Annotated in this window: 49 protein-coding genes and 2 pseudogenes (1 of these 51 running past the window's edge); 26 read left to right on the top strand and 25 right to left on the bottom strand. The window is 63.6% G+C overall.

What is annotated here, in order from left to right:
• Nucleotides 1-2590, bottom strand: the 5' portion of a protein-coding gene (locus ACFSQT_RS36385) for a hypothetical protein (protein ID WP_379026852.1). It extends 7646 nt beyond the left edge of the window; 2590 of the gene's 10236 nt are visible here — the first part of the coding sequence; it begins with the start codon at nucleotides 2588-2590; its stop codon lies beyond the left edge, outside the window.
• 666 nt (nucleotides 2591-3256) lie between these two features.
• Here ACFSQT_RS36385 and ACFSQT_RS36380 point away from each other — a divergent pair.
• Nucleotides 3257-4519: a DUF763 domain-containing protein gene (locus ACFSQT_RS36380; RefSeq protein WP_379026851.1), complete on the top strand. Its 1263-nt coding sequence runs from the start codon at nucleotides 3257-3259 to the stop codon at nucleotides 4517-4519.
• 653 nt (nucleotides 4520-5172) lie between these two features.
• Here the strand turns inward: ACFSQT_RS36380 and ACFSQT_RS36375 are convergent.
• Nucleotides 5173-5958 carry an SDR family NAD(P)-dependent oxidoreductase gene (locus ACFSQT_RS36375; RefSeq protein WP_379026850.1) on the bottom strand — a complete coding sequence of 262 codons (786 nt, stop codon included), beginning with the start codon at nucleotides 5956-5958 and terminating at the stop codon, nucleotides 5173-5175.
• 314 nt (nucleotides 5959-6272) lie between these two features.
• Between ACFSQT_RS36375 and uxuA the strand changes: the two genes are divergently transcribed.
• The 4 genes from uxuA to ACFSQT_RS36355 all read left to right on the top strand — a co-directional run bounded on the left by uxuA (nucleotide 6273) and on the right by ACFSQT_RS36355 (nucleotide 11466).
• A complete protein-coding gene (gene uxuA / locus ACFSQT_RS36370) occupies nucleotides 6273-7457 on the top strand; it encodes a mannonate dehydratase (protein ID WP_379026849.1) in 1185 nt (394 codons plus the stop codon).
• A gap of 266 nt (nucleotides 7458-7723) precedes the next feature.
• Complete coding sequence (locus ACFSQT_RS36365; RefSeq protein ID WP_379026848.1) at nucleotides 7724-8743, top strand: isopenicillin N synthase family dioxygenase; 1020 nt, start codon at nucleotides 7724-7726, stop codon at nucleotides 8741-8743.
• Between the two features lie 346 nt (nucleotides 8744-9089).
• Nucleotides 9090-10412, top strand: a complete 1323-nt coding sequence (locus ACFSQT_RS36360) for an LLM class flavin-dependent oxidoreductase (protein ID WP_379026847.1) — start codon at nucleotides 9090-9092, stop codon at nucleotides 10410-10412.
• Nucleotides 10413-10440: 28 nt separating this feature from the next.
• Nucleotides 10441-11466, top strand: a complete 1026-nt coding sequence (locus tag ACFSQT_RS36355; RefSeq protein ID WP_379026846.1) for an NADP-dependent oxidoreductase — start codon at nucleotides 10441-10443, stop codon at nucleotides 11464-11466.
• 126 nt (nucleotides 11467-11592) lie between these two features.
• Here the strand turns inward: ACFSQT_RS36355 and ACFSQT_RS36350 are convergent, their stop codons facing one another.
• Nucleotides 11593-12282 (bottom strand): YjbE family putative metal transport protein, encoded by a 690-nt coding sequence (locus ACFSQT_RS36350; RefSeq protein WP_379026920.1) that lies wholly within the window; start codon nucleotides 12280-12282, stop codon nucleotides 11593-11595.
• Between the two features lie 555 nt (nucleotides 12283-12837).
• Between ACFSQT_RS36350 and ACFSQT_RS36345 the strand changes: the two genes are divergently transcribed.
• Nucleotides 12838-13095, top strand: a complete 258-nt coding sequence (locus tag ACFSQT_RS36345) for a hypothetical protein (protein ID WP_379026845.1) — start codon at nucleotides 12838-12840, stop codon at nucleotides 13093-13095.
• Between the two features lie 73 nt (nucleotides 13096-13168).
• Here the strand turns inward: ACFSQT_RS36345 and ACFSQT_RS36340 are convergent, their stop codons facing one another.
• From ACFSQT_RS36340 to ACFSQT_RS36330, 3 genes are all read right to left on the bottom strand, one after another.
• Nucleotides 13169-14287, bottom strand: coding sequence for a DmpA family aminopeptidase (locus ACFSQT_RS36340; RefSeq protein WP_379026844.1), 1119 nt, complete (start codon nucleotides 14285-14287; stop codon nucleotides 13169-13171).
• 4 nt (nucleotides 14288-14291) lie between these two features.
• On the bottom strand, nucleotides 14292-15857 hold the full coding sequence (gene xseA, locus ACFSQT_RS36335) for an exodeoxyribonuclease VII large subunit (RefSeq protein ID WP_379026843.1): 1566 nt from the start codon (nucleotides 15855-15857) through the stop codon (nucleotides 14292-14294).
• 80 nt (nucleotides 15858-15937) lie between these two features.
• Nucleotides 15938-16894: a LysR substrate-binding domain-containing protein gene (locus ACFSQT_RS36330; protein ID WP_379026842.1), complete on the bottom strand. Its 957-nt coding sequence runs from the start codon at nucleotides 16892-16894 to the stop codon at nucleotides 15938-15940.
• A gap of 232 nt (nucleotides 16895-17126) precedes the next feature.
• On the opposite strand from ACFSQT_RS36330, the gene ACFSQT_RS36325 reads away from it, so the two are divergent.
• Entirely contained in the window at nucleotides 17127-17417 is a 291-nt protein-coding gene (locus ACFSQT_RS36325) for a DUF1127 domain-containing protein (protein WP_379026841.1), read from the top strand.
• Nucleotides 17418-17588: 171 nt separating this feature from the next.
• On the opposite strand, the gene ACFSQT_RS36320 is transcribed toward ACFSQT_RS36325, so the two are convergent.
• From ACFSQT_RS36320 to ACFSQT_RS36305, 4 genes are all read right to left on the bottom strand, one after another.
• A complete protein-coding gene (locus ACFSQT_RS36320) occupies nucleotides 17589-18596 on the bottom strand; it encodes a DUF937 domain-containing protein (protein ID WP_379026840.1) in 1008 nt (335 codons plus the stop codon).
• Nucleotides 18597-18696: 100 nt separating this feature from the next.
• Nucleotides 18697-20070 (bottom strand): glutamate--cysteine ligase, encoded by a 1374-nt coding sequence (locus tag ACFSQT_RS36315; RefSeq protein ID WP_379026839.1) that lies wholly within the window; start codon nucleotides 20068-20070, stop codon nucleotides 18697-18699.
• Between the two features lie 267 nt (nucleotides 20071-20337).
• On the bottom strand, nucleotides 20338-21072 hold the full coding sequence (locus tag ACFSQT_RS36310; RefSeq protein ID WP_379026919.1) for a 16S rRNA (uracil(1498)-N(3))-methyltransferase: 735 nt from the start codon (nucleotides 21070-21072) through the stop codon (nucleotides 20338-20340).
• A 31-nt stretch (nucleotides 21073-21103) separates the two neighbouring features.
• Nucleotides 21104-21748 carry a hypothetical protein gene (locus ACFSQT_RS36305; protein ID WP_379026838.1) on the bottom strand — a complete coding sequence of 215 codons (645 nt, stop codon included), beginning with the start codon at nucleotides 21746-21748 and terminating at the stop codon, nucleotides 21104-21106.
• 88 nt (nucleotides 21749-21836) lie between these two features.
• Between ACFSQT_RS36305 and ACFSQT_RS36300 the strand changes: the two genes are divergently transcribed.
• Nucleotides 21837-22535 carry a type 1 glutamine amidotransferase gene (locus tag ACFSQT_RS36300; RefSeq protein ID WP_379026837.1) on the top strand — a complete coding sequence of 233 codons (699 nt, stop codon included), beginning with the start codon at nucleotides 21837-21839 and terminating at the stop codon, nucleotides 22533-22535.
• A 303-nt stretch (nucleotides 22536-22838) separates the two neighbouring features.
• Nucleotides 22839-22970, top strand: a complete 132-nt coding sequence (locus ACFSQT_RS36295; protein ID WP_257784452.1) for a hypothetical protein — start codon at nucleotides 22839-22841, stop codon at nucleotides 22968-22970.
• A gap of 37 nt (nucleotides 22971-23007) precedes the next feature.
• Here the strand turns inward: ACFSQT_RS36295 and ACFSQT_RS36290 are convergent, their stop codons facing one another.
• From ACFSQT_RS36290 to ACFSQT_RS36280, 3 genes are read right to left on the bottom strand one after another with little or no spacing between them, the layout of a single operon-like run.
• Nucleotides 23008-23799 (bottom strand): metallophosphoesterase, encoded by a 792-nt coding sequence (locus tag ACFSQT_RS36290; RefSeq protein WP_379026836.1) that lies wholly within the window; start codon nucleotides 23797-23799, stop codon nucleotides 23008-23010.
• 36 nt (nucleotides 23800-23835) lie between these two features.
• A complete protein-coding gene (locus ACFSQT_RS36285; RefSeq protein ID WP_379026835.1) occupies nucleotides 23836-24972 on the bottom strand; it encodes an alpha-hydroxy acid oxidase in 1137 nt (378 codons plus the stop codon).
• 15 nt (nucleotides 24973-24987) lie between these two features.
• Nucleotides 24988-25791 carry an FCD domain-containing protein gene (locus ACFSQT_RS36280; protein ID WP_379026834.1) on the bottom strand — a complete coding sequence of 268 codons (804 nt, stop codon included), beginning with the start codon at nucleotides 25789-25791 and terminating at the stop codon, nucleotides 24988-24990.
• A gap of 207 nt (nucleotides 25792-25998) precedes the next feature.
• Here ACFSQT_RS36280 and ACFSQT_RS36275 point away from each other — a divergent pair, with 207 nt between their 5' ends.
• The 4 genes from ACFSQT_RS36275 to glcF all read left to right on the top strand — a co-directional run bounded on the left by ACFSQT_RS36275 (nucleotide 25999) and on the right by glcF (nucleotide 31555).
• Entirely contained in the window at nucleotides 25999-27321 is a 1323-nt protein-coding gene (locus ACFSQT_RS36275; RefSeq protein ID WP_379026833.1) for a DUF3422 family protein, read from the top strand.
• Between the two features lie 125 nt (nucleotides 27322-27446).
• A complete protein-coding gene (locus tag ACFSQT_RS36270) occupies nucleotides 27447-28943 on the top strand; it encodes an FAD-linked oxidase C-terminal domain-containing protein (protein WP_379026832.1) in 1497 nt (498 codons plus the stop codon).
• 68 nt (nucleotides 28944-29011) lie between these two features.
• Entirely contained in the window at nucleotides 29012-30217 is a 1206-nt protein-coding gene (locus ACFSQT_RS36265; protein ID WP_379026831.1) for an FAD-binding protein, read from the top strand.
• 12 nt (nucleotides 30218-30229) lie between these two features.
• Nucleotides 30230-31555, top strand: coding sequence for a glycolate oxidase subunit GlcF (glcF, locus tag ACFSQT_RS36260; protein ID WP_379026830.1), 1326 nt, complete (start codon nucleotides 30230-30232; stop codon nucleotides 31553-31555).
• 16 nt (nucleotides 31556-31571) lie between these two features.
• Here glcF and ACFSQT_RS36255 read toward each other — a convergent pair whose 3' ends face one another.
• Together ACFSQT_RS36255 and ACFSQT_RS36250 are read right to left on the bottom strand one after the other, a co-directional pair.
• Nucleotides 31572-32492 carry a bifunctional 5,10-methylenetetrahydrofolate dehydrogenase/5,10-methenyltetrahydrofolate cyclohydrolase gene (locus ACFSQT_RS36255; RefSeq protein ID WP_379026829.1) on the bottom strand — a complete coding sequence of 307 codons (921 nt, stop codon included), beginning with the start codon at nucleotides 32490-32492 and terminating at the stop codon, nucleotides 31572-31574.
• Nucleotides 32493-32763: 271 nt separating this feature from the next.
• On the bottom strand, nucleotides 32764-33507 hold the full coding sequence (locus ACFSQT_RS36250) for a L,D-transpeptidase (protein WP_379026828.1): 744 nt from the start codon (nucleotides 33505-33507) through the stop codon (nucleotides 32764-32766).
• Nucleotides 33508-33719: 212 nt separating this feature from the next.
• Between ACFSQT_RS36250 and ACFSQT_RS36245 the strand changes: the two genes are divergently transcribed.
• Entirely contained in the window at nucleotides 33720-34358 is a 639-nt protein-coding gene (locus ACFSQT_RS36245) for a DNA-3-methyladenine glycosylase I (RefSeq protein ID WP_379026827.1), read from the top strand.
• Between the two features lie 351 nt (nucleotides 34359-34709).
• Here the strand turns inward: ACFSQT_RS36245 and ACFSQT_RS36240 are convergent, their stop codons facing one another.
• On the bottom strand, nucleotides 34710-34955 hold the full coding sequence (locus ACFSQT_RS36240) for a hypothetical protein (RefSeq protein WP_379026826.1): 246 nt from the start codon (nucleotides 34953-34955) through the stop codon (nucleotides 34710-34712).
• 249 nt (nucleotides 34956-35204) lie between these two features.
• Between ACFSQT_RS36240 and hisS the strand changes: the two genes are divergently transcribed.
• The 4 genes from hisS (at nucleotide 35205) to ACFSQT_RS36220 (ending at nucleotide 40874) form a co-directional block, all read left to right on the top strand.
• Nucleotides 35205-36707 carry a histidine--tRNA ligase gene (gene hisS / locus ACFSQT_RS36235; protein ID WP_379026825.1) on the top strand — a complete coding sequence of 501 codons (1503 nt, stop codon included), beginning with the start codon at nucleotides 35205-35207 and terminating at the stop codon, nucleotides 36705-36707.
• A 244-nt stretch (nucleotides 36708-36951) separates the two neighbouring features.
• On the top strand, nucleotides 36952-38073 hold the full coding sequence (locus tag ACFSQT_RS36230) for an ATP phosphoribosyltransferase regulatory subunit (RefSeq protein ID WP_379026824.1): 1122 nt from the start codon (nucleotides 36952-36954) through the stop codon (nucleotides 38071-38073).
• Nucleotides 38070-38768 carry an ATP phosphoribosyltransferase gene (gene hisG, locus ACFSQT_RS36225; protein WP_379026823.1) on the top strand — a complete coding sequence of 233 codons (699 nt, stop codon included), beginning with the start codon at nucleotides 38070-38072 and terminating at the stop codon, nucleotides 38766-38768. The genes ACFSQT_RS36230 and hisG overlap by 4 nt, the downstream gene beginning before the upstream one ends.
• Before the next feature lie 333 nt (nucleotides 38769-39101).
• Nucleotides 39102-40874, top strand: a complete 1773-nt coding sequence (locus tag ACFSQT_RS36220) for an AMP-binding protein (RefSeq protein ID WP_379026822.1) — start codon at nucleotides 39102-39104, stop codon at nucleotides 40872-40874.
• A gap of 143 nt (nucleotides 40875-41017) precedes the next feature.
• On the opposite strand, the gene ACFSQT_RS36215 is transcribed toward ACFSQT_RS36220, so the two are convergent.
• The 3 genes from ACFSQT_RS36215 to ACFSQT_RS36205 all read right to left on the bottom strand — a co-directional run bounded on the left by ACFSQT_RS36215 (nucleotide 41018) and on the right by ACFSQT_RS36205 (nucleotide 44860).
• Entirely contained in the window at nucleotides 41018-42790 is a 1773-nt protein-coding gene (locus ACFSQT_RS36215; protein WP_379026821.1) for an adenylate/guanylate cyclase domain-containing protein, read from the bottom strand.
• Between the two features lie 390 nt (nucleotides 42791-43180).
• Nucleotides 43181-43561, bottom strand: a complete 381-nt coding sequence (locus ACFSQT_RS36210; RefSeq protein ID WP_379026820.1) for an MIP/aquaporin family protein — start codon at nucleotides 43559-43561, stop codon at nucleotides 43181-43183.
• A gap of 93 nt (nucleotides 43562-43654) precedes the next feature.
• Complete coding sequence (locus tag ACFSQT_RS36205) at nucleotides 43655-44860, bottom strand: M14 family metallopeptidase (RefSeq protein WP_379026819.1); 1206 nt, start codon at nucleotides 44858-44860, stop codon at nucleotides 43655-43657.
• Between the two features lie 293 nt (nucleotides 44861-45153).
• Here ACFSQT_RS36205 and ACFSQT_RS36200 point away from each other — a divergent pair, with 293 nt between their 5' ends.
• Nucleotides 45154-45459, top strand: coding sequence for a hypothetical protein (locus ACFSQT_RS36200; RefSeq protein WP_379026818.1), 306 nt, complete (start codon nucleotides 45154-45156; stop codon nucleotides 45457-45459).
• Between the two features lie 338 nt (nucleotides 45460-45797).
• Here ACFSQT_RS36200 and ACFSQT_RS36195 read toward each other — a convergent pair whose 3' ends face one another.
• The 4 genes and pseudogenes from ACFSQT_RS36195 to ACFSQT_RS36180 form a co-directional block, all read right to left on the bottom strand.
• The gene (locus tag ACFSQT_RS36195; protein ID WP_379026817.1) at nucleotides 45798-46865 is read right to left on the bottom strand and encodes a cyclic nucleotide-gated potassium channel; all 1068 of its coding nucleotides are present in this window, start codon (nucleotides 46863-46865) and stop codon (nucleotides 45798-45800) included.
• 257 nt (nucleotides 46866-47122) lie between these two features.
• Nucleotides 47123-48208, bottom strand: coding sequence for an adenylate/guanylate cyclase domain-containing protein (locus ACFSQT_RS36190; RefSeq protein ID WP_379026918.1), 1086 nt, complete (start codon nucleotides 48206-48208; stop codon nucleotides 47123-47125).
• A gap of 57 nt (nucleotides 48209-48265) precedes the next feature.
• Nucleotides 48266-48505 (bottom strand): annotated as a pseudogene (locus ACFSQT_RS36185) (2Fe-2S iron-sulfur cluster-binding protein); the annotation flags it as partial.
• A gap of 277 nt (nucleotides 48506-48782) precedes the next feature.
• Nucleotides 48783-49460 (bottom strand): MIP family channel protein, encoded by a 678-nt coding sequence (locus ACFSQT_RS36180; RefSeq protein WP_379026816.1) that lies wholly within the window; start codon nucleotides 49458-49460, stop codon nucleotides 48783-48785.
• A 321-nt stretch (nucleotides 49461-49781) separates the two neighbouring features.
• On the opposite strand from ACFSQT_RS36180, the gene ACFSQT_RS36175 reads away from it, so the two are divergent.
• From ACFSQT_RS36175 to ACFSQT_RS36165, 3 genes are all read left to right on the top strand, one after another.
• A complete protein-coding gene (locus tag ACFSQT_RS36175) occupies nucleotides 49782-51071 on the top strand; it encodes an RsmB/NOP family class I SAM-dependent RNA methyltransferase (RefSeq protein ID WP_379026815.1) in 1290 nt (429 codons plus the stop codon).
• 139 nt (nucleotides 51072-51210) lie between these two features.
• Nucleotides 51211-51669, top strand: a complete 459-nt coding sequence (locus ACFSQT_RS36170) for a PaaI family thioesterase (RefSeq protein ID WP_013530371.1) — start codon at nucleotides 51211-51213, stop codon at nucleotides 51667-51669.
• A 4-nt stretch (nucleotides 51670-51673) separates the two neighbouring features.
• Nucleotides 51674-52321, top strand: a complete 648-nt coding sequence (locus tag ACFSQT_RS36165; protein WP_379026814.1) for a 5'-methylthioadenosine/S-adenosylhomocysteine nucleosidase — start codon at nucleotides 51674-51676, stop codon at nucleotides 52319-52321.
• A 2-nt stretch (nucleotides 52322-52323) separates the two neighbouring features.
• Here ACFSQT_RS36165 and ACFSQT_RS36160 read toward each other — a convergent pair whose 3' ends face one another.
• Nucleotides 52324-52641, bottom strand: coding sequence for a hypothetical protein (locus ACFSQT_RS36160; protein WP_379026813.1), 318 nt, complete (start codon nucleotides 52639-52641; stop codon nucleotides 52324-52326).
• 78 nt (nucleotides 52642-52719) lie between these two features.
• Here ACFSQT_RS36160 and ACFSQT_RS36155 point away from each other — a divergent pair, with 78 nt between their 5' ends.
• The 4 genes and pseudogenes from ACFSQT_RS36155 (at nucleotide 52720) to ACFSQT_RS36140 (ending at nucleotide 55636) form a co-directional block, all read left to right on the top strand.
• Nucleotides 52720-53235 carry a MarR family winged helix-turn-helix transcriptional regulator gene (locus ACFSQT_RS36155; protein WP_379026812.1) on the top strand — a complete coding sequence of 172 codons (516 nt, stop codon included), beginning with the start codon at nucleotides 52720-52722 and terminating at the stop codon, nucleotides 53233-53235.
• Between the two features lie 42 nt (nucleotides 53236-53277).
• Nucleotides 53278-54840 (top strand): glutamine-hydrolyzing GMP synthase, encoded by a 1563-nt coding sequence (gene guaA, locus ACFSQT_RS36150; RefSeq protein ID WP_379026811.1) that lies wholly within the window; start codon nucleotides 53278-53280, stop codon nucleotides 54838-54840.
• Between the two features lie 292 nt (nucleotides 54841-55132).
• Nucleotides 55133-55249: pseudogene (locus ACFSQT_RS36145) on the top strand (Arm DNA-binding domain-containing protein); the annotation flags it as partial.
• 204 nt (nucleotides 55250-55453) lie between these two features.
• A complete protein-coding gene (locus tag ACFSQT_RS36140; protein WP_379025484.1) occupies nucleotides 55454-55636 on the top strand; it encodes a hypothetical protein in 183 nt (60 codons plus the stop codon).
• 255 nt (nucleotides 55637-55891) lie between these two features.
• Here the strand turns inward: ACFSQT_RS36140 and ACFSQT_RS36135 are convergent, their stop codons facing one another.
• Complete coding sequence (locus ACFSQT_RS36135) at nucleotides 55892-56257, bottom strand: hypothetical protein (RefSeq protein WP_379025482.1); 366 nt, start codon at nucleotides 56255-56257, stop codon at nucleotides 55892-55894.
• Nucleotides 56258-56489 lie beyond the last annotated feature (232 nt).

Below are 56489 nucleotides of genomic sequence, written 5' to 3'. Positions count from 1 at the left end.
TGTCGTCGGTGAAGTTGAAGACGAAATCGCCCTGGGCGACGAAGGAATAGACGCCCTGTCCGGAACTCTTGTCGTCGCCGCTGGTGCCGTGCGCCTGGTAGGACCCCATGATGGCGATGACATTGGCGCCGTCGCCGGCATTGGCGGACGGGCTCTGGCCGGCATCGAGATTGACGCCGGTCTTGAACAGATCGTTGATGGTGAGATTGATCTCGCAAGCGAAGCTGCGCAGCTCGGAATTGGTGAACAAGGCGCGCAGATATTCGACCTCGAAGCCATAGTCGATGTCGATCTCAATATTGCTGTCGGGGGCCGTTGCCGACTTGCTCGCCGCCTTTTCATAGTCGACCAGCGCGAAGGTCGCGCTCTGCGCCAGCGTCGGCACGGCCTGCGACGGATCGGTGTTGTTGATCGCGATGCCGACATGGTGGACGCGAAAGCCGGCTATGCCCGGATCCTTCATGCCGCCGAGAACGGCGCGCACCGCCGTCGGCAATTCGTCGAGCTGCATGTTGCAGTTGACGGCGAGGATGCCGTTGAATGTCGGATCGGTGACGGTCTGGTAGAAATTCCAGTATAGCGAGGTGGTGTCGGGCTGCGTTCCGCCATTGTGGAACACCGCGGCCTTGGCCTCGGAGATCAGCGTCTCGAGATAGCTCTTGGTGGCGGCGGCGGTGAATGTCTTGTTGAAGGTGTCTGGCTGCGACCAGAGCCTGGTGTCGGCGACCAGCTGCTCGATCGTCTCGCCGGGATAGAATTTCATCATGAAGATCGGCGGCGTGCCGTCGGGCGCAGCGAGCCCGCCCGGCGACAGGTCGAACGTCCAGTCGCCGATCTCGAGTTTATCGCCTGAAAAGTCGAACAGCGACTGACCGGAACCGAGCGGGTCGGCGCTGGCAGGGTTTTCGCTGACCACGGTGAAGATCTGGTTCTGCTGCACGGCCTTGCAGATCGACGGACCCATGGCCTCGAATTCGAGCGTGCCGGCCGCACTCGTCGCCATCTGCAGCCCGGTCCAGGCCAATGGCGTGCCGGCAAGTTCGGCCAGCATGCCTTGCGGCGTCATCGCCAACTGCGTGGGTCCGGCCGGGGCGGCGTTTGCCGCGATGCGCTGGTTGGGCGCCGGAATGAAGCCGGCGGCGCGCCTCGGATTGAGCGCCCGCGATTCCATGTCGAGATAGTCGGCGGCCTTGAGGTTCGGATCGGTCGAGAAATCGAGACCCGCATAAGGCACGAGCGGTATGGCTGGCGTGCTTGCGCCTTTCGCGCTCCATGAGGGAACTTTGAGATAGTCGAGGACATAGACGGTGAGGCCGGAGGCGGGTGCCGCGCCGGCCAGCAGTGTGGCTGTGTTGGTGCGCTGATTGTAGAGCGGAGCGCGCTCGGGCTGCGAGATATAGCTGCCGTCCTGGACGATGAGCTGTGCCCACGAAGTCGTCGCGGTGCTGTCGAGAAAAGCCGGGCTGGTCGGCGAATCCTGCGCCGGCGCAATGCGATAGGCCGGCTGCGCCGGCACGAATTCGAGCTTGTCCGGCGTCGAGCCGACCGTGACGGTGACGAACTCGGTGCCGGTGACGCCGCACAGCATCTGCACCGTTTCGGATGTCGTGGCAGCGGCCTGGTTGGCGCCGCTATCGAGTGCCAGGCCGAACTGGCCCGCCGGCGTCAGATAGTAATAGCGCTGTTCGCTCGGCGATTGTTGCGGGCGGCCGGCGAAGACGAGGCGGCTCGCCGTGCCGATATCGCCGGTGTTGACGGTGCTGAGGGCGAAGGGCTTGCCGTTGGAGGTGACGAAAGTCGAGCCGAGCAGCGCGTCGGTGAACTGGAAGAAGCTGCGCGTCGCGTCGAGCGGGCCAAGCACGTCCAGCGTGACGTTGAAGCCGAACGGCGTGGCCGAGCCACCGACGCCGCGGAAAACCGGATAGCTCAAGGCACCGACCAGCCCGCCGCCGGTTGGCGGGTTGAAATACATCATGCCGGCTTCGAACTGGACGAGGTCGGCCGCCGCCAGCTCAAACGCGGCGCTTGCCGTGCCAGCGAGCGGTCCGCTGAGCGCCAGGCTCGCGAACGGCGCGGCCGACTGGAATGTCACCGTGGCGCCGGCCGGCGGTGTCGCCGTCAAAAGCAGCGTGGCCGGTGGCTGGCTGTTGGCGATCTGCAGGCTGTTGGAGGCGTCGTCGAACAGCACCGTCGTCGACAGCCCGAACAGGTCGGGCTGAACCTGGAACGTCACGCTCTGCCGGAAGGCAAGCGAGAAGGAGTCCCCCACCGTCGGCGACGGGGTGCCTTGCCCGGTAACCGAGACCAGGATCGGCGCGATGCTGAGCGGCTCGGGAAACCAGCCGATCTGGGTTCCGGCATTGTCGGCGAAGGCTTTGCGGATGCCTATCTCGAAAGCGTTCCAGTCGCGTGTCGCCGAAGGGACGAAGAAGGCGATGTAACCAAGCTGGCCGGGATCGATCCAGCTCTGGGCGGTCAGATCGAATGTCGGGTCGATGCGTGACTCGTCCTGGAACAGAAACGCGACACGTGCGCCGGCTAATGGGTCAGCAAGATACAGGCCGCTCGCGTCGCGTTTGAAAGCGATCATCCCCACCCTCCCATGCGCCCTACGGTGCTTTCGGCCGTGTCCTGTCGCCTTTATTAGTTAAGGCTAAAGGACTTGGCGCGACGCGCGTTTTACCGGAGCAGAAAGAACAACTGTAGAGCGAAGAAAAAGGTTTGTAAAAGACTATATTTGGGTGGATTTCAAAATGAAATAAATTTTACCGAAATTGTGACTTGGCTAACTGATGGGTTCGCCGGGAGTCTGTTTTAGCGTCAATGGTCGAAGTAATATGCGCGCCAACAGAATCAACGTCTTAGGATAAGCTGTAAAATCGTCTCATACCGATAGCGATCGCGGGTGCGTAGCCGCCCATAGCTAAGCCGGCGTCGGCTCTGGGCGATGGCGAGGGTGGCGGGACTGCCCGTCGTTGGATCGGGACTGCGTTGGATGACGGCTTCCTCGGTCAGCATGTGTGGCGAGTTTGGAAATCGAGGCCATCAATGCTCTCGGCCTGGTGCTCCTCACCGTGCCACGAATGATACTTTCTGGACGTCGGAAGGCGGCGCGAAGAGCGTTATGCTGCCTGCGATTGCGGCCAGACGTCGCGCACTGCTGCTTGACGTTCGCCAGGCCCAAGGGTGACAGCACGCTTCCCTGACAGGTCCGCAACGCCTATCTCTACGCAACGAGCAACGCGGACGGCACAATTTGGCGCAACGATCGGGAAGTGCTGATCTCCCACTGCATGGCGGTCGAGTGCCCAAATGGCTCGGCGACCGCATGACCCGCCTTGGCGCGGTGATGTGCGAGGCGATCATCCACCACTATGGTCGGACCGAATTGCTGCGCCGCCTGGCACACCCGTTCTGGTTCCAGTCTTTCGGCGCGGTCATGGGCATGGACTGGCATTCCTCCGGCATCACGACAAGCGTTGTAGGCGCCCTGAAACGGGGCCTGTCGCCACTGTCCGGCGAACTCGGTGTTCATGTGTGCGGCGGGCGTGGCACGCATTCGCGCAAGACCCCGCACGAACTGGCATTGATCGGCGAGCGCGTCGGCTTCGACGGAACGAACCTGGCCAACACCAGTCGGCTGGTCGCCAAGGTCGACAGTGCCGCCGTCCAGGACGGCTTCGATCTCTACCTGCATGGCTTCATCGTCACCGACGATGGCGACTGGGTCGTGGTGCAACAAGGCATGAACGGCGACAGCAAGGTGGCGCGTCGCTATCACTGGCTGTCCGAGGGACTGACGAGCTTTGTCGACCAGCCGCATGCCGCGATCGAAGGCGCCAATCAGGGCGAGATCGTCAACCTGACCGACCGGCGCGCCGATGCTTCGCGCCACGGCCAGCTGGACCTGCTGCGGGATCTGGGACCCGATCGCATCGTGAAAGAGTTTGCCCTGCTTGAGCACGGCCCTCCACCTGCCCCCGCGCAGCCCCTGCTGCCGCATCTGGTCATGCCGGCCCATCATGACGTCCGCGAAAGCGACGTCGTCATGCGCCGCCTGCACGGCAATATCGCTGCCGCCGTCGAACGCGGGCCCGCCGATTTCTCGGAGCTGCTCATGGTGCCCGGCGTCGGTGCCCGCACCGTGCGTGCGCTGGCTATGGTGGCCGAGGTCGTGCATGGAGCGCCGTGCCGGTTCTCGGACCCCGGCCGGTTCTCGCTGGCGCATGGCGGCAAGGACAGACACCCGTTCCCGGTGCCGCTGAAAGTCTATGACGAGACAATCGGCGTGTTGAAATCGGCCATTCACAAGGCCAGGCTCGGCCGCACCGAGGAGATCGATGCATTGAGGCGGTTGGACGACCAGTCACGCCAGGTCGAGCGCTATGTCACCGGTCCCAGCCTGACGGAAATCGTGGCAGGGGAGTTCGACCAGTCGCACAGGCTGGGCGGCCGCAGCGTTTTCGGGTGGGAACCCCCGCCGCAAGCGCAGCCGGTTCGAGCCGGCAACAAGGAATGAACTCAGCCGAAGGCCTCTATCCCCGGCTTTGAAATTCTTTGCGAAGGCTCCAACAAGATGCCAGAGCCTTCGCGGTTTACGGGATTTCAATAGAAGCGGATCCAGTAGGATCGGCGGAAACATCTCCGGCGCCAGCGGCCTCGACGCCAATAGCGACGGCAAACCACTCGCCATCCACGCCGCCGCCTCCATCCACGCCGCCGCCTCCATCGATAGTACTGCACGGGTTCGACGTCATTCTGGCTATCAGGACCCGGCTCCACAAGGTCGTCTACCGGCTTGTCCAGCTCATCGAGAATGCCGTTCCCAGTGCTCGGGATGCCGGCCACCGCCCTCACGGGGCGAGCTACGGTGACCACGGCCGCAGCGCCCGCCAATCCCAGCATTCCGGTCAGAAATAATCGCCGATCCATGCCAACCTCCATCGTTGATCAATGCGACAATGGAGGAAATAGAGCAGTTGGTTGAGGCGCCTAGATGCCGAGCTAAATCTGTTTAAAAACCCAAAATCGGTGTTGGTCGAGATTCACGGTGGCAAGAACTTGCAAGCTGGGTGATGAAGATTTCAACGCCGCGCCCGCCAAAAGCAGTCGCGCCGGAGGTCGTCAGATGTCGGCGACTCCCGGTAAAGGCCATGACCGATCTACATGGCTCTATTTCACGCCGATGCCGGCAGTCAGGCCGCCATCGATTTTATAGTCCGCGCCGGTGCAGAATCCGGCTTTGGCCGAACAGAGAAAAGCGATGAGTTCCGCCACCTCCTCCGGCTCGCCGATGCGCCCGATAGGGTGCGCCTCGCCGAAGCGTTTGTAGGCGACCTCGACATCGGCATCGGTGCCGTTCTCGCCGCGTGCCGCCTTCTCCAGGATCGGGGTGCGGATCGAACCCGGGCTGACCGAATTGACGCGGATGCCGGATCGCGCATAGTCAAGCGCCAGCGAGCGGGTCAGCGTATGGATCGCCCCCTTTGTCGTCGCGTAGGCGGCGACATTCTGCTGGCAAGCGTGACCCTGTACCGAAGCCACGTTGACGATGGCGCCGCCGCCCCGGCGGATCATTTCCGGAATGCCGAAATGCGCGGTCAGGTAGATCGAGCCGACATTGACCGACATCGCCTTGTTCCAGGTCTCGAAATCGGTGCTGACAGCGGTTCCGTATGGATGGACCGCCGCGGAATTGACGATGATATCGAGACCGCCGAACCGCTCGACACCGGCCGCGACCGCGTCGCGAACCTGGTCGGGCACGGAGACGTCGGCGCCGATGACCAGCACGCCTGCTCCAGAGCTTTCCAGGTCCGCTTGCATCGCCGCGTTGGCCGCGCGGTCGATGCCGCAGGCGATGATGGCAGCACCACCGGCCGCAAGGCGTCTGGCGGTTGCGAGGCCAATCCCGGTCGTGCCGGTCACCAGGGCGACCTTGCCTTCGAAATCCTCCATTGCGGAAACTCCATTATTTGCTGTCGAAGGTGGCTCTTAATGCATGTCGCCCAAAAGTGGCCCCGGTTTTGGGGGCAACGACATGCATAGACAAGGTGCATGTCGCCCAAAAGTGGCCCCGGTTTTGGGGGCAACGACATGCATAGACAAGGTGCATGTCGCCCAAAAGTGGCCCCGGTTTTTGGGGGCAACGACATGCATGAAAACATGGACCTAAAGCGCGTCGCCTGAATCCGCTCAAACGCGACGCGCTTTAGTTTGACACTCAATGCGGTCCAACAATAGGTTGCCGTCCTCGCGGAAGGAAAGCGGTAATGGAACAATGCTGGCGCTGGTATGGACCGGACGACCCGGTGACGCTCGATCATGTGAAACAGGCGGGCGCAACGGGCATCGTATCGGCCCTGCACGATATCTATGACGGCCGCGCCTGGCCGCTCGAGAGCATTCTGGAGCGCAAGCGGATCATCGAGGCGGCAGGGCTGACCTGGTCGGTCGTCGAGAGCATTCCCGTCCACAACTCGATCAAGATCGGCTCCGCGGAAAGGCTCCGCTACGTCGGCTGGTACAAGGACACGATCCGCGCGCTTGCCAAGGCCGGCATCGCCACGGTCTGCTACAATTTCATGCCCGTGGTCGACTGGACCCGCACGGATCTGGCCTATCGGCTGCCGACGACGGGCTATGCCTTGCGTTTCGATGCGATCGATTTCGCCGCCTACGACCTGTTCGTGCTGAAGCGCAGGAATGCCGAGGCCAACTACAGCGCCGCGCGCATCGCCGAGGCGGAAACAAGACTGAAGGAATTGAGCGACGAAAAGATCGACCGGATCGAGCGCAATCTGATCGCCGGCCTGCCGGCGACCGAGCGCAGCTACGACCGCGACAGTTTTCGCGAGGCCCTGGCGGACTACGAAGCGATCGGGCCGAAGGAATTGCGCGACAACCTTGCCTGGTTCCTGCGCGAGATCATTCCGGTGGCCGAGCAGGAAGGGGTGCGCATGTGCATCCATCCCGACGATCCGCCCTTCTCGCTCTATGGCCTGCCACGCATCGTTTCGACCGCCGAGGACGCGCGTTTCATCCTCAACGCCGTCGACAGTCCGGCCAATGGCCTGACCTTCTGCACCGGCTCCTATGGGACGCGCGCCGACAACGACATCGTCGCCATGGTCAAGGAATTCGCCGACCGCATCCACTTCGCCCATTTGCGCAACATCACCATCGAGGAGGACGGCTCGTTCTATGAAGCCGAGCATCTCGAGGGCGGCACCGACATGGCGCATGTCATCCTCGCCCTGATGCAGGAAGAGGCGCGCCGCGGCAGGGAAGGCCGCGCCGACTGGCGCATTCCGATGCGCCCCGATCACGGCCATCTGCTCGCCGACGATATCGGCAAGACCAGGATCAATCCCGGCTACTCGCTGATCGGCCGGCTGAAGGGCCTCGCCGAGCTGCGCGGCATCATGCGCGCCGTGGAGACGTTCGGGCTGGCTTGACGCCATCGGGCAGACGGTGTCGCGTGGCAATGCGCGCCGAGATCAAGGCGCTGCATCGGCGCCTGCGCACCACCACCCGTCTTGGGATATTATTTGTCCCCGGCCATACTATGCAGCGCTGGCTTTCTTCCATTCGGCGCGGAATGGAGTGTCCGTTGCTTTGATCGGCAGGCCTTGCGTGGCACCTTTGATCCACAATCCGGTCCCAGAGTGCTTGCCGATGGTCGTTTCTCTCGGCAAGGGCGAGGAAAAGAAGGAACCTGACCATGCCCAGAATTGTGCCGGTACTCGATCTGAGCCGTCTCGAACAAGGGGCGTCCGAGCATCGCACCTTTCTCCTGGACCTGCGCACGGCGGCACGCGACGTCGGCTTCTTCTATCTCAGCGGCCACGGCATTTCGGCCTCCGAGATCGATGAAGTGCTCGATGCCTCGCGCCGGTTCTTCGCCTTGCCGGAGGCCGACAAACTGGCGATCGAAATGGTCAAGTCCTCGCAGTTTCGCGGCTACACACGCGCCGGTGGCGAGCTGACCAAGGGTGCTGCCGACTGGCGCGAGCAACTCGACATCGGCGTCGAACGCCTGCCCATCCCGCAAGGGCCGGGAATTGCGCCTTGGACACGGCTGCAAGGGCCGAACCAATGGCCCTCGGCACTGCCGGACCTCAAGCCGGCGCTGCTGGCCTGGCAGGCCAGGGCGACGGCGGTGGCGATCCGGCTATTGAAAGCCTTCGCGCTGTCGCTCGACCAGCCCGAGCACGCCTTCGACGCGATCTACAGGGACTCGCCCAACCATCGCATGAAGATCGTGCGCTATCCCGGCCGTGACGCGAGGGAGGGCGACCAGGGTGTCGGTGCACACAAGGATGGCGGCTTCCTGACGCTGCTGCTGCAGGACGACAACAAGGGACTGCAGGTCGAATATGACGACAGTTGGGTGAATGTGGACCCGATCCCCGGAACGCTGGTCGTCAACATCGGCGAACTGCTCGAACTGGCGTCGAATGGCTATCTGCGTGCGACCGTGCATCGTGTGGTGACGCCGCCTGCCGGCGTCGAGCGTATTTCCGTTCCCTTCTTCTTCAGCGCGCGGCTGGATGCGACCATACCGCTTTTGAATTTGCCCGACGAACTGGCGGCCGAGGCACGCGGACCGGCAAGCGATCCGGACAACCCGTTGTTCCGCGATGTCGGCACCAATGTCCTGAAAAGTCGTCTGCGTTCGCATCCCGACGTGGCGCGCCGCCACTACGCCGATCTTCTTGAACCCGGAGCGGTCCGCCCGTGAGGCTTATGGGAGGTGTTGAACATAATTTTTGCCGTTTGGAGCATTCTTTGGAATGCTATTCGTCGCCAAAACCCTGAAATAGGCTCAAACAGGCAAAATCGTTCGGCGGTCTCCTCCCATTCCGCTGGACGGTGTTCCCCTCTGAAGGTTTGAACCTTCTTTTGGCCGGGCCCCATTCGAGCCCGGCCATTTTTCATCCTGCGGTCTGGATGGCGCAAAACGGATATGCTGCAAAAGCCCGATGCGGAGGAACAGGATATCTTTCCGAGCTGCGCGGACCGTCCGATCTTTCAATCGGGATTCGAGCGATAGTGCTCGATCGTATTGATCGGTCGGAACGAGGTTCATGACACAGAAACAATTGCGGCTTGGCGCCTTCATGCGTCCCGTCAGCCTGCACACCGGCGCCTGGCGCTATCCGGGCGCCTATGCCGACGCGAATTTCAATTTCGCGCATCTGAAGCGCTTCGCCCAGACCCTGGAGGCGGCGAAGTTCGACGCCTTCTTCATGGCCGACCATCTGGCCGTTCTCAACATGCCGATCGAGGCGCTGCGGCGCAGCCACACGGTCACGTCGTTCGAGCCGTTCACGCTGCTGTCGGCGCTGGCCGCCGTCACCGATCATATCGGGCTGGTCGCCACCGCATCGACGACGTTCGACGCGCCCTATCACATCGCGCGCCGCTTCGCTTCGCTGGACCATATCAGCGGCGGGCGCGCCGGCTGGAACATCGTCACCACATCCAACCCCGATGCGGCGCTGAATTTCGGCCTCGACGAGCATGTCGAGCATGACGAGCGCTACCGGCGGGCGCGGGAATTCTACGACGTCGTCACCGGACTGTGGGACAGCTTCGCCGACGACGCCTTCATCCGCGACGCCGAAAGCGGGCTCTATTTCGACCCGGCCCGGCTGCGTGTGCTCGATCACAAGGGGGAGCATCTCTCGGTGCTCGGTCCGCTCAACATCGCCCGGCCAATCCAGGGCTGGCCGGTCATCGTCCAGGCCGGCGCGTCGGAGGCGGGGCGGCAATTGGCGGCGGAAACGGCGGAAGTCATTTTCGCCGCGCATGCCGATCTCGCGGCGGGGCAGCGTTTCTTTGCCGACGTCAAGGGCCGCGCGCAAAAGCTCGGCCGCTCGCGTGACGACATCAAGATACTGCCCGGCGCCTTTGTCGTCGTCGGCGACAGTGTCGAGGACGCCCAGTCCAGGCGAGGGAAGCTCGACAGCCTCGTCTATTACGAGAGCGGCATTGCCTCGCTGTCGATCGCGATCGGGCATGACGCATCCGGTTTCGACCCGGACGCGCCCTTGCCGGAAATCCCCGAGACCAACGCCTCGAAGAGCGGCCGCGAGCGTGCTATCGAACTGGCGCGCAAGGAGAACCTGACTGTCAGGCAGCTCGCAGAGAGGCTGGGCGGCTATTCCGGCCTTGCTTTCGTCGGCACGCCTCAAACAATCGCCGACGAAATGGAGGAATGGCTGGTCACCGAAGGGTCCGACGGGTTCAACATCATGTTTCCCTATTTGCCTGCCGGGCTCGACGACTTTGTCGAGAAGGTCGTGCCCGAGCTGCAGCGGCGAGGGATATTCAGGCGGCAGTACGAGGGGACGACATTGCGCGAGAATCTCGGCCTGAAGCGGCCGCCCAACCGGTTTTTCGAATAGAACGTTCTTCGCAGAGAGGCCGTCCCCAATGTCAGCCCAGACAAACACCCGCATCGTGCTTGCCGCGCGACCGCAAGGCCGGCCGAAGCCAGGCGATTTTCGGATAGAGACAGTGGACCTCGTCCAGCCGGCGGAGGGCGAACTGCTGCTGCAGATCCTCTATCTGTCGCTTGATCCCTATATGCGCGGACGCATGAACGCGGCCAAATCCTATGCCAAGCCGGTCGAGATCGACGCTGTGATGGAAGGCGGCACCGTTGCGCGCGTCGTCAAATCCCGTCACCCGGAGTTTGCGGAAGGGGATATCGTGCTGTCCCACTCGGGATGGCAGAGTTTTGCACTGTCCGACGGCGTCGGGCTACGCAAGCTCGATCCCGCGGCGGCGCCGGTGACGACGGCCCTCGGCGTGCTCGGCATGCCGGGTTTCACCGCCTATGCCGGCCTGCTCACGATCGGACAGCCAAAGCCTGGCGAGACGGTCGTCGTGGCGGCGGCCAGCGGCGCGGTCGGGTCGGCCGTTGGCCAGATCGCGCGCATCAAGGGCGCGCGTGCCGTTGGCATCGCCGGTGGTGCCGATAAATGCGCTTTCGTGTGGCAGGAGCTCGGCTTCGATGCGGTCGTCGATCACCGTGCCGATGATTTTGCCGCGCAGTTGAAGGCAGCCTGCCCGGATGGCATCGACATCTATTTCGAGAATGTCGGCGGTCCTGTGTGGGATGCGGTATTTCCGTTGTTGAACGAATTTGCGCGTGTGCCGGTCTGCGGGCTGATCGCGCAGTACAATGTCGTTGCCGATTCCGGCAGCGACAGGCTGCCAACGCTGATGCAGCAGGTGCTCCGCCGCAGCCTGACGATCAGGGGGTTCATCCAGCGCGAATTCGCCGACCAGCGCCCGGCATTCCACCGCGACATGGCCGACTGGATAGCGTCCGGGCAGGTCCGATACCGGGAGGATATCGTCGATGGCATAGGAAATGCGCCGCAGGCCTTCCTTGGCCTTCTCGAGGGCAAGAATTTCGGCAAGCTCATCGTGCGCGTCGCAGGCATTCCGTGACGGCTTCGCCTAGAACATGATGCCGAAAAGTGCGAAGCGGTTTTCGAACGACATCATGCTCTATCTCTCAGATTTCAGGTCGATTCGACCTGAAATCATCCGGCTCTAAGAGGATGGCACTGTTCCTTAGCCGGCAACGATATTCTGGTTTGAGGCCCTTGAAAAAGGCGCCCCGTAGTCGAGCGCTTTCAACTGCTCGACGCCATCCAGCACCATGCTGCCTGCGACATAGACGATGACCGCAAGGCCGAGCCAGCCGATCCAGCGATGCCTGGCCAGCAGCGCCGCCACAAGCGTCGAGGCGACCGCCATCAGGATTACCGACAGGATGAGGCCGAAGACCAGCGCATCCATGTCGTCGCTGGCGGCACCCGCCACGGCGAGCACGTTGTCCAGCGACATCGAAACGTCGGCAACGACGATCTGCAGGATCGCCGTGCGCAGCGCCTTGGCCGGTCGTGTCGCCGCAAGCAGGGCCACGTTTGGATCGGCGTCTGCGCCGTCCCAGTCCTCGTCACCGGCGTCGCCGGCGGATCGCAATTCCCCGAACATGTTCCAGCAGACCCAGAACAGCAGCAGGCCGCCGGCCAGCATGATACCCGGGATCGCCAGCAACTGCACGGCAACCACGGCAAAGACGATGCGGATGACTGCCGCTGCGGCGATGCCGGCGATGATCGCCTTCTGGCGCAGCGCCTTAGCCAGGCCGGCGGCCGCCATGCCGATCACCACGACATTGTCGCCTGACAGAACGAGATTGATGGTGATGACTTCCAGATAGGCCGTGATCGTCGCCTGGTCGATCCCAAAAGGCATCCGGTAGCTTCCCTTGCGCGTGTCCTTGCCCTGACGGCGCTCGGCAAGACGGCTGAACCGTAGCATGGATATGGGGACGTTGCGTCCGAGAAGAAGATAGGGGTAGGCCGTGGCCACCAAAGTGAAATCTTGCCGCTTTCCGTCTCGCCGAGCCCTTCCGCGCGGCGGAAAGAAGCAGCATTGCGCGCAGAGTCGACATTGCATGAGGATGTCACTATATACCGGCGGCTTCGACCCGCGCGCCTGAGGGCAGCGCCGCCGAAGCGACTGTGAATGTGTTACGGATTGCGCCATCTATTGTGACGAAAATCGGCTCGGAAACCGGAAAAAAGCAAATAGAAGCAGTGGCGCAAAGCTGGGTGTGATCCCAGCCAACGGTACCGACCCTCAGAAACAGAAGATGCTCTTGAACCCTCGATTTCCTTTGGCTCTGTGGACCCTGGACAAGATCGGCTTGCCGGCCGGTGACGACTCGGCTCGAATGGGGACATGCATCCTTCGCGGGGTGTCGACGTTTATGATTACCAACCGGCTTTGCCGCCAGGGAACAGCAGTATGAGTGAACACGCGATCGAGTTCTTGCGGGGATGGATCGGCGAAAAGGTCCACTGCCAGTCATCGCACGAGGCCAGAATCGACAAGCAGGCCGAGACACTGGCCAAGGAATGCGCTGCCAAAGCGGCAGAGGTCGGCATCCCGCTGGAGGATATCCAGGAAGAAGTCGGCGATATCAAGGAATTGATCGCCTCCAGGCTCGAGGAAGCGGCCGAGGCCGACGAGCACCAGCAGGCCTCCAGCAAAGCCGCGGAATAGCCGCATAGGGCAATGCTGTCTGAAATAGCTGTCTGAAACGCGGGCTACTCGGCCCGCGTCTTCGTATCAGCCCTCAGCCAAATTTTTCTTTCAGCCACGTCTTCGGCAGTGCCGGCACGAAATTACCGTCTCGGCCAGTCATGTCGTTGTTGGCGACCAGGGCGTTGAGGATCGATTCCTCCACCGCCTGGACCACCGCATCGAAAAACGGATCGATGTCGGTGTCCGGAACAAAATCGGCACTGGCGATGCGGCCGGATGGTGCCAGCGCCGCGCTCGCATTGGCGGTGGAGAAGGCGATAAAAATGTCGCCTGAACTGTGATAGCCGAAGCCGCCGGTCATGGCGACGCCGAGCGGCACCCGGCGGGCCAGCCGTTTCATCTGGTGCGGCAGGAACGGTGCGTCGGTGGCGATGATGGCAATGATCGAGCCCTTTTCAGCGCGCGGCGTGCCCTGCCGGATCGCCGGCTCGACAAGTTCCGGCCCGGCGCGCTGGCCGCGAACCGTAAAATTGTGCCGCTTGCCGAAATTCGACTGCACGAAGGCGCCGACCGTGTAGTTGTGGCCTTGCCATTCGACGACGCGCGACGCGGTCCCGGATCCTGCCTTGAAGCCGAAAGTGATCATGCCGGTGCCGCCGCCGACGCTGCCTTCCTCGATCGGTCCGCTGGCAGCAGCATCGAGTGCCTGGGCAACATGCTCTGATGTCAAATGGTGGCCATTGATGTCGTTGAGGAAGCCATCATAGGTCTCCGCCGCCACCGGCAGCCCCCAGCCGCTGTCGAGTGCCGCCGGCAGCACGCGCTGCATCCAGCGCAGCGTGCCGTCGCGTGAAACACCGCAGGAATGCGTGTTGGTGATGGTGATCGGGAAGTTGAACGCGCCGGTTTCCTCGACGATGTGCGAACCTGTCAGCTCGCCATTGCCGTTCTGGCTGAAGATGCCGGCGAAGACCGGCGTGGCAAGGTCAGCACGCGGCCTGGGCAGGATCGCGGTCACGCCGGTGCGCACCGGTCCCTTGCCGACGACGAGCGCGCCATCGCCGGAAATCAGCGTCGCATAACCGACCGCGACCCCCGGCACATCGGTGATCGCGTTGAAAGGCCCGGGCGCTCCGTCGAAGCCGATGCCGAAACTTCGCGCGCGCGGCTTGCCGGAAGGCGTTGCCAGATGGTTCGGATTGCCGGTCATGATCTCAAAACAGCGATCCCTGATTGCCGGGCTCTTTGGCCTTGGCCGCCGGCTTGGCCACGGCTTTCGGTTTGGCCATGCCGCTGGTGGCAATCGCATCGGCGGTGCCGTCGGCGAACTCCAGCGATAGCGCCATTCCCGACGCCACCTCGGCCGCATGTTTGATCACCGCCCCGTCGGCGTCCTTCACCAGGGCGAAGCCGCGCGCCAGGACGGCCTTGTGCGAAAGCGTGGTCAGCAGGCGCTCGGCCTGGCCCAGTTGCCCGCGCAGGCGCTCGAGCCGCACGGTGATCACCCGATCCTGCCGGCGCGCGAGCGCCGCCAGCGTGTCCCCTTGCAGTTTCTGGCGCCGCGCGATCGGTGCCGGCGAAAGACGCGTCGCGGTGCGCGAAAATTGCGCGCGACGTTCGCGCACGATGGCAAAAAAAGCTGCCTGCGCGCGGGCGAGGTCGCGCCCGGTCAGCGTACGGGCCTCGTTCATGCGCCGCGACAGCGTGGCCGGCGTCAGTCGCTGGCCTTGGAGCCGTGCCCGTTTGCGATCGACGCTGACAGACAGGGCCCGGCCGAGCCGGCTCGTCGCTTCGTCGAGGCGTCGGCGCGGCAGCGCCAGCAATTGGTCGGGCGAGGGGAGCGCGCGGGCCGCCGCACGGGCTGCCTGCCGCTTGCGCTCGAAATTGCGCAAGACCGCCGCCTTGAGCCGCGCGCCGAGGCTGGCAAGCGTCGCTTCGAGGTCGGCCTTCACCGGCACGGCTATTTCGGCGGCACCCGTAGGCGTCGGCGCCCGGCGATCCGCGACCAGGTCGATCAGCGTCCAGTCGGTCTCATGGCCGACAGCCGAGATCACCGGAATGGCGGAGGCGGCAACGGCGCGCGCCAGCGCCTCGTCGTTGAAGCCCCAGAGGTCTTCGAGGCTGCCGCCGCCGCGCGCCACGATCAGCAGATCGGGGCGCTGGATGGCGCCATCCCAGGCCAGCGCGTTGAAGCCGTTGACCGCGGCGGTTACTTCCGCACCCGCCGTCTCGCCCTGCACGCGCACCGGCCAGACGAGTATGTGCAGTGGAAAGCGGTCCTTGATGCGATGGATGATGTCGCGGATGACGGCGCCCGTCGGCGAGGTGACGACGCCGATGACGCGCGGCATGAACGGCAGCAACCGCTTGCGGCCGGTGTCGAACAGGCCCTCCGCCTGCAGCCGGCGCTTGCGTTCTTCCAGCAGCGCCATCAAGGCTCCGGCGCCGGCGGGCTCCAGATTGTCGATGACGATCTGGTAGTTGGACTTGCCGGGATAGGTGGTGAGCTTGCCGGTGGCGATCACCTCCATCCCCTCTTCGGGGCGGAATTTCAGCCGGCTCATCGTGCCCTTCCACACCACGGCGTCGAGCCGGGCGCGATCGTCCTTCAGCGCGAAATAGGCATGACCGGACGAATGCGGCCCGCGATAGCCGGAGATTTCGCCGCGCACCCGCACATTGCCGAAGACGTCCTCGACCGTGCGCTTCAGCGCGCCGGAAATCTCGCTCACCGTGTATTCGGTGGCGTTGGTGCGTGATTCGGATGCTGCCTCGCTCATCGGCCGATTGGGGAACGGTTAGCGCTCCACGTCAAGGCGCCGCCTCAGCCCAGACACGCATAACCTTGTGCGTGACCCGCCTACCAGCCCGGCAGGATCTGGTTCGGCTTCGTCCGCTTCATCTTGGCAAAGGCGAGGGCGGCGAAGTCGAATGTCCCGGTCTCTTCGCTGAGCGGCACGGAAATATTGTCCAGGCTTTCCGAAATATGGCGGGCAAGCGCGTCGACGATCTCCGGTCGCGACGTCTGGCCGCGCATGATGCCGATGCGGCAATCGGGCAGGGCGCCGAAGCCGTCGGCTTCGCCCAGCACCCGCATGCCGGGCCTGAGCGCGCATTCCGGCAGCACCGAGATCGCCAGGCCCGAAAGCACCGCGGCGGTGATGACGGTGGCCGAGAAGCTGGTGAACAGGATGCGATAGTCGCGGCTCTGCTGGTCGAGCACTTCGACGGCGGCGCGCCGCCAGATGCAGTTCGGCCGGCCAAACGCCATCGGCAACGTTTCCTGTTCATGCGTCGCATGGTTGGCCGAGGTGACCCACAACAGCGGCTCGCGCCGCACCACCTCCGACTGGCCACGCACATCGTTGTGCGTCACCAGCGCCAGATCGAGATTGCCGCGCTTGATATGCTCGACCAGCCCCGGCGTCGGTTCGCAGATGACGGTCAGTTCGACACGTGGATTGGAGCGCGTGAAGCGCGCCATGATCTCGGGCAGGAAACGGTCGGCATAGTCGTCGGGCGTGCCGATGCGGATCGTGCCTTCGAGCCGCCGGTCGTCGAAGGCGGCCAGTGTTTCGCGGTTGAGATAGAGCAGCCGCCGCGCGTAGGAGAGCAGCTTGTCGCCCTCCTCGGTCAGCCTGTTGGTGCGCCCGTCCTTCTCGAACAGCGGTTTGCCGATCCGCTCCTCCAGCCGGCGCATCTGCATCGACACCGCCGACTGCGTCCGGTGCACCTCTTCGGCTGCCCGCGTAAAGCTGCCGGTGTCGGCAATCGAGATGAAGGTCTGCAACTGATCGAGATCGAGTGGCGCTTTCATCGGTCCAATCCATCATTGATGTTGATGCTAAAGATTAGAAACATTCGTTGGATTAATCAATCGGTCGATGGCAAATTGGCATTGTCCACATGAAGCCAATGCATGTCGCCCAAAGGTGGACACCGGTTTTGGGACAACGACAGGCATCACCGAAGTGAATCGAAGCCGGAACGGCCGCTGTCGCCAGCGCCGAGGGCAAGGCTTTGTCCGTTCGAGTCTGAAGGAGACTGACATGACCACGTTTGATTTCGCCACCGAGACCTCGCGCATCACCTCGCGTCCGGCCGTTGCGACGCGCGTGGCAAACACTGTCTCCAATGTTTACCGCGCCTGGAAAAATCGCCGCGCCTTCTACCGCCTTGGCGAGATGTCGGATGCCGAACTCGCCGACATCGGCCTGACGCGCGCCGACCTGCATGTCGCCATCGACGTGCCATTCGGCCGCGACCCAACGGCGATGTTGCGCGCAATCGCCAGCGATCGCGTCGAAACGATCGAGGATCTCGCCCGCAAGGTGGCCTGATTGCTTCAGTTTCGGTCCGTTGAACCTTTTTGAGGTTCAGCGCGACCAAGGATTATGCAGGCTCCCCACTCCCTGCCGGTTCCCCGCCGGCCTGCCTGCACGTTGCCCGGTCCTCCCAGGACCGGGCTTTTCTTTTTCTGCTTGGCCGAAGTTTCGCCGCCAGCTCGCCAGCTACCGCCGGTCCATGTCCCGCTTGAACTGGTCGAAGATGTTTTCCACGCCCTTTTGGTACTCGTCGCGCTGCTGGGCGCCGGTCTCGAACATCTTGCCGAACAGATCGTCGAAGGGGTTCCTCGGCCGGCCGCTCGGATTTGTCTGCGGCTGCGGCGCCTGACGCGGCGAGGCCGCCTGTGGCTGTTGCGGCTCCGGCTGTCCGCCCCCGCCGAAACCGCCACCGCCGCCACGCATCATCTCTTCGAATATTTTCCCCAGCGGATTGTCGCCATAGGGGCTCTGGGTCTGCTGCGATTGCTGCGGCTGCGGTGCCCCACCGCCGAACATGTCCTGCAGCACCTTCCCCAACGGATTGTCGCCATAGGGATTGGGTGCCGGCTGCGGCTGGCTTTGCGGCTGCGGCGTCCCGCCGCCGAACATGTCCTGCAAAACCTTGCCGAGCGGGTTGTCCATCGGGTTCTGGGGCTGCGGCGCCTGGCGCGTTTGCGGGGCCTGCATGCCGCTCTGCCGCATCATCTGCTCGATGATCTCGCCGAGCGGATTGCTGCCGCCACCGCCAAAGCCGCCGGCGGCCGCCTGCATCTGTCCTGTCGTCTGCTTGAACAGCCCGCCCATGACCATGGAGGCTATCGCCGGCAGCATCTGCTGCAGGATCTGCTGGCTGACGCCGCTCGCTTGCGCCGCCTGGCTGGCCACGGCGCGCGACAGCTCCTTCGAGCCGAACAGATGGCCCAGAATGCCGTTGCCCTCATCGACGCCTTGCGGCGAGAAGGCTCGCGTCGCGTCCTCGAAATATTTGGCGTGCTGGCCGCTCGCCATCGCCGTCATGAAGGCGCCGAGCCCATAGGGGTCGGCGGTGTTGCGCTGCAGCCCTTGCGAAAAGGCCGGCAGCAGTGCGGCAACGGCCGCCTGCGTCTGCTGCATCGAAAGCCCGTATTGCTGGGCAAGCGCCTGCATGCCGTTGCCGTTCTGAGCCTGCGCCAGCATATCGAACAAGGTAGGCATCGGCTTCTCCTCCGGAAATCCTAGGTGGAGAGCCTAGTTCGTTTCGATGGCCGATTGAAGCGGCTTTTGCCAATCAATCGGCCGCGCCCACTTCGCGGGATTAGTAGGCGTATTCCATGAACACCGGCTCGATAGAGCCGCCCCAGCGCGTGTGATAGGCGGAGAGCATCTCCTCGGCGCTGGTGGTGCCGCGCGCGACGACTTCGTCCAAAGTGTTGAGGAACGAGGTTTCGTCATAACCATCGCGGTTTTTGCGGCCCCGGTTCTTCAGCCCCATGCGCGAGATGACCATCACGTCGCGGGCGATCTCGCGCAGCGTGGTGTTGCGGAAGGGCGCGGAAATGCCTTGTTCCGGCACCGCGTTGCGCATCGCCAGCACTTCCTTGTAGCTCCAGCTGGAGGTCAACGCCTCCGCCGCGTCGAGCGCGGCCTCGTCATAGAGCAGCCCGACCCAGAAGGCCGGCAGCGCGCAGATGCGCCGCCATGGCCCGCCATCGGCGCCACGCATTTCCAGGAAACGCTTCAGCCGCACGTCCGGAAACAGCGTCGACAAATGGTTCGCCCAGTCGCCCATTGTCGGCAGCCCGTCTGGCACTTCGTTGCGCGCGACCCCGGCCATGAACTGGCGGAAGGTGATGTGTGTCATGTCGTGATAGTGGCCGTCGCGGATGACGAAATACATCGGCACGTCGAGCGCCCATTCGACATAGTCGGCGAACCCGAAATCGGGCGAGAAGCAGAATTCGAGCAGGCCCGAGCGCTGGTTGTCGGTGTCGCGCCAGATGTCGCCGCGCCAGCTCTGCAATCCGTTTGGCCGGCTCTCGGTGAACGGCGAATTGGCGAACAATGCCGTCGACAGCGGCTGCAGCTTCAGCGACACCTGCATCTTGCGGCGCATGTCGGCCTCGCTCTCGAAGTCGAGGTTCACCTGGATCGTACAGGTGCGGTACATCATGTCGAGACCCTTGGTGCCGACCTTGGGCATGTAGCGCGTCATGATCTCGTAGCGCGACTTCGGCATTTTCGGCGTCTCGGCCAGCGACCATTTCGGACTGCCGCCAAGGCCGAGAAAACGGATGCCCATCGGCTCGGCGATCTCCCGCACTTGCGCCAGATGCGCGTTGCCCTCGCGGCAGGTTTGGTGGATCGTCTCCAGCGGCGCGCCGGACAGCTCGAACTGGCCGCCGGGTTCCAGCGAAATCGCACCCTGGCCGGTCGGCTCGACCAGGCCGATGATGCGGCCGTCGTCGATGATCGGATCCCAGCCGAGTTTCTGCTGCATGCCTTCGAGGATGGCGCGGATGCCGCGCTCGCCGCCATAGGGCACAGGCGCGTTGCCGTCGACATAGAATGGGAATTTCTCGTGCTCGGTGCCGATGCGCCACTTGTCGCGCGGCTTGTTGCCTTCGGCCAGATGCTCGACGAGTTCATCGACGCCTTCGATCGGGCGGAAATCGGTTGTATCGCGCGCCATTTGCAAGCCCTCCGCACATGATCCCGAAAATCGGCTTTCGATTTTCGGAAAGGATCATCTGCCCCTTCAAATCAAAGTGCTACAGCCTCCTTTGCGCGTTTCGAAAGGACGCGCGGCGCCGTAGGACGATCGGACGACCGCCGGCGCTAAATGGACGAAATGTCAGCAGACGATCAAGCGAAAAATCCTGAGCCACAGGTCAACAGGAATTGAACGCTGGCGAGGGTTTTTTCCTTCTCCCGCAGGGGCAGAAGGGAAGGGCGCTGCTCACCAGTCTCCGACGGTTGCCTGGATCACCGCAAGGGCGGCCACCGCCGCCGTGTCGGCGCGCAGGATGCGCGGGCCAAGCGGGATGGCGGTCACGAAGGGCAGGGCGCGCAGCGTCCTGCGCTCGTCGTCGGAAAAGCCGCCCTCCGGCCCGACCAGCAGCCCAAGCTTCTTTTCCTTGACCGCCTGCAACGCCGGCAGCGGATTGTTGGTCGAGGCGTCCTCGTCGCAGAAGATCAGCCGCCGCTCTCTGTCCCAGCCGGTCAGCAGGCGGTCGAACTTTTCCGCTTCGCGCACCTCCGGCACCGCCAGGATGCCGCATTGTTCGGCGGCTTCGACGACATTGGCGCGCAGGCGATCGATCGAAGGCTTCGCCACTTGCGTGTGCTGGGTGATGACCGGCTGCAGGATGCCTGCGCCCATCTCGACCGCCTTTTGCACGAGATAGTCGAGCCGGCCCTGCTTCAGCGGGGCGAAGCAGTAGATGAGATCGGGCAATGGCGGCTGCGGCCGTTGCGGCGCCAGCACTTTCAGCCGCGCCGCCCTTTTTGTTTTCGCGGCGATTGCCGCCGACCACTCGCCGTCGCGGCCATTGAACACCAGGATTTCGGCGCCTTCACCGAGCCGCAGCACATGCACGAGATAGTGGCTCTGCTGCTGGCCGGCATCGAATTCGATGTCTGGCCCGAGATCGTCGGGCACGAACAGACGTTGCATCTTGTAATTGGCGCGCATCGCCGAGGAATGAGCGAGCCCGCCGCCGGCGTCAAGTCTCGGCGGACGGATGCCACACCGGTCGAAAGCCATGCCGCAGGACGGCGAGCGTGGTGGCCGGGGTCAGCAGCGCAAGCGGCCTGCCGAGCAGGCCGACATCGGCGAGAGGACCATATCCGGCAAAGGACCAGCGCAGTGCCTTGCCGGCGCGCAAGGCATAGGCGATACCGCCATCCGCTACCATCGCACCGTCCGGCAGGCCGGCGAGCTCTTCGAGAGCCACCATCGGTGGCTTGCCGCCCGACGCCAGCCGCTCCTGGTGCAACCGCCTGTCGACCTGCGGCGCGCGCGGTTCGGCAATGCCGAAGGCCTCGCCGAAGCGGCCGACGAAGTCCTTGGCCCGCTCGCGCTGGCAAAAGAAGCAGGGGCGATGCCCGGCCGCCAGTGCCGTCACCTCGTCGAGGAAGAACAGCTCCGTCCAGCCCGCTTTGCCACCGGGCCGGTTGCGCCCCATCGGTTCGCGCCGGACATTGCGGAATTGGCAGACGCAGATGATCCAGGCCGGAAGCGCCCAGCGCTTTTTCAGCAATGTCTTTGTCTCGGGATCGTGGATGATGCCGCGATTGCCGGTGAACAGACCGCGCTCGGGCACGGCGTGGATGGCGCCGAACGGATCGACCCGGTTCTGCAGTGGCATAGCTTTCTCCCGCAACACGCATCTTGGCTGCAATGCAGGCGGCATGATATCGCTCGTCGCATCATTTTCATGTCAGCAGGGTTTTGCGATGCGGGTGCTGGTGGTCCAGAACTACGACAATACCGGCCTTGGCCAGGTCGGCGCCGCGCTTGCCGAAGCGGGCGCCGATCTCGATCTGCGCTTGCCCTACAAGGGCGATCCCCTGCCGAACGACGCGGCTGGCCATGACGCCATGGTGGTGCTCGGTGGCGGCCAGAATGCGCTGGCGGACGACGACTACCCCTATTTTCCGGCACTGCTCGAACTGACCCGCGATTTCGCCGACAAGGATCGTGCCGTGCTCGGCATCTGCCTCGGCAGCCAGCTCGTTGCCCGCGCCTTCGGTGGCGAGAACCGCATCGGTGGCGCCAACGAGTTCGGCTGGCATGGCGTGTCGCTGACGCCGGACGCCAAGGCCGATCCGGTGCTGGGCGCGCTGCCGCAGAAATTCCCGATCTTCCAGTGGCACGACGACACGTTCGTGCTGCCTGAAAATGCCGTGCGGCTCGCCGGCAACGATGTCGCCGAGAACCAGGCGTTTCGCGTCGGCCGTGCGGTCTACGGCTTCCAGTTCCATTTCGAGGCCGACCGCCCGATGGTGAAGGACTGGAGCACGTCCTTTGCCCCGATCATCGCCGCGCGCCATCCCGACTGGGCTGGCAAGCTTGATGGCGAAATGGCCCGCAACGGGCCTGACGCCGATGCTGCCGGTCTCGCCATCGCCCGCGCCTGGGTGGCGACGATCTAGGGTGTGTTGAGCCTCGTCCGCCAGTGCCCTGCCGCGTGACATAATTGGCACGCGGCGGTGAAACCGCCTGGGGAAAACCCCTTTCATCCTTGGCTTGTGTCCGCCCGCCATCCTAGAAGGCGCGCGCTCTGCATCGGCTGTGCAACCGCGATGAACCTTTTGTGTGACCCGTGCGACACACCGTCGATACAGAACGCGCCTAGAAGCGCGAAATCGTCGAAACTTTGAAGCGAATTCTCCGTTTCAACGCATTGGTAACCGCCCGGTGCACAGATGCACAAAGCTCAACAAGAGATGACCTCCGTGAAAGCAGCGCTTCTGTCCTTTGCCATGTTGTCCGCCATCGTGCTGTGCGGTCTCGGCATCTATTCCGCCGACGCAGCCAACAATCACAACGCCGTCGACGGTTACGGCGTCACCGCCTCGTTGCGCTAAGCGGGAAGCGTTTTTCGCGTCCTCGGACGCGCAAAGCTCAAGCTTCCCTTATCGTCCCAGGCTCCTTGATCGTGATCGTCAGGATGCGTTTGTCCGGGCCGTCGACGACGAGCGCGGTCAGCATCCCTGATTGCCAGGCAAGCGTGTCGACATTGACGCGGTTGACCATCACCTCCGCCTCCGGCACCGGCGTGTGCCCGTGCACGACGATCTTCGGGAACAGGCCCGGATAGTTGAGGAAGACGTCGCGGATCCAGATCAGATCCTGCGGGTTTTGCCTTGCCAGCGCGATGCCTGGCCTGATGCCGGCATGGCAGAAGAAGAAATCCCCCAGCGTCAGCGAAAGCCGCAGCGATCGCAATAAATCGATGTGGGTTTGCGGCACCGCCTCGACCAGGGCCTGATGCCCTTTGCGCACGGCGGACTCGGCTTTGCCCAACCACATGCTGGTGCCGTCGCTGATTGCCACGCCGTAGGACAGCGCCGTCTGGATGCCGCCGAAACGGATGAAAAGCCCTTCCGGGTCGGGCTTCTTGAGAAAGTCGAGAAAGCCGACGTCGTGGTTGCCGGCCAGCATCAAATGGCGCGGGTCGCGCTCTCGCGCTTTGATCAAGAAGTCGATGACACCCCGTGAGTCCGGTCCGCGGTCGACATAGTCGCCAAGATGGATGACACGCCAGTCGGCAGGCGCCTCCTGCTCGATCTCGGCCTCGATGCGCTGATGCATTGCGGCCAGCAGGTCGAGCCGGCCATGCACGTCGCCGATTGCGTAAAGACGCACACCTTCCGGCCCATGCGCGTCGAGAAAATGGATGCCGGGTTCTGCCAATGTCCCATTGTCTCCGTGGTCAGGCTGTCACGGGACTTAGCGTCGGAGCTGGTCCTTGCCCATGTCGGTGACCAGACGCTTTCCGCACAGTGCCAGCGTGATGTCCATCTCCTTGCGGATGATTTCCAACGCCTTGGTAACCCCTTCCTTGCCAAGCGCACCCAGGCCGTAAAGAAATGGCCGGCCGATATAGGTGCCCTTGGCGCCGAGGCAGAGCGCCTTCAGCACATCCTGGCCGGAGCGGATGCCGCCATCCATGTGCACTTCGATCGTGTCGCCGACCGCGTCGGCAATCTCTTCCAGCACCATGATCGATGACGACGCGCCGTCGAGCTGCCGCCCGCCATGGTTGGAAACCACGATCGCGTCGGCGCCGGTCTTGGCCGCCATCAGCGCGTCTTCCTTGTCGAGAATGCCTTTCAGGATCAGCTTGCCGCCCCAGCGCTCCTTGATCCAGGCGACATCCTTCCATGACAGATGCGGATCGAATTGCTCGGTCGTCCAGGAGGACAGCGAGGCGATGTCACCGACGCCCTTGGCATGGCCGACAATGTTGCGGAAGGTGCGGCGCTTCGTGCCGGCCATGCCCATCCACCAGCGCGGGCGAATGGCGATGTCGGCGATGTTGGCCAGTGTCATCCGGGGCGGCGCCGAAAGTCCGTTGCGGACATCCTTGTGGCGCTGTCCGAGGACCTGCAGGTCGAGCGTCAGCACCAGCGCCGAGCACTTCGCCGCCTTCGCCCGGTCGATCAGGTCGAGCACGAAATCCTTGTCGCGCAGCACATAGAGCTGGAACCAGAACGGCTTCTTCGTCACCGAGGCGACATCCTCGATCGAGCAGATGCTCATCGTCGACAGGGTGAACGGCACGCCGAATTCCTCGGCAGCTTGCGCCGCCAGCATCTCGCCATCGGCATGCTGCATGCCGGTCAGGCCGGTCGGCGCCAGCGCCACCGGCATCGCCACCTTTTCGCCGATCATGGTCGATTCCAGCGACCGGTTGCTCATGTCGACCAGCACGCGCTGGCGGAACTTGATCTTGGCGAAATCCTCCTCGTTGGCCCGGTAGGTGCTCTCGGTCCAGGCGCCGGAATCGGCATAATCGAAGAACATTTTTGGCACGCGCCGGCGCGCCAGATCCTTGAGGTCGGCGATGGTGAGGATTTGGCTCATGAAGGTCCCCGCTTACTAGGAGCGTCTGCGTGCCGATTCGAGCTCGCCCGCTTCAGAGCGCTGCCTGAGCCTTAGCCGCGAGACGCGTTGCCAGTCGCCGCTGCGCTCGGCCTCGGCCATCGACCGCTCGACATAGATCATGTGGTCCATCGCCGCTTGCCGGGCGGCGGCCGGGTCGCCAGCCTTGACCGCTGTGTGGATCGCCCGGTGCTGGGCAAGCAGGGCGTCGCGCGCGCCGGGCACGGTGAACACCAGCAGCCGGTTCTGGAACACGCCTTCCGACAGCAGCCGGTAGCAGGAGCGCAGCGTGTGCAAGAGCAGGATGTTGTGCGCGCATTCGCAGATCGCGTGGTGGAATTCGACATCGATCTCGGCTTCATCGTCGAAATCACCGGTCCGATGCGCCTCATCCATGCGCGCCATGATGCGGTCGAGCAGCGCCAGATCCTCCGGGGTGGCACGCCGGGCCGCATATTCGGCCGCCACGCCTTCGATCTCGCGCCGGTATTCCAGATAGTCGGCCACCGCCTTGCGATGCGTCGAGATCAGGTCCGCCACCGGCTTGGTGAACAGCTGGCCGATGATGTCGGCGACATGCGTGCCGCCGCCGGCCTTGGTCGTCAAAAGGCCACGCCCTTCGAGCGCCTTCAGCGCATCGCGCAGGATCGGCCGCGACACGTCGAACTGGCGTGCAAGCTCGCGTTCGCCGGGCAACCGGTCGCCGGTGCGCAGCACGCCTTCGAGGATGAGGCTCTCGATCTGCTGCACCACCTCGTCGGCGGTGCGCGAATGCTCGATCCTGGAAAAAATGTCGCTCAACAGAATGCCTGGAAGGTGAACCGGTGTCGCGCAGGATAAAGCCTGCGTCGCCAACTGGTCAAATTATTTATCCAATTGGGCGAAGCGCGTCGATTTGCCGCCAGACGCCATATCGTCTTCGGCTAAACTTTGTTGTTTGCGTCATCTGGCCATTGGCCCTAGAGGGACGCAATGTAAGAGGGTCCAGAGAACCCCGGGGGACAAGCCGTGTCAGACGACCCGTCCAATCTCGAGTTCCAGCCGCGCGCCAAGGGCAGCGTCATGGGGTTTCCAGCGCATGAGGGCCGGCCCGGTGCGCTTGGCGAGGTCCATGCCCGGCCGCATCCGCTGATCGAAAAGCCGCGCGTCCTGGTGCAACTGGCCTTCATGACCGAGGGCGGCTCCGGCGTCGACCATGCGGTGCTGTCCGAACTGTCGCGGCGTCTCGGCATCGCCGCACCCGACCGCCAGGCCCGCCATCACGCCATGAAGTGGGGCAAGGGCTCGCTGCGCTGGGAGCGGCATACGGAATTCTCGACCTATCTGTGGGAAGGGCCGCTCTCCGAAAGCGGCAGAGCGCAGGAGGACTCGCCGTTCGGCAATGGATTTTCGCCGCCAGGCACCGTCATTTCGGGGATCAGGCTCGAAATCCGCAAATGGACGCAAACGAGCGAAAGACTGATCGCCGGCTTCGATCCCACCAGCCTGTGCTATTCGCTGGTCGAGCGCGGCAACGCCGCCATCATCACCGACTTCCGCCAGGATGGCGACGGCATGACCCGCATGCTGGTGCTCGACCGCGGCCTGACGCCGGCGCGCACCGGGGCGCTGTCGCAACGGCTGATCGACATCGAGACCTATCGCACGCTGGCCATGCTTGGCCTGCCGCTGGCGCTGACCTTGTCCGGCCGCGCCCGCCGCATCGAGGACCGGCTGGCGCAGACCACGCTGGAAATGAAGGTCGCCGAGACCCGCGACAGCCAGACGCTGCTGGCCGACCTGACCGAACTTGCCGCCGAGCTGGAAGCCGACGCGGCATCGAGCCTTTACCGCTTTGGCGCCAGCCGCGCCTATGACGGCATCGTCGTCGAGCGGCTGGAGGCGCTCGAGGAAGAAGCCGTGCCTGGCTACGACACCTGGGGTGGGTTCCTGCAGCGCCGCGTCGCGCCGGCCATGCGCACCTGCCGCTCGGTCGAGGAGCGCCAGGCCAACCTGTCGCGCAAGCTGACCCGCGCCACGACGCTGCTGCGCACCTGGGTCGATGTCGAGGTCGAGAAACAGAACCGCGACCTGCTGGCGTCGATGAACAACCGCGCCCGCCTGCAACTGCGCCTGCAGCAGACCGTCGAAGGCCTCTCGGTCGCCGCCGTCTCCTATTATGTGGTCGGCCTCATCGGCTATGTCGCAAAGGGCGCCTCGATCTTCGGCCATGCCTTCGCACCGGAGGTCGTCACGGCTGCTTCGGTGCCGGTCGCCATCCTGCTGGTCTGGTGGGGCGTGCGCCGCGTGCGCCGGATGCATTCCGAACCCGGCAAGCTGGCGGGGGAATAGCGGCAGATTGCCGCTGCGGAAGCTTGTCTCGACCTTGATGTTGGAGTCTTCACCACGGCAGGATTTGCAACCGCCGCGCTTCACTGGTAAAAGATTTTGACCAGTCAAGCAAAAAGAGGCTGCTGATGTCCGGCCTGGCCATGCCGAAACCAGACGACGCCACGATGCGCCGGCGCGACGAGATTGTCGCCGACATGCGCATCATCGTGCCGGGCGAGGGTGTCGTCGACGCCGCCAATTCCATGCGGGCCTTCGAGAGCGATGGCCTGACGGCCTATCGGCAGTTGCCGCTGGTCGTGGTGCTGCCGCAGACGGTGGCGCAGGTTTCCCGCGTGCTGAAATACTGCAACGACCGCAACATCCGCGTCGTGCCGCGCGGCTCCGGCACCTCGCTGTCGGGCGGCGCGCTGCCGCTCGAGGACGCGGTGCTGCTGGTCATGAGCCGCTTCAACCGGATCCTTGAGATAGATTTCCCCAACCGTGTCGTCGTCGCCCAGCCGGGCGTCACCAATCTCGGCATCACCACCGCCGTCGAGCAGGAGGGCTTCTATTACGCCCCCGATCCATCCTCCCAGATCGCCTGCTCGATCGGCGGCAACGTCGCGGAAAATTCCGGCGGCGTGCACTGCCTGAAATACGGCCTCACCGCCAACAACGTACTCGGCATCGAGATGGTGCTGATGAACGGCGAGCTGGTGCGGCTCGGCGGCAGCCACCTCGATGCGGAAGGTTACGACCTGCTCGGCGTCATGACCGGCTCCGAAGGTCTGCTCGGCGTCGTCACCGAAGTCACCGTGCGCATCCTGAAGAAGCCGGAGACCGCCCGCGCTTTGCTGATCGGCTTCCCGACCAGCGAACAGGGCGGCCAGTGCGTCGCCGACATCATCGGCGCCGGCATCATTCCGGGCGGCATGGAGATGATGGACCGGCCGGCGATCCATGCCGCCGAGGATTTCGTCCATGCCGGCTATCCCCTGGATGTCGAGGCGCTGCTGATCGTCGAGCTCGACGGGCCGGGCGTCGAGGTCGATCACCTCATCACCGCCGTCGAGGCGATCGCCATCCGCAACGGTTCGACCACCTGCCGCATCTCGCAGTCGGAGCAGGAGCGGCTGAGCTTCTGGGCCGGCCGCAAGGCGGCCTTTCCGGCGGTTGGCCGCGTCTCGCCGGATTATTACTGCATGGACGGCACCATCCCGCGCAAGGAGCTGCCGCGCGTGCTGGCCGGCATGCGCGAGCTGTCGGAGAAATATGGTCTCGGCGTCGCCAATGTCTTCCATGCCGGCGACGGCAATCTGCATCCGCTGATCCTTTACGACGCCAACGTGCCGGGCGAACTCGACAAGGCCGAAAGCTTTGGCGCCGACATATTGCGGCTCTGCGTCAAGGTCGGCGGCGTCCTGACCGGCGAACACGGCGTGGGCGTCGAGAAACGCGACCTGATGCCGGAAATGTTCAACCAGATCGACCTCGACCAGCAAATGCGCGTCAAATGCGCCTTCGATCCCAACCATCTGCTCAACCCGGGCAAGGTGTTCCCGCAGCTGCGCCGCTGCGCCGAACTCGGCCGCATGCACATTTCCGGCGGCAAGCTGCCGTTTCCGGACATTCCGAGGTTTTGAGGGTGACGGCGTCTCAGAATGGGGGTTCCTCTCCCCCGCTTCACGGGGGCGAGGAACCAGGGACAGCCATGACCATCTTCACTCCAACCACCTCGGCCGAAGTGCTGTCCACCGTCGCCTGGGCGGCGGCGGAGGGATCGCCGCTCGAAATCCTTGGTCATGGTTCTAAGCGCGGCATCGGCCGGCCGCAGCAGAGCGAACACACGCTCGACCTGTCGAAACTCACCGGCGTCACGCTCTACGAGCCGGCCGAACTGGTGCTGTCGGCCAAGGCCGGCACACCGCTGGCCGACATCGAAACGCTGCTGGCGCAAAACGGCCAGCAACTCGCCTTCGAGCCGATGGACTACGGCCCGCTGCTCGGGAGCGAACCTGGCAAAGGCACGATCGGCGGCGTGCTCGCCGCGAACCTGTCCGGCCCGCGCCGGCTGAAGGCGGGCGCGGCGCGTGATCATATCCTCGGCATCAATGCCGTCTCAGGCCGTGGCGAGGCCTTCAAGTCCGGTGGCCGCGTGGTCAAGAACGTCACCGGCTATGATCTGTCGAAGCTGATGGCCAACAGCTGGGGCACGCTGGCCGCGTTCACCGACGTCACCTTCAAGGTGCTGCCCGCTGCCGAGGCCGAGGTCACGCTCGCCATCCGTGGCCTGCTCGATGATGCCGCTGCCGCGGTCATGGCCCTCGCTCTAGGCTCCAGCGCGGAAGTATCGAGTGCCGCGCATCTGCCGGAGCGCATCGCCGCGCGCGTCGCCGGCGGTACACTCGGCAGCGAGGCCGCGACCCTGCTGCGCGTCGAGGGCTTTGGCCCCTCCGTCGCCTATCGCATCGCCGCGCTGAAAACGCTGCTCGGCAAGACCGGGCCGCTGCAGGAGATTGCCGGTGAGGCTTCGCGGCTGATCTGGCGCGATGTTCGTGATTGCAGGCCCTTCGCCGACAACAGCGAGAAACCTGTCTGGCGCGTGTCGATGGCGCCGGGAGAGGGCCACCAGATGGTCCTGACCCTGCGCATGCAGGCCGCCGTCAGCGCCTTCTATGACTGGCAGGGCGGGCTGGTGTGGTTGCGCATGGAAGCGGGCGACCCGGAAGCCGCGTTGCTGCGTGGGCTGTTGAGAAAACATGGCGGCGGCCATGCGACGCTGGTGCGCGCCGCACCCGCCCATCGTGCCGCCCTGCCGGTCTTCGAACCGCAGGCGCCGGCGCTTGCCGCACTCAGCCAGCGCCTGAAGCAGGAATTCGACCCGAAAAACATCCTCAATCCCGGCCGCATGGCTTAGGACCAGAACGCGATGCAGACCAATTTTTCAGCTGCCCAGCTTGCCGATCCGCATGTCGCGGACTCCGAAAAGATCCTGCGCAAATGCGTGCATTGCGGCTTCTGCACCGCCACCTGCCCGACCTATGTGACGCTTGGCAACGAGCTGGATTCGCCGCGCGGGCGCATCTACCTGATCAAGGACATGCTGGAGAACGGCCGTCCCGCCGACAAGGAGATCGTCACCCATGTCGACCGTTGCCTGTCGTGCCTTGCCTGCATGACCACCTGCCCGTCGGGCGTCAACTACATGCATCTGGTCGACCATGCCCGCGCGCACATCCAGGAGACTTACGAGCGGCCGCTGGTCGACCGCCTGATCCGCGCCATGCTGGCCTTCGTGCTGCCCTATCCCGCGCGTTTTCGCGCAGCACTCAGGTTGGCGAGGCTGGCCAAGCCGTTCATTGGCCTGTTCGAGAAGGTCCCGGCGCTGAAGCCGCTTGGCGCCATGCTCAAGCTCGCTCCGGCATCGATCCCGACGGCATCGCCGATGGCCTCGCCGGGCATCCATGCCGGGCAGGGGACCAAAAAGGGCCGCGTCGCCATCCTCACTGGCTGCGCGCAATCGGTGCTTGATCCCGCCATCAACGAAACGACGATTGCGCTGCTGACGCGGCTCGGCGTCGAGGTCGTGGTGCCGCCGGGCGAGGGCTGCTGCGGCGCGCTGGTGCATCACATGGGCCGCGAGCAGGCTGCGCTTGCCTCGGCCAGGCAAAATGTCGACGCCTGGACGCACGCCATCGAACAGGGCGGGCTCGATGCCATCGTCATCACCGCGTCGGGCTGCGGCACGACGATCAAGGACTATGGCTTCATGCTGCGCCTGGATCCGGCCTATGCCGACAAGGCCGCGCGCGTGTCGGCGCTGGCCAAGGACATCACCGAATATCTGGCCGGTCTCGACCTGCCTGAACCGGTGCGCAAGCCCGGCACCATCGTCGCCTATCATTCGGCCTGCTCGATGCAGCACGGCCAGAAGATCACCCGTCAGCCGAAGGAGCTGCTGGCCAAGGCCGGCTTCATTGTGCGCGAGCCGCGCGAGGGCCATCTGTGCTGCGGTTCGGCCGGCACCTACAACATCCTGCAGTCCGAGATTTCGGCCGGGCTGCGCGACCGCAAGGTGAAAAACATCGAGGCGACGGGGGCCTCTATCGTTGCCACCGGCAACATCGGCTGCATCACGCAGATCGCCTCGGCCGCAAAGCTGCCGGTGGTGCATACAATCAAGCTACTCGACTGGGCCTATGGCGGGCCGAAGCCGGAAGGCGTTCCGGAACAGAGCCTGATCGCCGCGGAGTAGGGCCCCGTCCCGGTGCCTATTCCGCCGCGAGCCTGTCGGCCGTGCCGTAGGTCGCCTCATAGAGCGCGCGCTGCCGGCTGAGCGCCACCATCGTGTTGCGCAGCAGGATCGCCACCGTGATCGGACCGACGCCGCCCGGCACCGGGGTGATCCAGGAGGCGACGTCCTTGACGCTCTCGGTGTCGACGTCGCCGACGATACGGCTCGCGCCATCGGGCCCGATCTCGGAATTGATGCCGATGTCGATAACGGCAGCGCCCGGCTTGACCATGTCGGCCTTGATCAGCCGCGGTTTGCCGACGGCGACGAACAGCGCATCGGCGCGACGCGCATGCGCGGCAACCGATCGCGTCATGTGGTGGCAGACCGTCACCGTCGCGCCTTCGCTCATCAGCAGGAAAGCGATCGGCTTGCCGACGATTTCGGAGTGGCCGACGATGACGACTTCCAGCCCCTTGAGATCGAGGCCGGTCTCCCTCAGCAGCTCGACCGAGGCGGCCGCCGTGCAGGGCGCGAGGTCGAGCTGGTTATAGACGATGTTGCCGATCGAGGCCGGATGCATGCCCTCGACATCCTTGAGCGGATGCACCGCCGCCTGCAGCGTCCTGACCGGGATATGCGCCGGCACCGGCCGCTGGATGATGATGCCGGTGACGCGCGGATCGGCGTTGAGGCCGTGGATGGCCGCTTCCAGTTCGCCCGATGTGATGGTGGCGGGAAAGCGCCGTTCCTCGAAATCGATACCGGCCAGTTGCGCCTTGGCGCGCTGGTTGCGCACATAGACTTCCACCGCCGCGGTGTCGCCGACGGTGATCGAGATCAGCTTGGGCGGAAAGCCCTCGGCTTTGGCGATCGCCGCATCCTCGCGCACGGCGGCGATGATGCGCTGGGCAACCGGCCCGCCCTTGAGATAGCGGCTGTCGTCGGACAGGGACATGGGTGAACTCTTTTGCTTTGATACCGCCGACATAGCAAAAGAACATCGGCAAGGGCAGCGCGAAAGCGAACCGTCATGGTTTTTGCGCGACGTGCCGACCAGGGAGTGTCTCGCTGACCTTAAGGCTCCGGTCGAAAACGGAAAGGGCAGCGCGGTTTCCCGTGCTGCCCTTCCTGACTGGCCGCATCCCCATACGGCCCGTCCCCCGTTATCTCCTAGACTGACCGCGAAAAGCGAGGTGCTTTGCCGGCCAAGTGATTCGCACCCGGAACTATATCACCTCGACCGTGGTTCCGACATTGACCCGTTCATAGAGGTCGACGACGTCCTCGTTGCGCATGCGGATGCAACCCGACGACACCGCGCCGCCGATCGTCCATGGCTGGTTGGTGCCGTGGATGCGATATTCGGTCGTGCCGATATAGAGCGCGCGTGCACCGAGCGGGTTCTCCATGCCGCCGGCCAGATAGGTCGGCAGGTAGCGGCCCTTGGCGGCCTCGCGCTTGATCATCTGCGCCGGCGGACGCCAGTCCGGCCACTCGCGCTTGTTGGTGATCTTGTGCGTGCCCGACCACTCGAAGCCGGGTTTGCCGGTGCCGACGCCGTAGCGCCGTGCCTTGCCGTTCTTCTCGACCAGAAAGAGGAAATTCTGCGTCGTGTCGATGACGATCGTGCCCGGCTTCTGCGGGCCGTCATAGGCGACTTCCTGCGGCAGGTAGATCGGGTTGATCTGCGGACGCATGACCATGCGCTTGGCCGGCGCCTGCACCGCCGCCGTCTGCACCCTGTCGGGCTGCCCCGGCTGCGCGTAGCGAAGGCGCGGTTGCTGCACGACCTGGCGGTTCTGGCGCACGATTCCGGGCGCATGGCCAAGCTGCAGCACCCAGGGCGCGGAAAGGTCGGGGCTCACCATCACCGGCGGCCTGTCGGCATAGCGGTCGCCGGCGGCTGAGGGCGTGACGCCGGCGGCAAACACAGCCGCGGCGCCGAGCACGGGAAACAGAACTGTCTTCATCGGGACGCACCTTGATCGTCTGATACAACCGGGTGGAAACGCCCCCGGTTCGGCGATCATTGGCGCGCAAGCAGCAACCGAAACATGAATCGGAATGCGTAAAATGCGTGCGTGTCAGTAAACCTTTCGGTGTGGTTACCGCCGGGTTCAGGAATCTGGTAAAGCCACGGTAAATGCAGCGCAAAGGCGCATTAACGAACGGATTTTTAGCTATGGAAAAGGAAAACACCGGCCTGCTGGCCGGTCCCGACGGTGTCGCGCGCTGCTTCTGGCACGGCAATCTGCCCGACTATCTGCACTACCACGACCACGAATGGGGCCGGCCCGTCGCCGACGACCGCAGGCTGTTCGAAAAGATCTGCCTCGAAGGTTTCCAGTCGGGCCTGTCGTGGCTGACCATCCTGCGCAAACGGGAGAATTTTCGCGACGCCTTCGCCAACTTCGAATTCGATCATGTCGCCGCCTTCACCGACAAGGACGTCGAGCGCCTGCTCGGCAATGCCGGCATCATCCGCCATCGCGGCAAGATCGTCTCGACCATCAACAACGCCAAACGCGCCCGCGAGATGGCCGATGAATTCGGCTCGCTGGCAGCCTGGTTCTGGAGGTTCGAACCCGGCAAGGACGAGCGGCCCGAAATCGTCGACCTCGCCCATCTGCGCGCCAACCCGACCACGGCGGTATCGGTTCGCTTTTCAAAGGAGCTGAAGAAGCGTGGCTGGAGCTTCGTCGGCCCGACCACGGTCTACGCCTTCATGCAGGCCATGGGCCTGGTCAACGACCATCTCGAGGGCTGTGTCTGCCGCAAGCAAGTCGAGAAGGAGCGGAAGGCTTTTAAAAGGCCGAAGTAACTCCCTTCTCCCCGTTCACCGGGCAATCGCATATGGCGCCGCCAGCCCCCCACTCCGGCCGCTGCGCGGCCACCTCTCCCCCATGTCCATGGGGGAGAGGACACCCAAGCCTTTCAAGGCTGCAACCTCGGCGGTTGGCATTTCCTCTTCCCCCCGAATGTGGGGGAGAGGTGGCTCGGCGAAGCCGAGACGGAGTGGGGGAGCGCCATATGCGATTGCCATGCCGTTCACGGGGAGAAGGTGCCGGCAGGCGGATGAGGGGCAGCGCGACGTTTCGTAGATTCGCGCTGCCCGCCGTCGCTGAACGTACATAGCTATCGTTGCAGCCGCTGGCGCTGACCCGTCTAAACTTCAGGTGCCGTTGGCGCTGGCCAGGAAAAGCCCGGCGACAATCGCCACCACCGTGGCCACGGTCGGGTAGATCACCAGCAGGCCGGTCATCAACGCGTCGCGCATGGATGGCCCGTTGCTGGTGTCGGCGGGTATGTCGAAGGGGCCGGCAGCCTGGCTGACCATTGTCTGAGCGTGGATGCCGGCTGGGCGCAGGCGCGCGGGCAATTCGCCGGCGATGGCCTGGAATCTTGCGGTGCTGGTCATGGCCCGAACCCCTTCGTGTCCGCGTGGTTATCGGCGGCGATTGTGTCGGCACGATGCCGCGCTCATGGCGGGATTGTTTCATTTTTGGTGCGGGTTGTTTCAGGGCGGTTCGGTTCGGTCTTCTCCCGGCAGGGAGAGGCAAGGCTGCAAACCCTTGCCGCACAAAGCTGCATCGGTTAGGACACGCGCGCTGCGGAAAATAGGAGATTTCCTACCGCACGAAGCCACGAAACACCGAGTACCCATCCCATGGCCGACAAATCGGAAAAGACGAAAGCGCGGCTGCCGCGCGGTTTTGCCGACCGCAGCGCTGAAGACATCCGCGCCGTCGAGAAGATGATGGCGACGATCCGCTCGGTCTATGAGCTCTACGGCTTCGAACCGGCCGACCAGCCGCTGATCGAATACACCGATGCGCTTGGAAAATTCCTGCCCGACCAGGACCGGCCGAACGAAGGCGTGTTCTCCTTCCAGGACGATGACGATCAATGGCTGTCGCTGCGCTATGACCTGACCGCGCCGACGGCGCGCTTTGTCGCCGAGAATTACGAGCGGCTGCCCAAGCCCTATCGCAGCTATCGCTCCGGCTGGGTATTCCGCAATGAGAAGCCCGGCCCCGGCCGCTTCCGCCAGTTCATGCAGTTCGACGCCGACACCATCGGCACGCCGGGCGTGGCCGCCGACGCCGAGATGGCGATGATGATGGCCGACGTCATGGAAGCGCTCGGCATCAAGCGCGGCGACTACGTCATCCGCGTCAACAACCGCAAGGTGCTTGACGGCGTGCTGGAGGCGATCGGCCTTGGCGGCGACGACAATGCCGGCCGCCGGCTGACGGTGCTGCGGGCGATCGACAAGCTGGACAAGCTCGGGCCCGAAGGCGTGCGGCTCCTGCTTGGACCGGGGCGCTGGGATGGCGGCAAGGAAGGCGAAGGCGACTTCGCCAAGGGCGGCGGGTTGAATGATTTGCAAGCCGAGGCGGTGCTTCTCGCGACGGCGAGGAATGAGCAGGCTGGCCAGGAGTCCAGCGTCAGCGCGAACGCGGTTTTCCAGGAAGGCGTTGGCGAACTCTCGACGATCGAATCCCTGGTGCGGGCCGCGGGATATGCCGAAGACCGTATTGCCATGGACCGTTCCGTCGTGCGTGGCCTCGAATACTACACAGGCCCGGTTTTCGAGGCCGAGCTGCTGGCCGAGATCCCCAATGAGGACGGCCAGATCGTGCGCTTCGGCTCGGTCGGCGGCGGCGGGCGCTATGATGGCCTGGTCTCGCGCTTTCGCGGCGAGCCGGTGCCGGCGACCGGTTTTTCGATCGGCGTTAGCAGGCTGATGACGGCGCTGAAGAACCTCGGCAAGCTCGACAGCGCCGACGTGATCGCGCCGGTCGTCGTGCTGGTGATGGACAGGGACACGACAAGCCTCGGCCGTTACCAGAAGATGGTGAGCGAGTTGCGCGGCGCCGGCATCCGTTCCGAGATGTATCTCGGCGGCGCCGGCATGAAGGCGCAGCTGAAATACGCCGACCGCCGCGGCTGCCCGGTCGCCATCATCCAGGGTGGCGACGAGCGCGCCAAGGGCGAGCTGCAGATCAAGGACCTGATCGAAGGCGCGCGCATGTCGGCCGAGATCACGGACAACGCCGAATGGCGCGCCGCGCGCCCGGCGCAGGTGACGGTGGCGGAAAGCGAACTGGTCGCCGAGGTGAAGAAGATCTTGGCGGCGCAGGCCGAGGAGAGGGCGCGTGGCAAGTAGAGGCCGCGTTCTGTCGCGCCCCCCCTCTGTCCGGCCGGACATCTCCCCCACGAGGGGGGAGATTGGCCGCTTCATCCGCCTCGCGTTTCTTGCAATGCAGGCGATTGGCGAAAGCCGTCGCGACTTTCGATCTCCCCCCTCGTGGGGGAGATGTCCGGCAGGACAGAGGGGGGCGCCGTAGAGCACCGACGTGCGGCCGACCCACTGGGCCCAAATCAGCGGATCGTGCGATACGGAGGCCAAATTGACCTCCCGCTACCCCGCAATATCAGCCGACATCATCAACCTCTTCGCCACGCGCAACACGCATGCGGTCGAGGTTGCCGTGCTGCAGCCGGCGGACCCGTTCCTCGACATGGCCGGCGAGGATCTGCGCAGGCGCATTTTCCTCACCGAAAGCGAGACCGGGCAGACGCTGTGCCTGCGGCCGGAATTCACCATTCCGGTCTGCCTCGATCACATCAGCTCGCAGGCCGGCACGCCGCGCCGCTATTCCTACCTCGGCGAGGTGTTTCGCCAGCGCCGCGAAGGCGGCAACGAGTTCTTCCAGGGCGGCATCGAGGATCTCGGCGACCGCGACACCGCTGAGGCCGATGCCCGCTCGCTGGCCGATGCGCATGCGCTGCTTGCCCTGGTGCTGCCTGGCCAGGCGCTGGCGATCACGCTCGGCGACCAGACCATTTTCGAGGCGGTGCTGGCCGCGCTTGGCCTGCCGCGCGGCTGGCGCATGCGTCTTGCCCGCGCCTTCGGCTCGGCGCCGATGCTGCAGGCCGCACTCGCCGACCTCGCCAACCCGCCGCGCAACGGCCAGCTCTCCGGCCCGGTCGCGGCTCTTGTCCTCGACGGCGATGTCGAAGGTCTTTCCGCGCATATCGCCGGTGGCATGGAGGCGGCCGGCCTGTCGGCCTCCGCCGGGCGCTCGCCGGCCGACATTGCGCGGCGGTTGATCGAGAAGGCCGAATTGCGCAGCGTGCGGCTGTCGAACGAGGCTTTTTCGGCGCTGAAGGTTTTTCTGGCGATCGACGTGCCGCTGGATGGCGCGGTCCAGGCGCTGGACGCCTTCGCCAGTGGTGCCGGGCTGTCGCTGGGCGCGGCGTTGGAGAAGTTCGCCGCCCGCGCCAAGGCGATCGAGGCGCACGGCCTGCCGGTCGGAACAATCCGCTACGATGCCGCCTTCGGCCGTCCGCTCGACTACTACACCGGCCTGGTCTTCGAGATCGCAGCGCAGAATGGCGACCGGCCGCTGGTCGGCGGCGGCCGCTATGACCGGCTGCTGACGTTGCTTGGCGCCAAGACGCCGATCCCCGGCGTCGGCTTTTCCGTCTGGCTCGACCGCATAGAAGCCTTGCGGGAGACGGCGCCATGATCACGCTGGCGATCCCGTCGAAAGGCCGCCTCAAGGAGCAGGCGCTGGAGGTGCTGGCCAAGGCCGGGTTCGCCGTCAGCCTGCCCGGCGACGAGCGCGCCTACCGCGCCCGCATCGAAGGCGCGGAAAGCATCGAAGTGGCGTTCCTGTCGGCATCCGAGATTGCTGGCGAGATCGGCCAGGGCGCGGTCGATCTCGGCATCACCGGCGAAGACCTGGTGCGCGAGAACCTCGCCGACTGGGAGGCCCGCGCCGAAATCGTAGCCCGTCTCGGCTTCGGCAGTGCCGATGTGGTGGTCGCTGTGCCTGAGATCTGGCTCGACGTCGACACCATGGCCGATCTCGATGACGTCGCCGCCGATTTCCGCCAGCGGCATGGCAGGCGGCTGCGCATCGCCACCAAATACTGGCGGTTGACGCAGCAATTCTTCTCGCAAAAACACGGCATCCAGGTCTATCGCATCGTCGAGAGCCTCGGCGCCACCGAAGGCGCGCCGGCCGCGGGGCTGGCCGATGTCATCGTCGACATCACCACCACAGGCTCGACGCTGCGCGCCAATCATCTCAAGGTGCTGGGCGACGGCCTCGTCCTGAAGTCGCAGGCCTGCCTCGTGGCGTCGAGGAAGACGCGCGCGGCGGCGGATGAAGCAATGTTGCGCGACATCGCCGCGAAGATGGCAGCGGCCGTAGGGTAGCGGTGGGGGCTTCCTGCCCGCCACAGCGCTCCGAACTCAGGTTGATAATTGGCCTGACGATGGCCGGTCCGGCGGTGTCGGCAGCCTTTGTGCCGGGAGCTTTTCATTGACATGTGAGGGCAGTTATGCTACCGATTTGGGCATGGTGCTGATCCGCGCCACTGACCCGCCGCGAGGCGGGTTTTTCGTTTGATGCTTCCTCAACCCAACGCGCCGGCGAAGGCTCCGAAGAAAACCCGTTAACCCGGATTCGTTGCGCTGCCCCATACCATCGACGGGATTTTCACCACTCCCTCAGGCTGATAGGCTCGCCCCATCCTGGAGGAGACAGCGATGCCGATCAATCTCGACGAGCTGAAGAATGCCACCAATCTGCGCGGGCGTGGATCGCGCGGTGGCGCTGTCTTCGTGGCGCCCGTCGATGGCAAGGCGCATGTCTCGGGCGAGCGCAGCGTGCCGCTGCTCGACAAGACCATACCGGCGCTGTTTTCCGACACCGCCAGCAAATACGCCACGCTCGATGCCGCCGTCTTCGTCGACCAGGACAAGCGCTTCACCTGGAGCGAACTGTCGGACACGGTCGACGCGCTGGCCGCCGGCTTCCTGGCGCTCGGCCTGCAAAAGGGCGATCGCGTCGGCATCTGGTCGCCCAACCGCTGGGAATGGCTGGTGACGCAGTTCGCCACCGCCCGCATCGGCCTGATTCTGGTCAACATCAATCCGGCCTATCGGCTGACCGAGCTCGACTATGCCTTGAACAAGGTCGGCTGCAAGGCGCTGGTCACGGCGGCCAAATTCAAGACCTCCGATTATCTCGGCATGATCGAGACGCTGGCGCCGGAGATCGCGACGGCGACACCGGGCAAGCTCAAGGCAAAGAAATTGCCTGCGCTGAAGATCGTCATCCGCATGGGCGACGAGAACTCGCCCGGCATGTTCAATTTCGGCGATGTGCTGGCCATGGCCGGGCGCGACGAGCATGACAGCCTCGACCGCATCTCGGAGGGGCTGAAGCCCGGCGACGCCATCAACATTCAGTTCACGTCGGGCACCACGGGAGCGCCCAAGGGCGCGACGCTGACCCACAACAACATCGTCAACAACGGCAATTTCGTCACCTCGGCGATCAGGCTGACCGTCGACGACCGGCTGTGCATCCCGGTGCCGCTCTATCATTGCTTCGGCATGTCGATGGGCACGATGGGCTGCGTGTCGAAGGGCGCGACGATGGTTTTCCCGGGCGAGGGCTTCGATGCCGGCGCCACGCTGAAGGCAGTGGCGCAGGAGCGCTGCACCGGGCTCTATGGCGTGCCGACCATGTTCGTAGCACTCCTCGACCATCCGGATTTCGCGTCCTTCGATCTCACCAGCCTGCGCACCGGCATCATGGCCGGCTCGCCATGCCCGATCGAGGTGATGAAGAAGGTGGTGTCGCTGATGCATATGGAGGAAGTGACCATCGCCTACGGCATGACCGAGACCAGCCCGGTGTCGTTCCAGAGCGGCGTCGACGACCCGCTGGAAAAGCGCGTCTCGACGGTCGGGCGCATCCACCCGCATGTCGAGGTCAAGGCGGTCGATGCCGATGGCTTGATCGTCGCCGTCGGCGCGCCGGGCGAGCTGTGCACGCGCGGCTATTCCGTGATGAAGGGCTATTGGGACGACGAGGAGAAGACCCGCGAGGCGATCGACACCGATGGCTGGATGCACACCGGCGACCTCGCCACCATCGATGCCGAGGGCTATTGCAACATCGTCGGCCGGGTCAAGGACATGGTCATCCGCGGCGGCGAGAACGTCTATCCGCGCGAGGTCGAAGAATTTTTGTACCGCCATCCCAAGGTCAGGGAAGTGCAGGTGTTCGGCATCCCCGACGCCAAATATGGCGAGGAGCTGTGCGCCTGGATCGTTCTTAAGCCCGGCCAGATCGCCACCGAGCAGGAGATCAAGACCTTCTGCGCCGGCCAGATCGCCCACTACAAGATCCCCCGCTACATCCGCTTCCGCAGCGAATTGCCGATGACGGTGACCGGTAAACCGCAGAAATTCCTGATGCGCGAGGCGATGGTCGAGGAACTGGGGCTGGTGACGCAGAAGACGGCTTGAGGGGCCAGCTTCGTCCTGCGGCTGGGGTGATTTGCGCCAAAGGCCATCCATGAACAGTGCTCGAATGACTGCAATGGAGCCGGAAGCAGTAGGTCCGCTTGTGGTGCAGGGAAGAACGACTGAGGACGTCGATGCAGAGGAGCCTAGCCCTTTTCCCTGGCGTCATTCTCAGCAGAATCTAAATTCGGTCGTTCGCTTCCTTGCTTCTCAACATTGTAGACGCGAACGTGCCCTTCGAGGCCTTTGAACTGGCGCGTACCGAGGTCAACGATCGGCATGTTGCCAGGCAAATGGCGCGCCACGGAATAATCGATAAGGATTTGTCGATCTTCAGCGGACGAACACAGCCTCGATGCCAAGTTCACGACATTGCCAATTGCAGTGTAGTCAGCGCGGGCCTCATAGCCAATTCGACCCACCGTTGCCCACCCCATAGCGAGACCCATGCCGAAGCCAATCTCATAACCACGCTGCCGCCAACCAGATATGAGCTCTTGTGTGGAATCCTGCATGTCGACAGCCATTTTTACGGCATGAAGCGCCGGCTCTTCACATGGAACCGGAGCGTTGACGAGAATCATCAATCCATCCGCCGAAAAACTAGTCAGCGTTGCTTCATACTTGGTGATGATCGCGCCGAGCGCCTCATAGTACTCACGCAGGACCTGCATGAGGTTCTCAGGCTCGGCGTGCGCTGAAAATGCAGTAAAGCCACGCAAGTCGCTAAAAACAGCGACTACTTCTGCGCGCTGTCCAGCGAGCATTCGCTCGTCACCGGCCTTCTCTACGAGTTCCGCAACCTGTGGTGCAAGGAAGCGCTTCAACCGCGTCAGTCGCTCCGCGCGGTCCCGCGATGTGGCAAGTTCCTGCGCCATTTGGTTGAACCGAGCAGCCAACCGCTCAAGTTCGTCTCCAGTGGAGATGTTGATCCGGTGATCGAACTGTCCAGCACCGATCTTGAGGGCGCCCTCCTCCAACAGGAGGATAGGCCCGCTCATCCGTCTGGCAAGCCAATATGCGAGCACCGCCGCAAGGACTGTGGCGAGGAACAACAACCCGCCGGTCCGCCACAATGAAGCGTATAGAGGCGCAAAAGCCTCTGCCTGCGACTGCTCGACAATTACCATCCAGCCGGCCGCGGTAACCGGCGCGCCAACAGTCACAACGCGTTCATTCTCGGCGTTGCGGCTTGCAATCGCAGTGCCGCCTGCGGCAGCGATCGCATCCCGCAATTCGCGCAGGGCCAACGCTGCTTTCTCGTCGGCGCCCTGCATCACTTTGCTGATCGCGGGGTGAGCGATGAGGCGGCCGGCCTGGTCGATGACAAATCCCCGGCCGCTGCGGCCCACGCGGATTTCGGAAACGATGAGCCAGATAGGCTTCAGACTGATTTCGGCGATGACCGAGTTGGCGATGACTAAATTGTCGTAACTGGCCATCGCCATGGTTACGGAGGGTTCGGAACCCGGGCGATAAATGACTGGGCCGTACCAGACCTTCGCCGTCCTGACGCCCACGACAGCGGGATCGCCTGAGCGATCCGCCCCGCTTTCTGTCCTGTTTTTGCCAGTGCGAGAGATGTGCAGCCGCTCCGCGCCAGTACCGTCGACAATACTGATGCTGAGGATACCCGGGACCTGGTGCATCGCTCGTACGGCAAGAAGCCGAAGCTGTTTCACGCTGGCCATATTCGACCCTTCCGGGGGGATCGTCGAGCCGAGCGAAAGCTGGATGCTGTCAAGAAAGCTCTCAATTTTGTCGGCCGCCGATGTTGCCTCGGACTGCAGCAGGGCACTGAGGATCGCATGCTGGTCGACATAGCTGAACGACGTGTTGCTGATGCCACCGGCAGCCATCGGAAAAATGGCCGCCGCGAACAAGACTAAGAAATACTTCTGAAATAGCGATCGACGCATGGATGCGGCTTTGAGATTGGAGGAAGGTCTCCCACGTGATGCGACCCGACCATAGGTCGCGACAGCTCAGTCCCAGAAAGGTAACCTAAATTATTGCGTCTTGGTATGGGCTGAGCCGTTCCCACTCATGGTCGCGTCTCGTGCCTTCCATTGGGGTTTGGATAAAGGAATGTTTCCCGGATCGGGGAGAGTCGCAATCACGACCCTCAGCTTGATGGTGTCCGCTTCAGGGCAACGACGAACTTTGCCTGTTAGGCCGAAATCGGCGCGAAGTTGCCGTTCGCGTGACGGAAGAGATACGCCTGTTTTGGGCGGCAAATCTTAATGGATCTACCAATCATCTCAGGCGCGGGCCAGAGCCCGCGCCTTTCGTACTCAGCCTCCCAAACCTCAATCCATCTCAAACACCCGCGCCTTGGCAACCACGCCCGCAATAGCGCCGCCGATCAACGGTGCCACGATGAACAGCCAGAGCTGGCCGATCGCGGCAGCGCCGGAGAACAGCGCCGGGCCGATCGGGCCGGGTTGAGCGACGTGCCGGTCACCGGGATGATGGCGAAGGCCGGCCAGCGTCAGGCCGAGCCCCGCGAAGGCCGTCGAGTGCTTTTCAGCGGTGACGCCGAGGATCACGGTGGCGAAGGTGACGGTGCCGATCACAGGAAGGCCGAGCTGACGCCCCATTTCGCCACGTCCCAGCCGCGCGTGGCCAATAAGGCCGCACCATGTAGTTCCAGCCGGCCACCATCGGTAGGCAATTGGCAACCTTGCCATCGCATCCTCCTCCTGACGACTCAGAATCGATGATGCACCGGTCCGGGACTGCACACCTAGCTAGATCGTTGACGTTCGCTCGCACCGGTGCACTCACTCGGGGTAGCCCCCAACGTCCTCCGGCCCCGGCTTGTTGAAAAGGATAAATGCCAGGGGATTGCCGGGCTCGGACATTGCATCGCTGCGCAGGCCCGATATCTCTCCAGCCACGCCGCTTGCGTACTCCGCAACCACTTCGCCGAAGCTATCGCGCTGTATGGCCACCTTCTGTCCGGCTTCGACCTTGTCGTTGAGCTTCACCAGATGCTCGACGAGCCCGCCGGCGGTAGCCAGGATCGGGAACGCACTGTTGCCGACAAAGACGTCCACGTCCTTGCCCGTACGTCCCATCGGGCCGGCAACGATGCCGTGATGCTTGAGGACGTTCATCGTGCCTTCCACGAACAGGGAGATCATCTCGAGGTCCAGGACACGTGCGGCGCCGATCTCCGGACAAAAGGACGGAATGCCGGCGTCGATGAATGCGTTGTGCAGGACACTGGGATACACATGATTGTCGAAGATCTGGCCGACCGGGTAAAGCTCCAGCATTGCCTTGATCTCGGGCACATCCATGCCGCCAATATTGAAGGCCGCGACATCGAATCCCGTTGTCCCGGTATGGAAATCGATCGCGAAGTCGGCGTTCGGCCGGAGCAGCCGGTTGAACAGGAGCCCTGCTTGCCGGCTGGCCGCGGTGACACCGTTCTCGTTCCCGGGCCATTCCCGATTCATATCGATCAAGTCAGTGCCCCTGCCGAAATTGGGCCATCTGCGCTGCATGCCTTCCATGGCCGGGCGGGAGACGTCCGTGACCGCCATCACGGTGCCCGACATCTGCGCCGGGTCGAGCTGGTTCAGCACGGTCTGGACCGTATGCACAGAACTCATCTCGTCGCCATGCACGCCACTGACCAGCACGCCGCGCTTGCCCGGCTTTGCTCCCTTGGCGACGGTCACGGACACATACCAATGCTGTCCGGTGGGCATCTCCACGCCCTGGAAATACAGAAGGTGCTTCTTGCCGGGTTCCAGGTCGTTGACGTCGAGCGTGCTGACGACTTTCTTCCCCTGGATCACATCGCCGACATAAATCGTCGCCGATGGCGCACTCGCTGCCGGCGCGGACGAGGAAGTCGCCGAATCCTCGGCGTTCGCGGAGCCGGCGTTGGCCGCCAAGGCGGCCGCGGCGCCGACCGTTGCAATGGATGCCATTATAAGGTCGCGGCGATCAATGCCCTTTGCAGATTTGTCCGACATGATGGGGCCTTTTTGCAGAAAATCCCCCGCGACTTCAAAATACGGGTATGCCGCCGAACACGCAAGCTTGCATGATTTCTGTGCCGTAAGCACAGGATGCTTGCTGTGTGCGGCATAACAAGGAGAGCTGTGTCGACATCGTCATGGTCGGCGTCGAAGTCCCCGGGTCGCGTTCGGCTGCTTCTTAGGCGAAGACCATCCAGACCCCGGCCTGCTTAGAAGCTAGTCCCTTGACAATACGCTTTTCGAGGAACTGATTCCACGGAAACCAAAGCAACGTCACGGAGAGTTCCATGCCTCGTCCCTTGTTTGCTTGCCTGGGTCTCGTTCTCAGTCTTGTCGTGCCCCTGGCTCTGCCGGTGCCAGCCCATGCCGTCACGATCAACATCAATATCGGCACCAGCCTCAACAATGGCCGAGCGATCACATGCCGAGACGGCGAGAGGCTGCTGCGCAGCCGTGGTTTTTGGGACATCCGGCGAGTGGATTGCCGCGGGCGCCTTTTCACCTATCGGGCACGCCGCGCCACCGGTCTGTTTGAAATCGGGTTGAACGCGCGCAATGGCCGTGTCGTAGACCTGCGCCGCATCAGGCGGTGACCTTGTCGCGGGTCCGGCCGCCGCGGCAGGACCGTCGCATTTCGACCCATTGCGGTCTTTCAGTTGCGAGCGTCGCATGACGCGACCTGACCCCAAGCGGCTGTTCGCTCGACGCCCGTGACCCCCAAGCGGACCTTTAGCAATGACGCTTAGTTCGCCGGCTGCGCCTCTGGGAAACTTCCATGTGCCGTCCAGAACCTCCGTGCGTGGCCGATAGAGCCGCACCATGTAGTTCCAGCCGGCCACCATCGGCAGGCAACCTTGCCATCGCATCCTCCTCCTGACGACTCAGAACCGATGATGCACCCTTACAGTCCGGGACTGCACACCTAGTACGGTCAAGCCGTAGGTGCCGCGCCGCGCCGCTCGAGCGCGGTCTTGCGGATGATTTCCGCGATCTCCGGGCTGCTGCTGCACAGCATCTGGAAATCCGCCGCGTGCAGCGACAGGAGTGAGACCACCGTTGCGGCGCTGACGGTCGCCGAACGCGGTTCGCCGCTGATCAGCGCCATCTCGCCGAAGAAGGCGCCAGGGCCAAGCTCCACCGGGTTCGGCAACGCGACGCTGACGCGCCCCTCCACGACGAAGAACATCTGATCACCGGTCTCGCCATTGCGGCAGATCACGGCGCCCGCCGGCACGATGCGAGGTCTTAACGCGCGCACGATCTCGACTAGCGCGGCCGGACCGAGCTTCTGAAACAACGGCACGGCGGTGACCATTTGCCAATTACGGACGAAATCCTCACGCCGAACTTCTTGATAGAAGCCGGTGGCAAGAATGCCAGCCCAGAGCGCGAAGATGCCGATGCCGCTCATCATGACCACCCCGGCAAGGACGCGACCGGCGAAGCTTTGCGGAATAGCGTCGCCATAGCCGGTGGTGGACAGCGTGACCACCGCCCACCACATTGCCTGGGGAATGCTGCCGAACTTTTCCGGTTGGATGTCGCGCTCGATGACATAGGCCGCGAGCGCGACACCGAACAGAACGATGCCGAACACCGTGGTGACGCCGATCAGGTTGCGCGCTTCGTTGGTCAGGACCCTGCCCAGCAGCGGGAAGAAAGTCGAGTCGCGCAGCGGTTTCAGCAGCCAGACAGCACAGTAGAGGCTCCGGTCGGGCGTGCCGACGAGCAGAAATGCGGCGAGTGGAACCAAAACCGCGAGCACATCAATGGCGATTGCCGGCGGCCTGTCCCGAACGTCTCCCGCCCGGCGCGTGAGCAGCGTCTCGGCCAGCTGCAGGAGATAGGCGCCCCAAATGACCGCGAGCACGGCAGTCAGAGCCAGTCTGCTTCGTCCGGACATGTCCGGTGTCGTGAGCGTAGCCACCGCCACAAGCCCAGCCGCAGCCAGCAGCGCGTTGAGCGGCGCGTAAATTCTTAAGAAAGGCAGTGCCGACATTCTATCCCCACGAGCCGCTACTACCCTGCAAAATTGGATGCCTTCAAGGCAAGCGCAAAGATGCTTGCTGTCGCTGCGATGTGCTTCACCAACGGTGACTCAGATGTCCGGGATTGCTTCGTGACCGAACGTGAACAGACAGGCCACAACCCACGAGAATGACCGATCCGGAAAATCGTAATAGGTTCCGCGAAGGTCAGCTTCGGAGAAAAGGCGACATGGGATCGCGACGGGAAAACTGAAATACTGGACCGTTTTCACTCGAGCCCGATCCACACAAAGCCGTCCTGCTTTCGGCAGGGATATACGATCAGCTTTGCGCGGTTTTTCGAAATGTCACCCGCGACTTCATAGCCCGGCGCAGTACCATCCTGCTGCAGCCGCGCCCACCCCCTGATTTCGCCAGTAGACAGGTCGAAACAACTCTGATGCCAGCGGCAGACCAAGCCAAGATCTGCGGTGATCGTGCTCTCCATGTGTGGGAGCTTCAGCTTTTCGGCCTGAGCGGAACTTCGGCGCTCGTAGAGCGGCAGATGAAGATGCGGGCAGGCATTGTTGAAGGCGCAATAGCTATCGGATCCGCGAACGACGACGATGTCGTAATCTTCAAAATCGAGAATCCGGCGTTCGTGGGGCTGAAGCTCGTCTTCGGCAAAAGCGCGAACCCACCTCCTCCCGCCGTGACGGATGGTTTCGCGAAGCCCCTTGGCATTCAGCTCGGCGTCAATTTCGGGCTTCAGCCTGACTATTTCGAACAGGCTTGTGCGCTCGCCGATACCGCGAAGGCGTACCCTGACGAAATCGCCGATTTCTACCTTGTCGGCGATCTGGTCGCGGAGGGCCTCGGATATCAGCAATCGCGTACCGGCATCTTTGTTGGCGGCCTCGACACGGCTGGCCAGATTTACAACGTCGCCGATGGCCGTGAGACGTTCGTTTCCAGCAAAACCCAAGGTGCCGATGACGGCTTCGCCATAGTTGAGGCCGATACGAATATCGAAATCGATGCCATACATCGAGGCAAAGAACGGCTTCAGACGATCGACTGTGGCGAGGGTCTGAAGTGCGGCGTTCACGGCGCGGAGCGGAGCGTCGGGCTGGTCATCGATACCGAATATTGCCATAAGCCCATCGCCGATCAGTTTGTCGATGAAACCGCCATTTTGCTCGATGATGTCGCCGACCTGGGCGAAGTAGCGATTGAGCAGATACATCACGTCGTAGGGCGAAAGCCGCTCCGACAGCGCTGTGAAATCCACAATGTCGCTGAAGAAGACCGCAACATGCTTTGCTTCGCCGCAGCGCGTCGCGGCGGAAGCGCCAAGCTGGCTGGTGATCATCATGTCGGTTTCGTCTAGCACCAGCCGTCGGATGCGAAGCTCGCCTTCCGGCCTGAGCTGACAGGCCAGCCGAACCTCATCGGCCAATCTCAACCGGTTCGCCATCAGGGTTTCGTCCGGATTCCGGTCCGGGCAAGCCTCAAGGCCATCGAGAACCCAAACGCGGCATGTCGAGCATTTCGCCCTGCCGCCGCATGCGTGGGCAAATGGCACGCCCGATCTGAGAGCCGCCTCAAGCAAGGTCTCATCTGCGGCCACGTCGAAATCCGCTCTGTCGGGTAAAGCGGTTACTTTGGTCATATCACCGAACACAGGTCCGTCGCGCTAATTGGCTTGCCAGTATAGCACCAATCGGCTGAGGTCATAGAATCGTGCAAAATCTGGGCACTGACGAAGCCGAAATGGTTTCGTTGCGGGGACCGGACCAAGTTCGCCCCCATTGGCCGCTATGAGGCGCGAAGTTGCCGTTCGCGTCACGGAAGAGATACGCCTGTTCTGGGTGGCAAATCTTAATGGATCCACCAATCATCCCAGGCGCGGGCCAGAGCCCGCGCCTTTCGTACTCAGCCTTCCAACCTCAATCCTTCTCGAACACCCGCGCCTTGGCGACCACGCCCGCAATCGCGCCGCCGATCAGTGGGGCGACGATGAACAGCCAGAGCTGGCCGATCGCGGCAGCGCCGGAAAACAGCGCCGGGCCGATCGAGCGGGCCGGGTTGAGCGACGTGCCGGTGACCGGGATGATGGCGAAGTGCAGGCCGGCCAGCGTCAGGCCGATGACCAGCCCGGCGAAGGCCGTCGAGTGCTTTTCAGCGGTCACGCCCAGGATCACGGTGACGAAGGTGAAGGTGCCGATCAGTTCCCACAGGAAGGCCGAGCTGACGCCCCATTTCGCTACGTCCCAGCCATTGGCGCCGAAGCCGCCAGTGTGTCCGCCGGTCTGGCCGGAAACGATGATCCACAGCGCCAGCGAGGCGAGGATGGCTCCGATGATCTGCGCGATCCAGTAGGGGATGACGTCCTTGGCCGGCAGCCGGCCGGCAAGGAAGACACCGAGCGTCACCGCCGGATTGAGATGCGCGCCCGAGATCGGGCCGATCGCATAGGCCGCCGCGATCAGGCCGATGCCGAACGCCAGACCGATGCCTTCCTGGCCGAGCGGCAGCGCGCCGCCGAAGCTGCCCGTCACCACAGAAGCCGTACCGATGAACACCAACAGAAATGTGCCTAGAACTTCCGCCAGATAAGTCTTCATTGCCCTCTCCTCGTAGCGATCCGCCGGTCCACGTTTTCCGCGCCGCGAATCATGCCGGCAAGAGTATTCTCAACGCAAAAACTTGGAAAGCAGCGCAGTTGCGCCAGATCGCGTGCTTGCGCGCGCCAGTTATGAACATTAGAGATCTGTCATCTATTGATCGATCTGCTGTTGCCGGCCAGGGACATTTACTGTGCGCCCGGATTCGACGGCCTCGGTTGGGAGCCTCATCGTCGCGGTGCGGAAGCGGGGTTCAATCCGGACCCAAAAGGCTCTAAGAGCAGGCCCGGAGATCATGTGCTCGATTTGATGGAATGACGAATGCGACTGGGCGGACGGCTGGCGGCAGCCATAGAAGTGCTGGAGGATATCGGCCGGCGTCACCGGCCGGTTGCCGACGCGCTGAAGGATTGGGGCCTGTCGCATCGCTTCGCCGGCGGCGGTGACCGCGCGGCGATCGGCAACATCGTCTATGACGCTTTGCGCCGCAAGCGTTCCGCCGGCTGGCTTTTGGGAGACGACACAGCACGCGCGATCGGCTTCGGTGCGCTGCTGCTCGAATGGGGCCAGACGGCGCAGTCGCTCAACGGGGCCCTCGACGGCGACAAGTTCGCGCCGCCGCTGCTGACTGCACCCGAGCTTGAGGCAATCGCCGAGCGCCGGCTGGCCGACGCGCCGGACGCGGTGCGGGCGGATGTTCCCGACTGGTGCGCGCCGCTTTTCGAGAAAACCTTCGGCGCGGCCTGGATCGACGAGGGTGCGGCGCTGGCGACGCGCCCGCCGCTCGATCTCAGGGTCAACACGCTGCAGGCCAACCGCGACAAGGTGCTGGCCGAACTGACGGGAACCGGCGCGAAACCCGCGGCAATAGCGCCGCAGGGCATCCGCATTCCGCCGATCGATGGCGACGGCAGGCATCCCAACGTGCAGGCCGAGCCGGCCTTCCAGAAAGGCTGGTTCGAGGTCCAGGACGAGGGCTCGCAAGTGGCGGCCGCCCTTGCCGGGGCCGAGGCCGGCATGCAGGTGCTCGACTTCTGCGCCGGCGCCGGCGGCAAGACGCTGGCGCTGTCGGCCGCGATGGGCAACCGTGGTCAGATCTTTGCCCACGACGCCGAAAAGGCGCGGCTGGCGCCGATCTTCGACCGCATCCGCCGTTCGGAAAACCGCAATGTCCAGGTCGTCACCAAGCCGGCCGAACTTGCCCCGCTGGCGGGCCACATGGACATCGTGCTGGTCGACGCGCCGTGCACCGGCAGCGGCACCTGGCGGCGCCGCCCCGATGCCAAATGGCGGCTGACGCAGCGGCAGCTCGACGCCCGCAAGGCCGAGCAGTCGGCGATCCTCGAGGCAGCCAAAACCTATGTCAAGCCAGGCGGCCTGCTGGTCTACATCACCTGCTCGGTGTTCGACGAGGAGAATGGCGAGCAGGTCGCGGCGTTCCGGGAGCGCAACAGCGGCTTTGTCCCGCTCGATCACCGAGCGCTCTGGGACAGCCGTTTTCCCGGCCATGCGGCGGCCGCGCGGATCGGTCCGGCCGGCGACATCTCGCTGTCGCCGGCACTGAGCGGCACTGACGGGTTCTACTTCTGCGCCATGCGCAGGTCGGCCTGAACCCCACTGGACATCGCCAATCCTTGGTGAATGCCTGCCCCAGCCGGCGGGCGAGGCCGATGTTGCAGTGCAGCAAAAGCATTTGCCTGCCGCCCATGCCTCTGCAATAAGCTTATCCGCATAACGGAAGGCAGCGGCCATGGCAGCAAAGATCGTACCCGCCCCGGACTATGAGGATCGCGTCAGAACCTCCTTCGCGCGCCAGAAGGCCATGGCCACTATCGGCGCCGAACTGACGCTGGTGACGCCGGGCATCATCGAGATCGAGATGCCCTATTCGGCGGCACTGACCCAGCAGCATGGCTTCCTGCATGCCGGCGTCATTTCGACGGCGCTGGACTCGGCCTGTGGCTATGCCGCCTTCTCGCTGATGCCGGAAAACTCCGGCGTGCTGACCATCGAGTTCAAGGTCAACTTGCTGGCGCCGGGCAGGGGCGAGCGCTTCCTGTTCCGCGGCTCGGTGACCAAGCCCGGCCGCACCATCATCGTCGCCGATGGCCAGGCCTATGCCTTCGCCGCCGACGGCGAGGCCAAGCTCATCGCCACCATGACCGGCACGATGATGACGGTGGTCGGGCGTGATGGCATAGAGGGCTGATCCAATGGGCAACATTGTGCGACTTGGGGGCAAGGACGTCCTCTTCGTCATGGCGGCGCAAGCCGAATACGGCCCACACCTGAAGCGATTGTTCGCACCTTTCATGACCGGCGTCGGGCCGGTCGAGGCCGGGGTCAGGCTCGGCGCCGAACTCTCCTGGCTGAAGTCGCAAAAGGCCCTGCCGGACCTCGTCGTCTCGCTCGGTTCTGCCGGCAGCCGGACGCTGGAGCAGACGGAAGTCTACCAGGCCGTCTCGGTCAGCTACCGCGACATCGACGCCTCGCCGTTGGGCTTCGAGAAGGGCGCGACGCCGTTCCTCGACGTGCCGGTGACCGTTCCGCTGCCGTTCCGCATTCCCGACATCAAGGAGGCGACGCTGTCGACCGGCGGCGCGATCATCACCGGCACTGCCTATGACGCGATTGCAGCCGACATGGTCGACATGGAGACCTTCGCTTGCCTGCGCGCCTGCCAGTTGTTCGACATCCCGCTGGTCGGGCTGCGCGGCATTTCCGACGGCGCGGCGGACCTCAGGCACGTCGGCGACTGGACCGAATATCTGCACGTCATCGACGAGAAGCTGGCCGGAGCGGTCGGGCTGCTGGAACAGGCGATCGGCGATGGCTTGCTGGGCGCGCCTGACCGCACATAGCGTCAAGCCGCCAGGCTCGCCGGATCGCCGAAATCGATGCGCGAAATGCGCCCGCGCACGGCGCCGTTCGCATCGACATAGTCGATTGCTCCCGGCGAATGATCGAGTTTCCAGGAGCCGGTGGGGCCATCTTTCCATTCGACCTTGTAGCCGTCGTCGAGCAGCGTCCAAAGCCCATGGAAAAGGGTGCCATCCGGCAGCAGCATATGCGCCCGGTCCTCGTTTTCGTAGTGGATGAAGGCGTCCTTGCCGCCCATGTCGATGACATGCGTGGTGCCGATCATGATAACGGCCAGTGTGTTCCTGTCGAGAATTGTCATGGTCCCTGTCCACGTGCTTGAGTTCGAAAGAGCCTCGAAGTATCGTCAAGTATCTTGACTATATGGAGTTTGGATAAAATGGTCAAGGAGCTTGACGAAAAAACCGAGACACTGCCCGATCACGTCGGCTGGCGGCTGTGGCAGGCAAGCCGTGCCTGGCAGGCCGAATTCGCCGCCGCGATGCGGGCCGCCGGTTACGGCTGGTTCACCGAAGCGCGCGCCGGGCTGCTTGGACACATCGCCAGGAACGGCGTGCGCCAGTCGGCGTTGATCGAACGCTCGGCAATCTCCAAGCAGGCGATCCAGCAATTGCTCGACGGCCTCGAGGCGGAAGGCGTCGTCGAGCGCCTGCCCGATCCGCTGGATGGCCGCGGCAAGCTGGTGCGCTATACGCGCAAGGGGCTGGACGCCTTGCGCGACGGCGATCGGGTCAAGATGGAGATCGAGCGGCGCTATATCGGTCGCATTGGCGAGGAGCGGTTCACCGCGCTGATGGGCGCTTTGCGGGCGCTTGCGGCCGGACAGGCCGCGGCAACGGATGAAGACGCCGGCACCAAGGTGAAGTCGTGGGATCGAAGTGACGGCAGGGCCTAGCAACCCATTGCATCGACTCATTTCTTTCTCTAAACGCTCGCCATGAAAACAGCCAATCATCCCGACACCGTCCTGATTGTCGATTTCGGCAGCCAGTTTACCCAGCTCATCGCCCGCCGCATCCGCGAGGCCGGCGTGTTTTCCGAGATCGTGCCGTTCCAGTCGGCCGAAGCGGCGTTCAAGCGCATCAATCCGAAAGCCGTCATCCTGTCCGGCGGTCCGGCCTCGACCAGCGATATCGGCAGCCCGCGCGCGCCGCAGATCGTCTTCGACGCCGGCGTACCGGTGCTCGGCATCTGCTATGGCCAGATGGCCATGTGCGTGCAGATGGGTGGCGTCGCCGAAAGCTCGGACTATCGCGAATTCGGCCGCGCCTTCGTCGAGATCGAGAAGGACAGCCCGCTGTTCGAGGGCCTGTGGGCGCCGGGCCAGCGCCACCAGGTGTGGATGAGCCATGGCGACCGCGTCATCTCCCTGCCCAAGGGGTTCGAGGTGTTCGGCAAGTCGGAAGGCTCGCCCTTCGCCATCTTCGGCAATATTGAGCGCAAGATGTACGGCATCATGTTCCACCCCGAGGTGGTGCATACGCCCGATGGCGCCCGGCTGCTCAGGAATTTCGTCCACAACATCGCCGGCATCGAGGGCGACTGGACGATGCGCGCCTACCGCGAGCACGCGGTCGAGGCGATCCGCAAGCAGGTCGGCAAAGGCAAGGTCATCTGCGCGCTGTCGGGCGGCGTCGATTCCTCGGTCGCCGCGCTGCTGATCCACGAAGCGGTCGGCGACCAGCTGACCTGCATCCTTGTCGACCATGGGCTGATGCGCAAGGACGAGGCCGCCGGCGTGGTGGCGATGTTCCGCCAGCACTACAATCTGCCGCTGATCCTGGTCGATGCCTCGGACAAGTTCATCTCGGCGCTGGAAGGCGAGTCGGACCCCGAGAAGAAGCGCAAGACCATCGGCCGGCTGTTCATCGAGGTGTTCGAGGAAGAGGCAAAGAAGCTCGGCGGCGCCGATTTCCTGGCGCAGGGCACGCTCTATCCCGACGTCATCGAGAGCGTTTCCTTCACCGGCGGCCCGTCGGTGACGATCAAGTCGCACCACAATGTCGGCGGCCTGCCCGCGCGCATGAACATGCAGCTGGTCGAGCCGCTGCGCGAACTGTTCAAGGACGAGGTGAGGGCGCTCGGCAAGGAACTCGGCCTGCCTGAAAGCTTCATCGGCCGGCATCCGTTCCCGGGTCCCGGTCTCGCCATCCGCTGCCCCGGTGGCATCAGCCGCGAAAAGCTGGAGATCCTGCGCGAGGCCGACGCAATCTATCTCGACGAGATCCGCAAGGCCGGCCTCTACGACGCCATCTGGCAGGCCTTCGCCGTGCTTTTGCCGGTGCAGACCGTCGGCGTGATGGGCGACGGCCGCACCTACGAGTTCGTCTGCGCCCTGCGCGCCGTCACCTCGGTCGACGGCATGACGGCGGATTTCTACCACTACGACATGGCGTTCCTGGGTGCGGCCGCCACCCGCATCATCAACGAGGTCCGCGGCATCAACCGCGTCGTCTACGACGTCACCTCGAAGCCGCCGGGCACAATCGAGTGGGAATGATTCAGGCCTACGCAAACGCCGCCGAAAATACGTCGTGGTACGAATTAAGCCACTGAAAACAAAAATAAATCCTTCCGACACCTATCGATGGCTATCGGTGGGCAGAGTTTGGTTCTGACGGTCTATCTGACGGAGCTAGGGAGTATTGCCCGAGCCGATTTTTCAAAGTACCGTCACGGCAAATGAGGTTCGTGACGGTATTTTTTTTGTTTTAAGTTATTGAAAACAAAAGTGTTTTTCTCTCACGACTCCTCGAAAATGTGCTGACGGTACTTTTCAGGAAGAGGTGAGAATGCTGACGGACGCCGCCCTCAAGGCATTGAAACCAAATGACAAAATCTACAAGGTTGCCGATCGCGACGGCATGTATGTTCGCGTCATGCCCAGTGGCGCGATCTCGTTTCGTCTCCATCCATAGACCAACGACACGACAAGGCGCATAGTTCGCTCATGTCGCTGCCTCAACGCACCGATCTAGCGAACGACAATGGCAAACCTGAAGACCATCTGGCGGCGGCTACTGCTGCCCTTCACACTGCCGTCAAGGGGCTGGACGCACCCGTTGAATTGCTGGCCAGCAAGATCAAAGCGCCTGTAAAGGGAGCGTGGAGCGGTGGCCTACACGGTGATTTGGTACGGGAAAAAGGGCATCGTGGAGAAGACGCCATTTGATGCCGAGAAAGCGGCACGGGACTACGCGCTGTCGATCTTTCCAGATCGAAAGTCCGGTATCGTGGCGGTGGAAGTTCGCAAAGACGACGGCACGGTTGTATTCAGCAAAGCAGGGGGCAGCTAGCGCGGCTTCGCTGCACATCGAAGGCCCGCCGCCCCATTTGCGAAGCGACTGGACCTCACCCCATCCCCATATCTGTCAGTGCAAATGCGATGCCAAACCTATTGACCCATTACGGGCCACTTTTGAGCCCACAGCATCGTCAGCGGGCATTTGACAGACCCGCCTTCGTTAAACCGGTACAATGAACTTTTGAGCGGGCTGCGAATTGATGGGGATGGCCTTCTATTTCTTCGACTTCTCTGATACCGGCAAGGACTACCCAGACACCGAAGGGACTGAACTAAAGAGCTTTGATGCCGTCACCCCTACCGAGAGTTGACGTTCAAAGTTCGTGACGAGACCGGCAGCCACCTTATGCAAGTCGTGGTCAAGTTCGAGTTGCAGACGAACTAGCCAGGGAAGGGGGTCACTCGACCTCGATGATTTTCCGACCCGGCTTCTTGCGGCGCCTCGCTGACGTTTGACCGGAGCGGGCTTCTCTGCAGATGCTTCCACAAAAAGGCGCTGCTCTCGCAGCCGCGCCGTCTTGGTATCTCTCGCCAGGCGCTCAGCCTCGATCATCAATTTCGATTCGCGATCAGCGCGCTCAATCCGTTCCTTGTCGACGCGTCGTTGGGTCATGAAAGCCTCCTTTGGCTGACTGACCTGAATTCTCGTCCGACGAAAATGTTCCTTTACAGGATCAAGATGTTAAGCCCGGCGGCGATTAGACCCGCTACCGTTTTCGGGCTGACATAATGCGGGCTTCCCTCAATAGCGAGGCCCAGCTATGCGCACCCAAGAAGGCGATAAGCTCGCGGGCTTGATCTTCGGTAATGCCGGTTTCATTGACTAAACGGCGCGCGACAGAATC

Origin of the sequence: Mesorhizobium calcicola, from assembly GCF_042682105.1 — a bacterium.
Taxonomy (GTDB): Bacteria; Pseudomonadota; Alphaproteobacteria; order Rhizobiales; family Rhizobiaceae; genus Mesorhizobium; species Mesorhizobium calcicola.
Note: the sequence above shows the minus strand (reverse complement) of the source record. Positions and strands in the feature narration are given on the sequence as shown.

What these genes read in the sequence shown, in the direction of transcription:
- ACFSQT_RS36375 (WP_379026850.1), bottom strand. Translation starts at nt 5,958, where the DNA reads ATGGAGGATTTCGAAGGCAAGGTCGCCCTGGTGACCGGCACGACCGGG.
- uxuA (WP_379026849.1), top strand. Translation starts at nt 6,273, where the DNA reads ATGGAACAATGCTGGCGCTGGTATGGACCGGACGACCCGGTGACGCTC.
- ACFSQT_RS36365 (WP_379026848.1), top strand. Translation starts at nt 7,724, where the DNA reads ATGCCCAGAATTGTGCCGGTACTCGATCTGAGCCGTCTCGAACAAGGG.
- ACFSQT_RS36360 (WP_379026847.1), top strand. Translation starts at nt 9,090, where the DNA reads ATGACACAGAAACAATTGCGGCTTGGCGCCTTCATGCGTCCCGTCAGC.
- ACFSQT_RS36355 (WP_379026846.1), top strand. Translation starts at nt 10,441, where the DNA reads ATGTCAGCCCAGACAAACACCCGCATCGTGCTTGCCGCGCGACCGCAA.
- ACFSQT_RS36350 (WP_379026920.1), bottom strand. Translation starts at nt 12,282, where the DNA reads ATGCCTTTTGGGATCGACCAGGCGACGATCACGGCCTATCTGGAAGTC.
- ACFSQT_RS36345 (WP_379026845.1), top strand. Translation starts at nt 12,838, where the DNA reads ATGAGTGAACACGCGATCGAGTTCTTGCGGGGATGGATCGGCGAAAAG.
- ACFSQT_RS36340 (WP_379026844.1), bottom strand. Translation starts at nt 14,287, where the DNA reads ATGACCGGCAATCCGAACCATCTGGCAACGCCTTCCGGCAAGCCGCGC.
- xseA (WP_379026843.1), bottom strand. Translation starts at nt 15,857, where the DNA reads ATGAGCGAGGCAGCATCCGAATCACGCACCAACGCCACCGAATACACG.
- ACFSQT_RS36330 (WP_379026842.1), bottom strand. Translation starts at nt 16,894, where the DNA reads ATGAAAGCGCCACTCGATCTCGATCAGTTGCAGACCTTCATCTCGATT.
- ACFSQT_RS36325 (WP_379026841.1), top strand. Translation starts at nt 17,127, where the DNA reads ATGACCACGTTTGATTTCGCCACCGAGACCTCGCGCATCACCTCGCGT.
- ACFSQT_RS36320 (WP_379026840.1), bottom strand. Translation starts at nt 18,596, where the DNA reads ATGCCTACCTTGTTCGATATGCTGGCGCAGGCTCAGAACGGCAACGGC.
- ACFSQT_RS36315 (WP_379026839.1), bottom strand. Translation starts at nt 20,070, where the DNA reads ATGGCGCGCGATACAACCGATTTCCGCCCGATCGAAGGCGTCGATGAA.
- ACFSQT_RS36310 (WP_379026919.1), bottom strand. Translation starts at nt 21,072, where the DNA reads ATGCGCGCCAATTACAAGATGCAACGTCTGTTCGTGCCCGACGATCTC.
- ACFSQT_RS36305 (WP_379026838.1), bottom strand. Translation starts at nt 21,748, where the DNA reads ATGCCACTGCAGAACCGGGTCGATCCGTTCGGCGCCATCCACGCCGTG.
- ACFSQT_RS36300 (WP_379026837.1), top strand. Translation starts at nt 21,837, where the DNA reads ATGCGGGTGCTGGTGGTCCAGAACTACGACAATACCGGCCTTGGCCAG.
- ACFSQT_RS36285 (WP_379026835.1), bottom strand. Translation starts at nt 24,972, where the DNA reads ATGAGCCAAATCCTCACCATCGCCGACCTCAAGGATCTGGCGCGCCGG.
- ACFSQT_RS36270 (WP_379026832.1), top strand. Translation starts at nt 27,447, where the DNA reads ATGTCCGGCCTGGCCATGCCGAAACCAGACGACGCCACGATGCGCCGG.
- ACFSQT_RS36265 (WP_379026831.1), top strand. Translation starts at nt 29,012, where the DNA reads ATGACCATCTTCACTCCAACCACCTCGGCCGAAGTGCTGTCCACCGTC.
- glcF (WP_379026830.1), top strand. Translation starts at nt 30,230, where the DNA reads ATGCAGACCAATTTTTCAGCTGCCCAGCTTGCCGATCCGCATGTCGCG.
- ACFSQT_RS36255 (WP_379026829.1), bottom strand. Translation starts at nt 32,492, where the DNA reads ATGTCCCTGTCCGACGACAGCCGCTATCTCAAGGGCGGGCCGGTTGCC.
- ACFSQT_RS36250 (WP_379026828.1), bottom strand. Translation starts at nt 33,507, where the DNA reads ATGAAGACAGTTCTGTTTCCCGTGCTCGGCGCCGCGGCTGTGTTTGCC.
- ACFSQT_RS36245 (WP_379026827.1), top strand. Translation starts at nt 33,720, where the DNA reads ATGGAAAAGGAAAACACCGGCCTGCTGGCCGGTCCCGACGGTGTCGCG.
- ACFSQT_RS36240 (WP_379026826.1), bottom strand. Translation starts at nt 34,955, where the DNA reads ATGACCAGCACCGCAAGATTCCAGGCCATCGCCGGCGAATTGCCCGCG.
- hisS (WP_379026825.1), top strand. Translation starts at nt 35,205, where the DNA reads ATGGCCGACAAATCGGAAAAGACGAAAGCGCGGCTGCCGCGCGGTTTT.
- hisG (WP_379026823.1), top strand. Translation starts at nt 38,070, where the DNA reads ATGATCACGCTGGCGATCCCGTCGAAAGGCCGCCTCAAGGAGCAGGCG.
- ACFSQT_RS36220 (WP_379026822.1), top strand. Translation starts at nt 39,102, where the DNA reads ATGCCGATCAATCTCGACGAGCTGAAGAATGCCACCAATCTGCGCGGG.
- ACFSQT_RS36215 (WP_379026821.1), bottom strand. Translation starts at nt 42,790, where the DNA reads ATGCGTCGATCGCTATTTCAGAAGTATTTCTTAGTCTTGTTCGCGGCG.
- ACFSQT_RS36210 (WP_379026820.1), bottom strand. Translation starts at nt 43,561, where the DNA reads ATGGCAAGGTTGCCAATTGCCTACCGATGGTGGCCGGCTGGAACTACA.
- ACFSQT_RS36205 (WP_379026819.1), bottom strand. Translation starts at nt 44,860, where the DNA reads ATGTCGGACAAATCTGCAAAGGGCATTGATCGCCGCGACCTTATAATG.
- ACFSQT_RS36200 (WP_379026818.1), top strand. Translation starts at nt 45,154, where the DNA reads ATGCCTCGTCCCTTGTTTGCTTGCCTGGGTCTCGTTCTCAGTCTTGTC.
- ACFSQT_RS36195 (WP_379026817.1), bottom strand. Translation starts at nt 46,865, where the DNA reads ATGTCGGCACTGCCTTTCTTAAGAATTTACGCGCCGCTCAACGCGCTG.
- ACFSQT_RS36190 (WP_379026918.1), bottom strand. Translation starts at nt 48,208, where the DNA reads ATGATGATCACCAGCCAGCTTGGCGCTTCCGCCGCGACGCGCTGCGGC.
- ACFSQT_RS36180 (WP_379026816.1), bottom strand. Translation starts at nt 49,460, where the DNA reads ATGAAGACTTATCTGGCGGAAGTTCTAGGCACATTTCTGTTGGTGTTC.
- ACFSQT_RS36175 (WP_379026815.1), top strand. Translation starts at nt 49,782, where the DNA reads ATGCGACTGGGCGGACGGCTGGCGGCAGCCATAGAAGTGCTGGAGGAT.
- ACFSQT_RS36170 (WP_013530371.1), top strand. Translation starts at nt 51,211, where the DNA reads ATGGCAGCAAAGATCGTACCCGCCCCGGACTATGAGGATCGCGTCAGA.
- ACFSQT_RS36165 (WP_379026814.1), top strand. Translation starts at nt 51,674, where the DNA reads ATGGGCAACATTGTGCGACTTGGGGGCAAGGACGTCCTCTTCGTCATG.
- ACFSQT_RS36160 (WP_379026813.1), bottom strand. Translation starts at nt 52,641, where the DNA reads ATGACAATTCTCGACAGGAACACACTGGCCGTTATCATGATCGGCACC.
- ACFSQT_RS36155 (WP_379026812.1), top strand. Translation starts at nt 52,720, where the DNA reads ATGGTCAAGGAGCTTGACGAAAAAACCGAGACACTGCCCGATCACGTC.
- guaA (WP_379026811.1), top strand. Translation starts at nt 53,278, where the DNA reads ATGAAAACAGCCAATCATCCCGACACCGTCCTGATTGTCGATTTCGGC.
- ACFSQT_RS36135 (WP_379025482.1), bottom strand. Translation starts at nt 56,257, where the DNA reads ATGACCCAACGACGCGTCGACAAGGAACGGATTGAGCGCGCTGATCGC.